The organism is Pseudomonas sp. NFX71 (assembly GCF_048079215.1).
GTDB classification, from domain to species: domain Bacteria; phylum Pseudomonadota; class Gammaproteobacteria; order Pseudomonadales; family Pseudomonadaceae; genus Aquipseudomonas; species Aquipseudomonas fluorescens_B.
On sequence record NZ_CP182230.1, the window covers coordinates 764,385 to 821,657 of the forward strand.

Consider the following 57,273-nt stretch of genomic DNA (forward strand, 5'->3'; position numbering starts at 1 on the left):
TTGTGCAGGAACTCGACGAAGGTTTTCTTCAGTTTATTGAAGTCACCGTCGTAGGTCGCCATGTGGTCGGCGTCGATGTTGGTGATCACGGCCACCAGCGGCTGCAAGTGCAGGAAACTGGCGTCGCTTTCGTCGGCTTCGGCGATCAGGTAGCGGCTGGTGCCGAGCTGGGCGTTGGTGCCCGCGGCATTCAGGCGACCACCGATGACGAAGGTCGGGTCCAGGCCACCGGCGGCGAACACCGAAGCGATCAGGCTGGTGGTGGTGGTTTTGCCGTGCGTACCGGCAACGGCGATGCCGTGGCGATAGCGCATCAACTCGGCCAGCATCTCGGCGCGTGGCACCACTGGAATGCGGCGTTCCAGCGCGGTGGCGACTTCCGGGTTGGAGGTGTTCACGGCACTCGACACCACCAGCACATCGGCGGCGGAAGCGTTTTCAGCGCGGTGGCCAATGAAAATCTGCGCGCCAAAGGATTCCAGGCGTTCGGTCACCGGCGAAGCTTTCAGGTCCGAACCGGACACGTCATAGCCCAGGTTCAGCAACACTTCGGCGATCCCGCACATGCCCACTCCGCCGATACCGACGAAGTGGATGCGACGGATGCGGCGCATTTCCGGTTGCGGCATGGCTTTCTGATTCTCAACCATGGGCCACCTCCAGGCAGGTATCGACCACGTTACGGGTCGCATCGGGTTTGGCCAGGCGGCGTGCCGCAGTGGCCATGTCGGTGAGTCGTTGTGGTTGCATCAGGACCTCTGTCAGGCGTGCGGCAAGATCCGCAGCGCCAGTCGTTCTTTGCGGCATCAGGAAGGCAGCGCCTTCACGGGCCAAATAATCGGCGTTGCGGGTCTGGTGATCGTCGATCGCGTGGGGCAAGGGCACCAGCATCGAGGGCAGACCGGCGGCGGCCAGTTCACTGATGGTCAGCGCGCCTGCTCGGCACACCACCAGGTCGGCCCAGCCATAGGCGTGGGCCATGTCTTTGATGAAAGGCTGCACTTGCGCCTCGACGCCAGCCGCGCGATAGCGCTCTGCAGTCACTTCATCGTGGTTTTTGCCGGCCTGATGGAACACTTCCGGGCGCAGGTCGGGGGCGACGAGCGACAGGGCTTCAGGCAGCAACTTGTTCAACGGTTCTGCGCCCAGGCTTCCGCCCAGGATCAGCAAACGCGCCTTGCGACCGGCCAGGCCGGGTCGCGGTGTGTCGAGGAACAGCTCGGTGCGCACCGGATTACCGGTGGTCCGTCGGCTGTCCGACAGGGTAAAGGTGTCGGGGAACGCTTCACAGACTCGGGCGGCCAACGGCACCAGCAACCGATTGGCGGTACCTGCCACCGCGTTCTGTTCGTGAACGATCACCGGCACACCAGCCAGTTTGGCTGCAACACCGCCAGGACCGGTCACATAACCACCAAAGCCGACCACGCACACCGGACGCAGCTGGCGAATGATCGCCCGCGCCTGCCAGACGGACTTGAGCAACATCAACGGTGCCTTGAGCAGGGACAATTTGCCCTTGCCGCGCAGACCGCTGGCATTGATCCGATGCAGCTCGATACCGGCCAGCGGCACCAGATCGTTCTCGATGCCACGCGGCGTCCCGAGCCAATGCACGGTGTAGCCGCGGGCCTGGAATTCGCGAGCGCAGGCCAGCGCCGGGAACACGTGGCCACCGGTGCCGCCCGCCATGATCAGAACGTTAGCGCCCATGGGTCGACTCCTCGGCGAAGTCGCTCTCATGAAACTCCATCTCTTCGCTGCCCAGATGGGTTCGACTTTCCCACTCGATGCGCAGCAACAAGCCGAGACAGGCACAGCAGATCACCAACGAACTGCCGCCATAACTGAGGAACGGCAAGGTCAGGCCCTTGGTCGGCAGCAGGCCGACGTTCACCCCGATGTTGATCAGGAACTGACCAATCCACAGGAACGACAGGCCATACGCGATGTAAGCGGCAAAGAATTGCTTGGCCTTCTCGGCCCAATACCCGATGTACATGCCGCGAATACAAACGAAGACGAATAGCGCGACCGTGCACAAGGAACCTACGGCACCCAGTTCTTCGGCCAGGACCGAAAACACGAAGTCGGTGTGGGCTTCCGGCAGGTAGAACTGTTTCTGCACGCTGTTGCCCAGGCCCACGCCCAGCCATTCGCCACGACCAAACGCGATCAATGCCTGCGATAACTGATAACCGGCACCGAACTGGTCAGCCCACGGATCGGCAAAGTTGGTCAGACGCGCCATTCGATACGGCTGTACCTGAATCAGCAGCACCACCGCCGCGACCGCCAGAACCACCATCAAGGAAAAACGGAACAGCCCGACCCCGCCGAGGAACAGCATCGCCGCCGCAGCGCCCATCATCACGACGGTGGCACCGAAGTCCGGCTCCATCAGCAACAGCCCCGCCATCGGCAGCAGCACGATGAACGGCTTGAAGAATCCCATCCAGCTTTCACGCACTTCTTTCTGGCGACGCACCAGATAACCGGCGAGGTAGATCACCACGAATACCTTGGCGATCTCGGAAGGCTGAACGTTGAAGAAACTGAAACCGATCCAGCGCATCGACCCGTTCACTTCACGGCCGATCCCCGGAATGATCACCATCACCAGCAAACCGAACGCACCAATCAGCATCAGCCAGCCCAGGCGCTGCCAGGTGGCGATCGGAATCATCATGGTGACGATGCAGGCACCCAGGCCCAGCACCACGTAGATCAGGTGGCGAATCATGTAGTACAAGGCACTGCCCGACTGCACGGCCGCCACTTCGGTCGAGGCCGATGCAATCATCACCAGACCGAGGCCGAGCAAGGCCAGGCAACCGGCGAGCATCGGGAAGTCGAGATCGATGCCGCGCCCGGTAATGAGCGGTGAAGGGTACGGCTTGATGATGTTGAGCAGGCTCATGCCAGATCCTCCACGGCGCGGACGAACTGGTGACCACGGTCTTCGTAATTCTTGAACATGTCGAAACTGGCGCAGGCCGGCGACAACAGCACCACGTCGCCCGGTTGTGCTACGGCCCGGCATTGCTCCACCGCATCGACCAGCGAACCGACGCGGATCAGCGGCACGGCGTCGCCAATGGCCTCGCCGATCTTGTCGGAGTCGCGGCCCATCAGGATCACGGCGCGGCAGTTGGCCGCCACCGGATCACGCAGATCATTGAACTCGGCGCCCTTGCCGTCGCCACCGGCGATCAGCACGACCTTGCCGTCGATGTCCGCGCCCAGGCCTTCGATGGCAGCCAGTGCGGCGCCAACGTTGGTGGCCTTGGAATCGTTGTAGTAGCCCACGCCATCGAGGTCACGAACCCACTGGCAGCGATGCTCAAGCCCGGCGAACGTGCGCAGGCTCGACAGCATGGCGTCGAACGGCAGCCCGACCGCGTGGCCAAGGGCCAAGGCCGCCAGGGCATTGGACTGGTTGTGGGCACCGCGAATTTTCAACTCGCGCACCGGCATCAGGTTCTGGAATTCGAAGGCCAGGTACTTCTCGCCGTGCTCCTCCCGGATACCAAAGGCCTTGAAATCAGGCTTGCCCAAACCGAAGGTCCAGCAAGGCTGGCCTTCGCCAATCAATGGACGGGTCAGCGCGTCCTGACGATTGACCACAAACTGTTTGGCGCCGCGGAAGATCCGGTGCTTGGCCAGGTGATAGGCCGGCAGACCGCTGTAGCGGTCCATGTGGTCTTCGCTGATGTTGAGCACAGTCGCCACTTCGGCGTTGAGTTGGTCAGTGGTTTCGAGCTGGAAGCTCGACAACTCCATCACGTACAGCTCGACGTCATCGCGAAGCAGGTCCAGCGCCGGGGTGCCAAGATTGCCGCCGACGGCGACACGCTTACCCGCCGCAGCCGCCATCTCGCCCACCAGGGTGGTGACGGTGCTTTTCGCGTTGGAACCGCTGATGGCGACAATCGGCGCCTTCGCATTACGCGCGAACAGCTCGATGTCACCGGACAGTTTCACGCCACGGGCAGCAGCGGCCTGCAGGGCCGGGGTCGCCAGCGCCAGGCCGGGGCTCACGTAGAGTTCGTCGGCACGGCACAGGAATTCGACGTCCAGCTCGCCACAACGCACTTCCACGTGCGGATAGTCACGCTTGAGCGTGGCCAGTTCCGGTGGATTTTCCCGCGTATCGGCGACAGCAAACGACGTGCCCCGGTTCGCCAGGAAGCGAACCAGGGACATGCCGCTCTTGCCGAGGCCGACAACGATGCGGAAGTGGTCAGAAGCGATCAGAGACACTCGTTCTACCTCAGCTTCAGGGTGGCAAGGCCGACCAGTACGAGAATCACGGTGATGATCCAGAAACGGACGATCACGCGTGGTTCGGGCCAGCCCTTGAGTTCAAAGTGGTGGTGAATCGGCGCCATGCGGAACACGCGGCGACCGGTCAACTTGAAGGATGCGACCTGGATGACCACCGACAGGGTTTCCATCACGAACACACCGCCCATGATGAACAGGACGATTTCCTGGCGGACGATCACCGCGATGGTGCCCAGGGCTGCGCCCAGCGCCAGTGCGCCGACGTCGCCCATGAAGACTTGTGCCGGATAGGTGTTGAACCAGAGGAAGCCAAGGCCCGCACCGATCAGCGCACCGCAGAACACGATCAACTCACCGGCGCCCGGTACGTACGGGATCAGCAGGTATTCAGCGAATTTCACGTTACCCGACAGGTAGCAGAAAATGCCCAGGCCACCGCCGACCATCACGGTCGGCATGATCGCCAGGCCATCGAGGCCGTCGGTCAGGTTGACCGCGTTGCTCGAGCCGACGATCACGAAATAGGTCAGGACGATGAAGCCGGCGCCCAGCGGAATGCTGTAGTCCTTGAGCATCGGCAGGATCAGGGTGGTTTCGACCGGCGTCGCAGCGGTCATATAAAGGAAGATCGCCGCGCCCAGGCCGAACACCGACTGCCAGAAGTATTTCCAGCGGCTTGGCAAGCCTTTGGAGTTCTTCTCGATCACCTTGCGATAGTCATCAACCCAGCCGATGGCACCGAACAGCAACGTGACCAGCAACACGGTCCACACATAGCGGTTGCTCAGGTCAGCCCAGAGCAAGGTGCTCACCCCGATCGACGACAGGATCAGTGCGCCACCCATGGTCGGCGTGCCGGATTTGGACAGGTGCGATTGTGGACCGTCGTTACGAACGGACTGACCGATCTGGCGGTTCTGCAACGTGCGGATCATCCACGGGCCGTAGCACAGCGACAGGACCAGCGCGGTCAGCACACCGAGAATCCCGCGCAGGGTCAGGTACTGGAAGACCGCGAAGCCTTTGTAGAACTGTTGCAGGTACTCCGCTAACAGCAGCAGCATCAATGTTTCTCCAGGCTGGACCCGCACAAAGCGGCGACGATGTTTTCCATCGCAGCGCTGCGCGAGCCCTTGATCAAAATGGTGGTGTTTGTGTCTTGCTCGGCGCCGAGGGCCTTGATCAGTTCAGCTTGGGCACTGAAGTGAAAAGCCTGCTCGCCGAAAGCCTTCACGGCGTGGGTCATCATGGGCCCGACCGCGTAAAGTGCGGAAACCTTGCCACGGGCGTACTCGCCCACGTCGCGGTGCCCCTGCTCCGCCCAGTCGCCCAACTCGCCGATATCCCCGAGCACCAGAACGGTGCGACCGGAAAAGCCGGCGAGTATATCAACGGCAGCGCACATGGAGGTGGGGTTCGCGTTGTAGGTGTCATCGATCACGCGCATGCCATTGGTGGCCAGTTGCGCAACGGTGCGGCCCTTGACCGGCTGCACGGCGCCAAGGCCGGTGGCGATACCGAACAGCGACACGCCCAGGGCATGCGCGGCAGCGGCGGCGGCCATGGCATTGGCAACGTTATGGGTGCCGAGCAGGTTCAGTTGAACGCGCTCCACACCGTCAGGACTGTGCAGGTTGAACGCCGGGCAACCGCGAGCGTCGCGGTCCAGGTCGCTGGCGTAGAAGTCGGCGCTGACGTTGCTCAGGGCGAAGGTCAGGACTTTGCGACCGGCGGCGCGGGTCTTCCAGATCTCGAAGGCCTTGTCGTCAAGATTGAGCACCGCGACGCCATCGGCCGCCAGTCCTTCAATAATCTCGCCCTTGGCTTCAACGATTTTTTCCGGCCCGCCGAACTCGCCGACGTGGGCGGTTCCGGCATTGTTGAGCACGGCCACATGGGGTTTGGTCATGCCGACGGTGTAGGCGATTTCGCCAAGACGCGAAGCACCCAGTTCGATCACGGCCGCAGTATGTTCCGGCGCGAGTTCGAGCAAGGTCAGCGGCACGCCGAGGTCGTTGTTCAGGTTGCCGCGGGTCGCCAGCACAGGACCGCGCGTGCGCAGGATGCTCGCGAGCATTTCCTTGACCGTGGTCTTGCCGCTGGAGCCCGTGATGGCGGCAACCGGATGGGTAAACGCCGCACGATTCATCGCGCCCAATTGACCCAGCGCCTGACGGGTGTCCTTGACCAGCAATTGCGGCAGCGCGCTGTCGGCGACTTCGCGCTCGACCAGGGCACCGACGGCGCCTTTGCTGGCAACGTCGTTCAGATAATCATGACCGTCGAAGCGCGGACCGGTCAGGGCAATGAACAGCTGACCCGGTTTGATCGCACGGCTGTCGATGCTGACACCCTCGAACGTGGCATCGGCGAGGATCAATCGGCCATTCAGTGCGCGGGTCAGTTCGCTCAGTTTCAGGGGTTTAAGCATGGGCCACCTCCCACGCGGTCAACGCGTGATCCGCTTCGACCAGATCAGAGAAGTCGTGGCGCTGACCGTTGATTTCCTGATAGTCCTCGTGACCTTTACCGGCCAGGACAATCACGTCATCCACCGAGGCGCTAGCGATCAACTGGGCAATCGCCTGACCACGACCGGCGACGAAAGTAACTTTGTCCACATCGGTGAATCCGGCGCGGATGTCATCGAAAATCACGGCCGGATCTTCGGTGCGCGGATTGTCATCGGTCACCAGCACGCCATCGGCCAGACGCTCGACCACTTCGGCCATCAGCGGACGCTTGCCGCGATCGCGATCACCGCCGCAACCGAACAGGCACAACAAGCGGCCTTTGGCGTGCGGGCGCAGGGCCATCAATACTTTTTCCAGCGCATCCGGGGTGTGGGCGTAATCGACCACCACCAACGGCTGAGTACCGCCGCCCAGACGCTGCATGCGTCCGGCAGGGCCTTCGAGTTTTGGCAGGACCTTGAGAATTTCGTCCAGCGCATAGTCCAGACCGAGCAAGGCGCCGACCGCAGCCAAGACGTTGCTCAGGTTGAAGCGACCGAGCAAGGTGCTGCGCAGATGGTGCTCGCCTTGCGGTGTAACCAAGGTCGCGCGCACGCCTTCGTCGTCGAACTGTGCTTCGCGGCAATACAGGTAAGCGCTGCTGTCGAGCAGGCTGTAGGTGATCAAGCGCGATTCGCGTTTTTCGGCAGCCAGTTGCCGACCGAAATCGTCGTCGAGGTTAACCACCCGGCATTTCAGATCGTTCCAGGCAAACAACCTGGCCTTGGCTTCGCCGTAGGCTTCCATGGTGCCGTGGTAATCCAGATGATCGCGGGACAGGTTGGTCATCACCGCCACATCAAACGCCAACGCGGTGACACGCCCCTGATCCAGACCGTGGGACGACACTTCCATGGCCACGGCTTTGGCACCGGCCTTTTTCAGGTCAGCCAGGGTTGCCTGCACCGCGATCGGATTCGGTGTGGTGTGCAGGCCGCTTTCCAGCGCGCCGTAGAAACCCGAGCCCAATGTGCCGACGATGCCGCAGTGTTGACCGAGCAAGTCCAGCGCTTGCGCCACCAACTGGGTCACACTGGTTTTGCCGTTGGTGCCGGTCACGCCGACCAGGTTCAGGTGGCGGCTCGGGTCACCGTAAAAACGCCCGGCGATGTCCGACAGCTGCGCCGCCAGGCCTTTCACCGGAATCATCGGCACATCGGTGATCGGCAATACAGTTGCGCCTTCGACTTCATAAGCCACGGCCGCCGCACCACGCTGCAAGGCGTCGGTGATGTGCGCGCGACCGTCGAACTTGCCGCCGGGGACGGCAAGAAACAGGTCGCCTGCCCGTACGTTGCGGCTGTCCAGTGCCAATTCACGGATCAACAGATCGCGGCCGGCGTGGGCGAAAATCTTGTTCAGACTCAGAGACATCAGCCGCGCCCTCCATTGGCTTTCAGCGGAACGACCGGTGTTGCGTTGGCCTGTTGAACCGGTGGCAGGTTGTCCGGCGTGATGTTCATCAGGCGCAACGTCCCGGACATCACTTTGCTGAACACCGGCGCCGATACCAGGCCCCCGAAGTAACCGGCCTTGGTCGGTTCATCGATCACCACCACGATGGCGTAACGCGGATCGCTCATCGGGCCGAAGCCGGCGAACAACGAGCGGTAGGAATTCTCGGCGTAGCCTTTGGTGCCGACCGACGTTTTACGTGCGGTACCGGACTTGCCACCCACGTGATACGCCGGCACCTGCGCACGGAATACACCGCGCGGGGCCTCGATCACTTGTTGCAGCATGGTCTGCATGGTTTTCGCGACCGCTTCCGGCAACACTTGCGTGGTTTGCGGCGCCTTGTCGGTCTTGATCAGGGTCAGTGGCGCGAGGCGACCGTTGTTGGCCAGGGCCGAGAAGGCATGGACCAACTGGATCGCAGTCACGGAAATACCGTAGCCGTAGGACAGCGTCGCGGTTTCAGCCTTGCGCCATTCGCGGTAGTTCGGCAGGTTGCCCACGCGCTCGCCCGGGAAGCCGAGGCCCGTGTCCTGGCCGAGGCCGACTTTCTGTGCCAGACGGAAAATGGTTTCGCCGCCGATATCGAATGCGACCTTACTCATGCCGACGTTACTGGAGTTGATCAGAATGCCGGTCAGGTCGAGCACCGGACCTTCACTCTTGGAGACGTCCTTGATGGTGTACTTGCCAATCTGCAAGGTGCCCGGATACACCTCGACGGTGTCGGTCGGTTTCCAGCGGCCGGTTTCGATCGCAGCGCTCATGGAAATCGCTTTCATGGTCGAACCCGGTTCGAACACGTCGATCATCGCGCGGTTACGCATCATCGCCGGCTGCAGGTTGCGACGGTTGTTCGGGTTATAGGTCGGCTGGTTGACCATGGCGAGGATCTCGCCAGTCTTCACGTCCATGATCACCAGGCTGCCGGCCTTGGCGCCGTTCTCGATGATCGCGTTGCGCAGTTCGCGGTTGGCCAGGTATTGCAGACGCAGGTCAATGGACAACGCCAAGGGCTTGCCGGCCTTGGCGTTTTTGGTCACCTGAACATCTTTGATAAGTCGCCCGCGCCGGTCCTTGATGACCTGTCGCTTGCCGGGGACCCCGGCGAGCCATTCGTCATAAGCCAGTTCGACACCTTCACGACCGTGGTCATCGATGTCGGTAAAGCCCACCATGTGCGCGGTCACTTCGCCAGCCGGGTAGAAACGGCGAAATTCTTCAATGCCGTAGACGCCCGGTACTTTCAGGTCGAGCACGGACTGGCCTTGCTCAGGCGTCAGCCCGCGCACCAGATAAATGAATTCTTTGTTGGCCTGGGCTTCGAGACGTTCGGCCAGGGCTTTCGGATCCTGACCCAACGCGGCCGCCAGTGCGGGCCACTTCTCTTTGGCCAGCTGCATTTCCTTGGCGTTGGCCCACAGAGTGGTGACCGGGGTACTGACGGCCAATGGCTCGCCGTTACGGTCGGTAATCAGACCACGGTGAGCCGGAATCGGGATGTGACGAACGCTGCGTGCGTCGCCCTGACCTTTCAGGAAGGCACGGTCGACCACTTGCAGGTCAATGATGCGCCAGCAAATCGCCGCGACCATGACGCCGAGCAAACCCACCACCAGGCGAAAACGCCATGGGAACATTGCGCCTTCGAGTTTCATCATGGCGCCACCATCTGCACGTCAGCCGCGCCGGGGATGTGCATCTTCAGTTGCTCGGTGGCCAGGACTTCGATGCGGCTGTGGGCGGTCCAGGTGCTCTGCTCGAGAATCAGCCGACCCCATTCCGCCTGCGCCTTGTCGCGCACGCTCAACTCGCTGTACAGCGAGTTCAACAGCTGACGGTTCCAGTGGGCGCTGTATGACACGCCGATGGCCGACACAAGCACGCCCACGAACAGCAGCAGCATGAAAAAGCTTCCGCCGGGCAGTGGCTTGGCGAAAAGCTTGCTCACCGCAGCTTCTCCGCGACGCGCATGACGGCGCTACGGGAACGTGGGTTGGCTTTGAGTTCGGCCTCGGAGGCGGACTGCGCTTTGCCATGGACTTTGATTTTCGGTTCGAAAGCGACGTGACGCACCGGCAGATTGCGCGGCAGGTTGTCGGCTTCGCCTTTCACCAGCTTGCGCATGAACAGTTTGACGATGCGGTCTTCCAGCGAATGGAAGCTGATGACGACCAGACGACCGCCGATTTCCAGGCATTCCAGCGCGGCTTCGAGGCCGGCTTCCAGATCGCCCAGTTCGTTGTTGACGTGGATACGCAGACCCTGGAACGCACGAGTCGCCGGGTTCTTGCCCTTTTCCCACGCCGGGTTGGCGACTTTCAGGACTTCAGCCAGGTCGCCGGTGCGCTCGAACGGCTTGATGTCGCGACGCTCGGCCACGGCACGCGCCATGCGGCCGGAGAAACGTTCTTCGCCGTATTCCTTGAATACCCGGGCGATTTCTTCCACCGGCGCGGTGTTGACGAACTCGGCGGCGCTAATCCCGCGGGACGGGTCCATACGCATGTCCAGCGGACCATCGTTGAGGAAACTGAAGCCGCGCTCAGGGTCGTCGAGCTGTGGCGAGGACACGCCCAGGTCAAGCAAAACGCCGCTGACCTTGCCGGCCAGACCGCGCTCGACCACTTCCGAACCGAGCTCGGCAAAGCTGCGCTGCACAACGACAAAGCGGCCGTCTTCGGCCGCTAGCGCTTGCCCGGTGGCAATCGCTTGAGGATCTTTATCAAATCCGAGCACTCGACCATCGGGACCCAGCTTGCTGAGGATCAACCGACTGTGTCCGCCGCGCCCGAACGTGCCGTCCAGATAGCAGCCATCAGGACGTACGGCGAGAGCCTCGACGGCTTCGTCAAGCAGTACGGTGATGTGGTTAAAGCCGCTATCAATAGTCACAGGATCAAATCACGCAGTTCATCAGGCATGGCGCCCGGTTGTTGAATAGCAGCCAGGTCAGCGGCAGAAACCGCATCCCAGGCATCCTCGTCCCACAATTGGAACTTGTTCAGTTGGCCTACCAGCATCGCGCGCTTGTCCAATCGGGCATATTCACGAAGACGCGGTGGAACCAGAAAACGACCACTGCCATCGAGCTCGAGGTCGACGGCATTACCAATCAGTAAACGTTGCAGGCGGCGGTTCTCTTCGCGAAGCGAAGGCAGTGCGCGCAGTTTGGTTTCAATAATTTCCCACTCATCGAGGGGGTAAACACACAAACACGGATCAACGGCGTCAATTGTGACGATTAGCTGTCCGGAACTACGCGAAACGAGCTCGTCACGGTACCGGCTCGGCATGGCGAGACGGCCCTTTGCGTCGAGACTGATAGCGTTAGCTCCGCGAAACACGTCAGCGTTTCTCCAAATATTAGCGTTTTGCGTTCAAAAAACCCACTTCATGCCACTTTCCGCCACTTGCGCACACTATAGGAATGCGGCCACCGCACCGTCAAGGCGCGGATTAAAGGAAAACCCTTACAGAACTGAGATTTAGGAGCGTATTAGGAGGGGTAACGAGAATCTGGCGGATGAATCTGTCCAATAACTTGAATCAGCACTGGAGGCTGCACTCAGAAGTTAAAGTAGTTTGTTAAGAGTAAGATTTTTTCGGTATTACAAAAGAGGATATGCGATGGATTATGCAAGGAGGGAAACTGCCATTACGAGCGCCCTGCTCAATGATTCAAGCAGGGAGGAAAAAAGGTGGAGAGTCGATCTGTAAGCCGGGTTCTGTCTTGAACAGTCATTCGTCTACGATGGCCATCACTGGACATCTTTAGCAACCTACCCGGTCCCAGCGCGGGCCACGCCTTGGGACCCTATTTGGTCTTGCTCCAAGTGGGGTTTACCTAGCCACGAACTGTTGCCAGACGTGCGGTGCGCTCTTACCGCACCTTTTCACCCTTACCGGCGCCGAAGCGCTTAGGCGGTTATTTTCTGTGGCACTTTCCGTAGGCTCACGCCTCCCAGGCATTACCTGGCACTTCGCCCTATGGAGCCCGGACTTTCCTCCCCCCCCTAATTTTCATAGAAGGCAGCGACTGTCCGATCGACTCTCCGCCGCGAAGGTTAACGGCAGAGCGGCCGAAGAACAAGCGTTAAACGCCTTCAGCCACGCCTGCACGTCGGGTTTTACTCGCCCTTCTGTTTATCCAGCGCCACCTGATACAGAACATTCTTGCGCTCGCCGGTAATTTGCGCCGCCAAGGCTGCGGCACGCTTGAGCGGCATCTCTTCGAGCAACAGATTGAGAATGCGCATGGCTTCGCTGCTGACGGCGTCCTCGGTTTCGGGGGCCGACCAGCCCGCGACCAGCACCACGCACTCACCGCGCTGCTGATTGCTGTCCGACTCGACGAACTCGCGCAGCTCGGCCAAGGGCAGGCCTTTGAGGGTTTCGAAGGTTTTGGTCAGCTCCCGCGCCAGCAACGCCGGACGCTCCGGGCCAAAAACCAGCTCCATGTCTTGCAGGCATTCAAGGATGCGGTGTGGGGCCTCGTAGAAAATCAGCGTACGCGGCTCTTCTTTAAGCAGTTCAAGACGGGCACGACGACCGACAGCCTTCGCCGGCAGGAAGCCTTCGAAGATAAAACGATCCGAAGGCAGACCCGCCGCCGACAGCGCCGCGATCAATGCACAGGCGCCCGGAACCGGCACCACGTTGATTCCCGCCGCGCGAGCCTGACGCACCAGGTGATAACCCGGATCGGAAATCAGCGGCGTCCCGGCATCGGAAATCAGCGCCACATCGTCGCCAGCGAGCAGGCGGGTAATAAAGCGGCTACCTTCATCCCGCTCATTGTGTTCATGGCAGGCTGCCAGCGGCGTAGGAATGCCGAAGTGCTGCATCAATCGCTGGGAGTGACGCGTGTCTTCGGCGGCGATCAAGGCCACTTCGCGCAGGATCTTCAGCGCGCGCGCACTGATGTCGTCCAGGTTGCCGATGGGCGTCGCCACCACATAAAGCGAGCCAGCAGCGGAATTCAAAGCACCTGGAGCAGTCAAAGCGCACACCTCATGATCGGTAAAAGCCGCCATTGTAGCGCGTAGCGATGCTTTCGATACGCGCAAGCAAGCCCGGTTTTTTCAGCCATTTGTGCAGTGCTGCAACATTTGTACGAGCTAAATTGATCGATTCACGCCAGCAACATCGCGCCCCGGCCAGTGCTTGGGTACAATTCCACGCTAATTTGATCGAGTATCAGGAACACTACATGATCGCTTGCCTGCGGCTGTTCACTGCCCTCTGCCTCGCTGCCTTGCTGGCGGCTTGCGCCAGCTCGCCCTCTTCCAGCCTTGGCGAACTTCCACGGACCCCGGATGCCAGCATCGAGCAACTGCTCGATCAGGCCGCCAAAAGCAAAACACCGGAGCAAGCTGCCCTGCTTCGCTTGAGTGCGGCAGACCTGGCTTATCGCCAGGGCAATGCCGGCCAGTCCGCGCAAATCCTGCAACAAGTGCCGGTCGAACAACTCAAGCCTGGCCAACAGGTATTTGCCAGCACCCTGGCGGCTGAACTGGCCATGACGCGCAATCAGCCGAAAGCTGCGCTGACGGCCTTGAGCCACCCGAGCCTGCAGCGCCTGGGCGAATTGCCTGTCGAACAACAGGTTCGCACTGGCACCGTGCATGCCCGCGCCCTTGAAGCCGATGGCCAGACCCTCGCCGCCGCACGGGAGCGTATTTTCATCGCGCCGATGCTGAGCGGTGAAGCGGCAAGCAAAAACCACGAAGCGATCTGGACCCTGATCGCCTCGCTGCCAACCGATCAACTGCAACCGACCACCAACGACGACCTCGGTGGCTGGATGGGCCTGGCGCTGGCGGTGAAAACCGCTGGCACCCTGGAGCAGCAGCAAGCCGCGATCGACACCTGGCGCGCCCAGAACCCTAAACACCCGGCCGCCGCCCAGTTGCCCCTGCCACTGACCAGGCTCAAGGAACTGGCCAGCCAGCCCCTGAGCAAGATCGCCCTGCTATTGCCGCAAGACGGCCCGCTGGCAACGGTCGGCAAAGCGCTTCGCGAAGGTTTCATGGCGGCCCATTACCAGGCTCAACAAGCCGGTCAGAAACCGCCAGCCATCGAGTTCTATGACAGCTCGCGCCTGACCTCCCTCGACGAGTTCTATCGCAAGGCTCAGGCCGATGGCGTGCAACTGGTCGTCGGGCCGCTGGAAAAGCCGCTGGTCAAACAGCTCAGCGCTCGTCCGCAGCTGCCGATCACGACCCTGGCGCTGAATTACAGCGAAGGCGAACAAGGCCCGGCGCAGCTGTTCCAGTTCGGTCTTGCCGCTGAAGACGAAGCGCGCGAAGTGTCCCGTCGCGCTCGCGCCGACGGCCTGCATCGCGCCGCCATCATGGTGCCGAAAGGCGAATGGGGCGATCGCGTACTGAGAGCGTTCAGCCAGGATTGGCAAGCCAACGGCGGCAGCATCATTGCCACCGAACGTGTAGACCAGCCAGTGCAACTGGCCCAGCAGATTGCCGACATGTTCCAGCTGCGCCAGAGCGAAGGCCGCGCCAAGAGCCTGCAAAGCACTGTTGGCTCGCAGGTAGCCGCCCAGCCGTCGCGCCGCCAGGACATCGAGTTCATCTTCCTGGCCGCCACACCTCAGCAGGCCCAGCAGATCAAGCCGACCTTGAACTTCCAGTACGCTGGCGATGTGCCGGTGTACGCCACGTCCCACGTGTTCAGCGCCAGCGGCGACGCCAACCAGTACAACGACATGAATGGCGTTCGTTTCTGCGAAACCCCATGGCTGCTGGATGCCAATGATCCACTGCGCAAACAAGTGACTGCACAATGGCCACAAGCCGGCGGCAGCCTGGGCCGCCTGTATGCGATGGGCGTCGATGCCTATCGCCTGGCTCCACGCCTGGGGCAACTCAAGGCACTGCCGGACAGCCGCATCGAAGGCCAATCGGGCAGCCTGGGCATGACTCAGAACCAACGCGTGGTGCGCCAGTTGCCATGGGCCCAGTTCGTCAACGGCCAGGTTCAACGCCTGCCGGACACCCCGCGCTGATGCCTGACAGGTCACGCCAGCAAAGCGGTAAAGATGCCGAGCGCCACGCGCTCGAGCATCTTCAACAACAGGGTCTGCGCCTGCTGGCGCAGAACTGGTTATGTAAACGCGGCGAGCTTGATCTGGTCATGCTTGATGGCGATACAGTAGTATTCGTTGAAGTTCGCTACAGAAAAAACACTCAATGGGGTGGCGCGCTCGATAGCATCGATGAGCGCAAACGGCAGAAACTGATTGTTGCCGCGCAGTATTATCTTCAGCGCGAGTCGCGTTGGGCCAATTCCCCTTGCCGTTTCGACGTGGTCGCCATCGACAGCAACCACGATCAGTTGAACTGGCTGCAGAATGCCTTCGACAGCTGATCGCGTGCGTCCCGAAACGGACACTTTCACCCAACAATTTTGCTCTTTGCTTTGCGGGCTGCACATTCATGTGCCGAGTAGCCGCGCTAATTAAGGTCACACAGATGGACATGCAATCCCGAATTCGCCAGCTTTTTCAGGCCAGTATCGACACCAAGCAAATGGCGATGGACGTACTTGCACCGCACATCGAGCAAGCCAGCCAGGTGATGGTCAACGCCCTGCTCAACGAAGGCAAAATGCTGTCCTGCGGCAACGGCGGCTCCGCCGGCGACGCCCAGCATTTCTCGTCCGAGCTGCTCAACCGCTTCGAACGCGAGCGCCCGAGCCTGCCGGCTATTGCGCTGACCACCGACAGTTCGACGATCACCTCGATCGCCAACGACTACAGCTACAACGAAATCTTCTCCAAGCAAATCCGCGCGCTCGGCCAGCCGGGCGACGTATTGCTGGCGATTTCCACCAGCGGCAACTCGGCAAACATAATTCAAGCGATCCAGGCCGCACATGATCGCGAAATGATTGTCGTAGCATTGACCGGTCGCGATGGCGGCGGCATGGCGTCGCTGCTGTTGCCCGAGGACGTCGAGATTCGCGTACCGGCCAACGTCACCGCACGTATTCAGGAAGTCCACCTGCTGGCGATCCATTGCCTTTGCGACTTGATCGACAGCCAACTGTTCGGGAGTGAAGAATGACCCCTAATCGCCTAGGCCTACTGGCCTTGACTCTGTGCCTTGGCATCAGCGGCTGCACCTCGGTGGTTAACGCCAGCCGTGAAGCACCGATCGATGATGACCGCGGCACGCGCACCTTGGGCAGCAAGATCGACGACTCTCTGATCGACACCAAGGTCGGCGTGAACATCGCCAAGGCCGATCCAGCCCTGGACAACGATTCGCACATTGTCGTCACCAGCTTCAACGGTGTCGTGCTGCTCGCCGGCCAAACCCCACGCGCAGATCTCAAGGCCAAGGCCGAACAGGCCGCCGCCGCTGTCCAGCGCGTGAAGACGGTACATAACGAACTGCAGGTGCTGCCGCCCTCTGGCTTCCTTGCCCGCCAGAACGACACCTGGCTGACCTCCAAGATCAAGACCCAGATGCTCACAGATCCGAACATTCCGGGCTCGCGCATCAAGGTTGTCACCGAGAACGGTATCGTTTACTTGCTGGGCCTGCTGACCAAACAGGAAGCGGCTCAGGCGACCAATCTGGTGCAGGGTGTTTCCGGGGTGCAGAAGATTGTGAAGTTGTTTGAGTACATCGACTGACACTGTACGAGCTATCGAGCGAAACGAGGCTGAGATCTTCTGATCGTGGTTAAAAGCAAAATCAAAAGATCGCAGCCTTCGGCAGCTCCTACGGTTTGAAAATGGTGAAGTAATAAAAAAGGCGATCCTCTCGGATCGCCTTTTTTATTACTTCACCACTTTCAAACTGGGTCGACCGCTGGGACGCGGCGGCTCACTGTCGGGTGGCGGAAGATCATCATCCGGCTCAATCTCTTCCTCGTCTTCCATAGGCGACTCCAGATCAAACACCATGCCCTGACCGTTCTCCCGGGCGTAAATGCCCAGGATCGATGCGATAGGCACGTACAGAGTGTGCGGCACGCCACCGAAGCGCCCTTCGAAGCTGACCGCTTCGTTGTCCATGTGCAAATGGCGCACGGCGGCCGGCGAAACGTTCAGGACAATCTGTCCGTCACTGGCGAAACCTTGTGGCACCTGCACCGACGGATATTCGGAGTTGACCAGCATGTGCGGGGTGCAATCGTTGTCCACAATCCACTCGTAGAGCGCGCGGACCAGATAAGGTCGACTGGAGTTCATAGCGGCTCCTTAAGCCTTAGCGCATATCGCGTTCGACACCAGACAGACTCGCCTGGAAAGCCTCACGCGCAAACGAGCGCTCCATATAATCAAGCAGCGGCTTGGCAGGCCGCGGCAGTTCAATACCTAGAATCGGCAAGCGCCAGAGTATTGGCAATAGGCAGCAATCCACCAGACTTTGTTCCTCACTGAGGAAAAACGGCTTGTCGGCGAAAAGCGGCGACACGCCAGTCAGGCTTTCGCGCAGCTCTTTACGAGCCACCACGCGAGCTGCTTCCTTGGTCCGCGAATCCAGGATCAGATCCACCAGACCACACCAGTCACGCTGAATACGATGAATCAGCAAACGGCTGTTGGCACGCGCCACTGGATAAACCGGCAGTAAAGGCGGATGCGGGTAACGCTCATCCAGATATTCCATCACCACGGTCGACTCCCACAACACTAGGTCACGATCGACCAGGGTGGGCAGGCTTCCGTAAGGGTTCACCTCAATCAGTTTAGGCGGCTGGCGGCCAGCTTCCACATAAATGATCTCGGCGCTGACACCCTTCTCTGCAAGTACGATACGCACTCGGTGGGAATAGTGGTCGGCGGGGTCGGAGTAACAGGCCAACCGATTGGTCACGCCCATGGCGGTCCTCCTCGCTTGTTGAAATTATCGGAAGCGGAAAAAACGCGCGCGCCCAGAGGGCGCCTCCCGTAACGCCTGGATGACCAGACTCGTTACATTTTCAGAGACGCCCTGGGGCGCGCGCGATTAACAGCAATTGCTTGAAACTTTATCAGTGCACATCTTTCCAGTATTCGCGCTTGAGCAAGTAGGCGAATACAAAGAAGAACGCCAGGTACAGCAACACATAGGTACCAATGCGCTGATGCTCCAGCTTAACCGGGTTAGCCGAGTAAGCGAGGAAGGTTACCAGATTCTTGACCTTCTCATCGAACTGCTCTTCGGTCAGAGCACCGCTCTTCGGCACAATGGTCAGCTGATCGCACGCTTCATGAGTCAGCGCGGTACCGGTCAGCGGATCATATTGCTTCTTGCCGTCCTCGACGATCTGGACCTGTTTGCAACCGACGACCTGACGACCTTGCAGGCCCACCAGGACGTTCGGCATGCCCACGTTCGGGAAGACCTTGTTGTTCACGCCCCAAGGACGCGTCGGGTCTTCGTAGAACGACTTCAGGTAACCGTAGAGCCAGTCTGTACCGCGAACACGAGCCACCAGGGTCAGGTCGGGCGGTGCAGCACCGAACCAGGTCTTGGCGTCAGCCGGCTGCATGCCGATGCTCATGTGGTCGCCAATCTTGGCGCCGGTGAACACCAGCTTCGACAACATCAGATCGTGAGGAATACCCAGATCGTCGGCAACACGCTCGTAGCGTTGGAACTTGGCGCTGTGGCAGCCCATGCAATAGTTGGCGAACGTACGTGCGCCGTCCTGCATGGCAGCTTTATCGGAAACGTCGATGTCGACTTTTTCCAGCGCCGGGCCCGCTTGTCCTGCTGCGAAAGCAAACACTGGCAGTGCAGTGAGCATCAATACCGCAAATAGCTTTTTCATCAGCCAGTCACCCTTTCCGGAACCGGTTTGGTCTTCTCGAGCCTGGTGTAGAACGGCATCAGAATGAAGTAGGCGAAGTACAGGAAGGTACATACCTGCGACAGCAGCGTACGACCCGGCGTCGGAGCCAGAACACCCAGAATGCCGAGGATCACGAACGAAATGCAGAACACCACCAGCCAGATTTTGCTCAGCCAGCCTTTGTAGCGCATCGACTTGACGGGGCTGCGATCCAGCCACGGCAGGACGAACAGCACAGCGATGGCTGCGCCCATGGCGATAACGCCCAGGAGCTTGTCCGGAACCGCCCGCAGAATCGCGTAGAACGGTGTGAAGTACCAGACCGGAGCGATGTGCTCAGGGGTCTTGAAGGCGTTCGCCACTTCAAAGTTCGGCTTCTCGAGGAAGTAGCCGCCCATTTCCGGGAAGAAGAACACGATCGAGCAGAAGATAAACAGGAACACCACCACGCCGACGATATCTTTCACGGTGTAGTACGGGTGGAAGGCAATGCCGTCCAGCGGTACGCCGTTTTCGTCTTTGTGTTTCTTGATGTCGACGCCGTCAGGGTTGTTCGAACCGACTTCGTGCAACGCCAGAACGTGCAGCACCACCAGACCGAGAATCACGATCGGCAGGGCAACAACGTGCAGGGCAAAGAAGCGGTTCAGGGTGATACCGGAAATCAGGTAGTCACCACGGATCCACTGGGTCAGGTCGTTACCGATGACCGGGATCGCACCGAACAGCGAGATAATCACCTGGGCGCCCCAGTAGGACATCTGGCCCCACGGCAGCAGATAACCCATGAAGGCCTCAGCCATCAGCGCCAGGTAAATCAGCATGCCGAAGACCCACACCAGCTCACGCGGCTTCTGGTACGAACCGTAGAGCAAGCCACGGAACATGTGCAGATACACCACGATAAAGAACATCGAAGCGCCGACGGCGTGCAACATACGCAGGATCGAGCCGTACTCGACGTCGCGCATGATGTATTCGACGGAGGCAAATGCTTCTTCCGCCGACGGGGTGTAGCTCATGGTCAGCCAGACACCGGTGACGATCTGGTTGACCAGAACGAGCAGTGCCAGGGAGCCAAAGAAATAGAAGAAGTTGAAGTTCTTCGGGGCGTAGTACTTGCTGAGATGGTCTTCCCACATCTTGGTCGCGGGAAAGCGCGCATCAACCCAATCCATGAACTTGCTCATCACGCTTTCTCCGTATCGACGCCAATGACAATGATGTCATCGGTCTCATAGGAATGCGGGGGAACTGGCAGGTTCAAAGGCGCAGGTTGCGACTTGTAGACGCGGCCAGCCAAATCGTAGTGGGAACCGTGGCAAGGGCAGAAATAACCACCTACCCAATCCTTGCCCAGATCCGCAGGCGCCACTTCTGGACGGAAGGTCGGCGAGCAACCCAGGTGTGTGCAAATACCGATCAGCAGCAGAACCTCTGGCTTGATCGAACGCGTTTCCGGGTCGACATAAGTCGGTTGAGTCGAGTTCTTGGAGGTAGGGTCAGACAGCTGGCCCTCGATCTTTTTCAGATTCCCCAGGATTTCCTCGGTACGGCGGACGATGAACACCGGCTGACCGCGCCACTCAGCAATCATCTGCTGGCCTGGCTCGATTTTGCTGACATTCACTTTCACCGGTGCACCTGCGGCTTTCGCCTTGGCACTGGGAAACCATGACCCCACGAACGGGACCGCAGCCCCCACCGCTCCTGCAGCACCCACCACGGATGTGGCTGCTACCAAGAAGCGACGCCGGCCTGCATTCACGCCGTCATTGCTCATTCAGTCCTCTCCCATCAGCTTTGTGGCCTGTTAAATCAGGCATCTACTAAGTAAAACTATGTACTTATAAAAATTTTGCCGAATGGTAATGAAAAGCCCCAATTCTGACAAGGTAATTACCGAAGGGCTCCACTGCCAAGCCTTGCAGTATAGGGGCTCTACGGCTGTGGCAAGTTGTCACAGAGCAATTCTTTGATAAATCGCGCCCATAAAAAAACGCCCAGCTTCGCGAGGAAACTGGGCGTTCTTTTTGAACGCGAAAGCGAATTAACGCTTCGAGTACTGCGGACGCTTACGCGCTTTACGCAGACCGACTTTCTTACGTTCAACTTCACGTGCGTCACGGGTTACGAAGCCGGCTTTGCGCAGAGCACCGCGCAGAGTTTCGTCGTAGTCCATCAGAGCGCGAGTGATACCGTGGCGGATTGCGCCAGCTTGACCACTTACACCACCGCCGATCACGGTGACGTAGATGTCGAACTTCTCGACAGTCTCAGTCAATTCCAGCGGCTGACGAACTACCATGCGGGCAGTTTCGCGGCCGAAGAAATTATCCAGCGAACGGTTGTTGATGGAGATGTTACCAGTGCCCGGACGCAGGAAAACGCGTGCGGTTGCGGTCTTGCGACGGCCAGTGCCGTAATTTTGAGTCGCCGACATAATGAACTATTCCGTTAAAACTTCAGTTCTTGGGGCTGCTGAGCAGTATGAGGGTGTACAGCGCCCGCATAGACTTTCAGCTTACGATACATGTCGCGACCCAGCGGGTTCTTAGGCAGCATGCCTTTGACCGCGGTCTCGATCACGCGCTCAGGGGCTTTAGCGATCAGCTTTTCGAAGTTGATCGACTTGATGCCGCCCGGGAAACCGGAGTGGGAGTAGTAGATTTTGTCGGTGGTTTTAGCACCGGTTACACGAATCTGCTCGGCATTGATAACGACGATGTAATCGCCGGTGTCAACGTGAGGAGTGTACTCAGCTTTATGCTTGCCACGCAGACGGCTCGCGATTTCGGTGGCCAGACGACCCAGGGTCTGACCTGCAGCGTCGACGACAAACCAGTCGCGCTGTACTGTTTCCGGTTTAGCAGTAAAAGTTTTCATTCTTTATAGCCTCAGGGGCCGCCCTGTAAATTAGACGGCGGATCTTACTGAATAGTGCGTACTTTGACAAGTCAAAGGCAGCCGGATACAGACGCTTTCGGGGGCTCGGGTCGGCGCGTCCGTTCAACGGCAAGATTCTTCGGCGGCGGCGCATCACTTCCACTGCAGAAAGAGGTGCGCAATTATGCAGATTGCGAAAAATATTTCAACCTGCTTTTATGATTGTTTTGCCCAAGGAGCACCCGATGGACTATCGACAGCTAGGCCGAACCAATCTGAACGTGAGCGCCATCTGCCTCGGGACCATGACCTGGGGCGAGCAAAACAGCGAGGCTGAAGCCTTCGCACAGATTGAACGGGCCAAGAGTGCCGGGATCAATTTCATCGACACTGCCGAGATGTACCCGGTGCCGCCGAAGGCCGATACCTATGCCACCACCGAGCGCTACATCGGCAATTACTTCAAAAGCCGCGGCGATCGTGCCGACTGGATCCTGGCCAGCAAGATCGCCGGCCCCGGCAACACCATCGACTACATCCGCGACAAAAACCTGCGCCACAACCGCCAGCACATCACCGAAGCGGTGGATGCCAGCCTCAAGCGCCTGCAAACCGATTACATCGACCTCTATCAGTTGCACTGGCCGGAGCGCAGCACCAATTTCTTCGGTCAACTGGGCTACAAACACAAAATCGAAGCCAACCTGACGCCGCTGGAGGACACCCTCGAAGCGCTGGACGAACAGGTCAAGGCCGGCAAGATCCGCCACATCGGCCTGTCCAATGAAACGCCGTGGGGCACCATGCGTTTCCTGGCGCTGGCCGAAGCCCGTGGCTGGCCACGTGCGGTGTCGATCCAGAACCCGTACAACCTGCTCAACCGCAGTTTCGAAGTCGGCCTGGCGGAAATCGCCATCCGCGAACAGTGCGGCCTGCTCGCCTATTCGCCACTGGCGTTCGGCTTTCTGTCGGGCAAGTACGAAGGTGGCGCGCGTCCGCCGAAGGGCCGCCTGAGCCTCTACAGTCGCTTCAGCCGCTATTTCAATCCACAGTCGGAAGCAGCGTGCAGCCGTTATGTCGCACTGGCCCGTAAGCACGGCCTGGACCCGGCGCAAATGGCGCTGGCGTTCGTGACGCAGCAACCGTTCGTGACCAGCAACATCATCGGCGCGACGACGCTGGAACAGCTGGACAGCAATATCGCCAGTTTCGAGCTGAAACTATCCGACGAAGTGCTTGCGGGGATTGAGGCAATTCACAAGGATCACCCGAATCCCGCGCCGTAAATTGTAGCGCCAAAGAAAAGATCGCAGCCTTCGGCAGCTCCTGCATGGGATTGACGTACACCCTGTAGGAGCTGCCGCAGGTTGCGATCTTTTCACCCATTACAGAGATTCAAAGCGACCGCGCAATAATCTCCTTCATTATCTCGTTGGTGCCGGCATAAATCCGCTGCACCCGCGCATCCGCCCACGCACGCGCAATCGGGTATTCCCACATGAATCCGTAGCCGCCATGCAACTGCACGCACTCGTCGAGCACCTTGCACTGCAGGTCCGTGCCCCAATACTTGGCCATCGCCGCCGTCGGCACATCGAGTTTGCCTTGCAGGTGCAACTCCAGGCAGCGATCGACGAAGACCCGGCCAATCTGAATTTCGGTCGCCATTTCCGCCAGCTTGAATCGGGTGTTCTGGAAGTCGGCAATCGCCTTGCCGAACGCCTTGCGCTCGCGGGTGTACTCCAGCGTCCATTGCAGCGCAGCCTCAGCCGACGCCAATCCGCCCACAGCGACCGTCAGACGCTCCTGCGGCAATTCCTGCATCAGATACGCGAAGCCCATCCCGGCCTGCCCCAGCAGGTTTTCCTTGGGCACCCGAACGTCCTGGAAAAACAGCTCCGACGTGTCCTGCGCCTTCATGCCGACTTTCTCCAGGCGCTTGCCCTTGGCAAAGCCGGGCGTGTCGGCCTCGACCAGAAACAGACTGGTGCCCTTCGCGCCCGCCTTCGGATCGGTCTTGGCCACGACAATCACCAGGTCCGCGAGATAGCCGTTGGTGATAAAGGTCTTCGAACCGTTGATCACGTATTCGTCGCCATCAAGCACCGCGGTGGTTTTCACCCCTTGCAAGTCGGAACCCGCGCCCGGCTCGGTCATGGCAATCGCCGTAACCATCTCGCCAGACACCAGTTTCGGCAGGTATTTGTGTTTCAGCGCTTCGCTGCCGTAATGCAGGATGTACGGCGCGACGATGTCCGAATGCAGGGAAAAACCGATGCCGGTCAGGCCCAGACGGCCCACTTCTTCGATCACCACCGCACTGTAGAGAAAATCAGCTCCCAGCCCGCCGTACTCTTCCGGCAAATGAGAACACAACATCCCCGCCTCCCCCGCCTTGTTCCAGAGTTGGCGATCGATATAGCCCTGTTTCTCCCACTGCCCATGAAACGGCACGGCCTCTTTTTCGAGGAAGGTTCGCACGCTGTCGCGAAAAAGTTCGTGCTCGGGACTGAACAAGGTTCTGGGGATCATGCGACACCTGTCGTTATTGTTAGAAGGAATTGACCTTCAGAGACTAAGCCCCGCATCCGATACAGGACACTGGACACATCCGACAAAAAATAAGACGATCCAGCCGTCTGGTGACCACTTTCCCCTATAAGAATAAAGTTGAATTATGTCTAACCAAGTCTCCACGCCCTTGCGGCGCGTCAGCATCCTGGCTATCGACCGGGTTTTCGCTTCCACCCTCATGCAAGCCAAGGATTTCTTCCACCTGGCCAGCCTGCGCTACGGCAAACAACTGGGCCAGGGCCTGACACCGGCGTTCGAAACGCGGCTGGTCAGCCCCGATGGCAAACCGGTGAACAGCTTCAGCGATGTGATCATGCCGGTGGACGGCGGCCTGGAAAACGCCGACGTCATCATCCTCCCGGCGTTCTGGGACGATTTCGAAACCCTTTGCCAACGTTACCCACAGGTCCTGCCGTGGCTGCGCCAGCAACATGCTCGCGGCGCGGTACTTTGTGGCGAGGCCACGGGGGTGTTCTGGCTCGCCGAAGCCGGGCTGCTCAATGGCAAGGAAGCGACCACCTACTGGCGCTTCTTCAATGCGTTTGCCGAGCGTTTCCCGAAGGTTCACCTCAAGCAGGACAAGCACCTGACCGACGCCGACAACCTGTATTGCGCTGGCGGTACGACCTCGGCGTGCGATCTCTATATCTACCTGATCGAGCGCTTCTGCGGCGCCAACGTGGCCCAGGCCGTGGCTCGCGACATTCTTTATGAAGTGCAGCGCAGCTATTCGCCGGGACGCATCGGTTTCGGCGGGCAGAAGCTGCACCAGGACGTGATCATCCTGCAGATCCAGCACTGGCTCGAAGAACATTTCGCCGACAAGTTCCGCTTCGAAGACGTCGCGCGCGAGCACGGCATGAGCATCCGCAACTTCATGCGCCGCTTCCAGACCGCCACCGGCGACAAGCCGCTGCATTACCTGCAACGCCTGCGCATTGAAACGGCAAAGGGCTTGCTGTCCGGCAGCCGCAAAAGCATCAAGACCATCAGTTATGAAGTCGGATATGACGACGCGAGTTTCTTCGCACGACTGTTCCGCCAGCACACGGAATTGTCTCCGAACCAGTATCGGCAGCAGTTTCAGCAGGCGGCTTAAACGCTCGACATTAAACACACGTGGGAGCTTGCTCCCACTGTGGACCTTGCATGTGCAGGGAGTTGGCCATGCATTTTCCTACGCAAATTGCTGAATAAAGAACGACAAAGCCACCGATCAGGCTCACAGACACAACCCCTGAAAAGTCCCAGCATCCTTCCCTGCTTTCAACATCAGGGAGGATCAACAGTGACCATCGGATCAAGCTACGACTACCCGGCACACGCGACCAAGACTGCCGCTCGAACAAAGCGCTCGACTGACGCCAAATGGACGGCACGTTTTCCAAATCCCCCAGACCTCTGCTTCGACTATCGAGCATTGGTCGAACAGGAAAACGGCATCGCCAAAGCCACCACCCCGCACCATAAGATCTGCATCATCGGCGCAGGTGTCACCGGGCTTACTGCCGCCAGAGAACTCTATCGTTGCGGCTTTACCGATATCACCCTCATTGAACAATCCAGGAGAATTGGCGGCCGGCACCTGACCGTTGCTGGAAGCCAGCGCTCCTCGATGAGCCACACCCCCTTTGAAATGGGCGCAATGCGCATGCCTTTCTTCAACAGGGCAGACGAACCGCCGACAGACGGCCGCTCGCTGATGGCCTACTACGCGAAGACGTTTGATTTGGCATTTTCGGATTTCGCCAATCCCGGAAGCCAATGGGTGACCTCGACCGGAATTTATCTGCGAGAGGGCAGCATGGGCGACGGTCAAACTCCACAAATGCTTATCTGGAAGAATGAAGATGGCCAGACACCACCTCCCGGCGATGAGCTGCAAAAGGTTTATGCCAAGTGGAAAACCTTTGCCGATCGCATGACTCGGCACGTCGCAGAGGTCTACGCCAGCCAGGAATGGGAAGGCATGTGGGACGCGATCGTCGAAAAGTACCAAAACATTTCATTTCGCGACCTCGTGAGCATGGCGCCCCTTGAAGATTGGGATGAACGATCGCCGGGAGACTTCGGAGGAATGGGCATGTCCGCGCAAGAGTCGGCCATTTTCTATGCCATCGGCATCGGCGATGGCAGTTGGGGAGCGTTTTATGATGTCTGCTCCCTTTATCCCCTGCGTACTGCGATTTTCGGGTTCAGCAGCCAGTTGCAACTGATCCATGGCCGGGTGGATGCTCAGGGCGATCCGTTGGCGTCACCCTATCTGCAGAGCAAAGCCGTATTTGATTCAAAAGGGCTGACTTTCGACGGCCCCCGTTACATCGGACTCGCTGCTCTGGACGAATGTCTGCTGTTCATGAAAACCGCGGAAACCGGAAAATCTTTCTACGATCATTGCAGTGAACGGGGCAGCGGTTTGCTGACGGATTCGTCCGTCACAAAACTCAAAAAACTGCCCGATCAAAAAATACGCGTCTGCTACGACTGGAAACACAGCCAAGACGAGCACTCCCAGGAACAGTTCGAGGACTTTGATTCGGTCATCATGACCCTTCCTTCCTGGTTGATCGAAACCCGGATCAAGCTTGAAAACTTCACGCCACACATGCTGCCTTTCGAAACGATCAATGCCTATAAAACGGCGCATTGGGAAACCAGCTGCAAAGTCTTCGCACCGCTGAAGAAATCTTTTCTTTCGAAAAACGGAAAAATCCCGCAAGCCATCGTTACCGACAGTTTTATCCACGACGTCTACACCTATCGCTACAACGATACCTACAGCTATGACTGCATCCTGTTGAGTTACACATGGGAGGACGACGCCACCAAGCTGGCCTCATTTACGGACAAGGAACTGGTAAGCAAATGCGCCAAAGAGCTGGACCGAATCCTTATGAACGCCGCCAACATCCAGGAAAAGATCTCTCCCTACATCGGGCTTGATCAAGCAGTGGTCCAACGCTGGATGACCGACAAAAATGCCCTGGGCTGTGCAAAGTTGTACCGGCCCGGCACCTACTACGACGCCGTAGGCCTGATGAAATACAACAGAGACTTCGCGCATGTTTCAGGCCTGTATTTGTCCGGAGAGTCATTTTCAGTCGATGCCGGCTGGACGGAGCCTTGTTTCCGAGGCGCCGTTGATGCGGTCATTCACATCTGCAACAAAACGTCTGCGACCTTCAATGGCGGGTTTTCCTTGAGCGACTATCCACACTACAACGTCAGGGCCTGATCACTTGCAGAAGCCACGAACGGGTCTGATTAGGATCCGGACTACAACCTAAACGGAAGTGCCTGACTTACGCCGATCTGCTGATTCACCTCTTATGAACACGCAATTAAACAGCGTGAATAACTATAAAAAGAGGTCATCAACAATGAGTGAGCCAATAAGCCCTGTTCGTGTAGCAGTCGTGCAATTCGACCCTCAGGTCGGCGTGAAGAATCGTGAAGGAAATCTGCATCGCAGCCTGCAACTGGCGCTGGAAGCTGTAAACGGCGGAGCGAATCTCATCGTCCTGCCTGAACTCTCAAGCACCGGGTATTACTTCAGCAGTAGACAGGATGCGTTCGATCACTCGGAGGCGATTCCCGGAGGTGCAAGCCTGCAAGCCTGGATGGAATTCGCCCGCCAGCACAGTGTTTACCTCGTAGCCGGTCTCGCCGAGCGCGACGGCATGCAGCTGTTCAACACCGGCGTCCTGGTAGGGCCGGAAGGACTCATCGGCAAATACCGAAAGGCTCATTTGTGGAACCTGGAAAAACTGTGGTTCACGCCGGGCGATCTGGGTTTTCCGGTTTTCGATACACCGATCGGCCGTATCGGGTTGTTGATCTGTTGGGATATCTGGTTTCCGGAGGTGCCGCGAATTCTGAGTCAGCAAGGGGCGGATATCATTTGCAGCCTGAACAACTGGGTCTGGACGCCACCACCTCTGTTCGATGACGCCGGCAAGTGCATGGCTTCGTATCTGACAATGACCGCTGCGCATGTAAACAACGTGTTTATCGCCGCGGCCAGCCGAATCGGCGAAGAACGAGGGGCTCGTTATCTGGGTTGCTCGCTGATTGCCGGAACCAATGGCTGGCCGATCGGCACTGTCGCCTCGGCGGACCAACAAGAAATCCTGTTTGCCGATATCGACCTGACCAGCGCCCGCAGCGCACCCATCTGGAACAACCTGAACGATCTGCATCGCGATCGCCGAGCCGATCTCTACGATCAGATGCTCGGTTACCGCCAGCATTCGTGCCTCCCGCGCTGACAGGGGGGGGTGACTCATGCAAACCACAACCCAGAAAAAACGACTTGCCCACCGATCGCCATTCGACACGGCGATCATCCTGCTGATTATCGGCACCCTACTGCTGGCGACCTGGCTTTCATTCACCCACCGTACTGCCTGGTCCGCTCATTGGCCCGGTTATGGCGATTTGCTTTCAGGTCTTCCCGAACCAAGTGCCTGGTTACGCTGGGTGCTCGGAGACATCAGCGAAGTGGCGTTCTACAAGCACGAGTTCGCCTCTATCGGGCTGTTGGCTGGCGCCTATCTGGCCTATTGGGCGAATCGGACCGGAAGATCCTGGCAAGGTTTTGCCATCTCGTACGGCAGCGGATTATGGCCGTGGCTGGTCACCAGTTCATTGCTTGGGCTACTGCTGAGCAACCTGCTTTGGGGCTGGACGGTAACCGCCACTAGCTGGCAACCCACCTTCGCCGCCTTCGTTTCACTGCCGGCAGCAATGGTGCTGATGTTTGGCGGTGGCTGGAAGGTCACGGTCAACGGCGCGATCATGGGGGCCATGCTCGTCACTCCGATGTGTCTGCTGATGGTCAATTACCTGTGCAACCCGCTGGGACTGCCCGTGGTGATTGGTAATGTCTCGGGCATGGCGGTCGCCAGCGTGCTGGCCTTTCTGCTCTGCCGTTATCTGCCAAGCCTGGTGAAGTCAGAGCCATCTACAAATCCATGCGACCCAGCGCCCGAACCCACCGCCACCAAAACGCCTGACTACGGAGTGATCTGGAGTATGCGCCGAGTCTTGGCGGACTTTTCGGAAGCGCCATTCTTTGGCAACGAATGGGCGAGCCTCGGCCTGATTCTGGGCGCCTTGCTGGCGTTCACGCTTAACCCGTTGAGTCCGGTCTACGGTTCGCAGCTGCTGCCCCAGTTGATTGGTGCACAAGCACTGACCTCAGCGCTGGGTGTACTGATCTGGCGTCGGCACTGGATATCGTATGGCTGGTATCCCACCTACGTTCCGCTGGTGTCGGTGGTGCCGGCGGCGCTGCTGACGTACGGCGGCAGCTGGCAGGTCATCGTCATGAGCGCACTGCTGGGGGCCTTGATTGCGCCGCCTCTGGCGTGGGCGATTGCCAGGCGGTTGCCGGCGGACATGCATGGTTTCATCGGCAACGTTCTATCCATGGCCATCAGTACGCTGCTGATCATTCCATTCATCGGTTTCCTGATGACCCACTAACCCCAAGCCACTCGGCTGTAGCGCGGACGCGGTACAGCCAACCTCTTCACGCTCAAGCGAGGTAGCACATGGACTTACCCGAACTGGCCATCGCGGCGCTCGGCGGCACCGTAAGCATGCAAGCCAGGAACGCCGGCGAAGGTGTTATTCCCACACTCACCGGCGAAACGCTGCTGAATTCGGTACCGGAACTGACGACACTGGCACGGGTCAACGTTGAAACACTCGGGCTTATGCCCAGCGCATCACTGGATTTCGAATTCTTGCTGAGCGTCCTGTCCTGGGCAAAATTCCAGATCAAGCAAGGTGCCGTCGGAGTTGTCATTACCCAAGGCTCGGATACCCTCGAAGAAACGGCCACCTTTTTCGACTATTTGTGGGACTGCGATGAACCGTTGGTCCTGACCGGCGCCATGCGTTCAGCGGCCCAGGCGGGGGCTGATGGTCCAGCGAATCTGTTGGATGCGTGCCGGGTAGCACTGGCTGCAGACAGCCGTCGGCGAGGCGTTCAAGTGGTCATGAACGGGCAGATTCACGCCGCGAGCGCCGTCCGAAAAACCGACTCATTGGCGTTGCAGGCGTTTTCCTCGCCCATCGTCGGTCCTGCCGGCATGCTCATTGAGACCAGCGTCCGATATATGCGCCCGCCAACCCAGCGGAACATCTTGCCGCTGCCGCAGCAAACAACGCAGAAAATCGCCCTGCTGGAAGTCTCGCTTTCTGCGGACACCCTTTTCCTGAACAACATCCTCGACCTCGGATACGACGGGCTTGTAATCGCAGGATTTGGTGCAGGGCATGTTCCCGGAAACTGGTCTGATGTGATCGAAACTATCGCCCAAAAAATTCCTGTCATCATTGCAACCCGGACAGGGTCCGGTTCTACCGCGCGATCCACCTACGGTTTTATTGGCGGCGAGATGGACTTGATCCGTAAAGGCGCGTTGATGGCTGGATTGCTTTGCCCTCGCAAAGCCCGAATTTTGTTGTGGTTGCTCGTTGGTTGCCAGCGGCAGCATCAACTGACGAGTTATCTCTGGGAAATCTGATACTCCCACCTGTGGGAAATTCTATGGCGCAGGCTCGTTCCCAGAAATTGTGGTGAGCAGACAGCGCACAAAAAAAGGGCCTGCATCAGCAGGCCTTTTTTTATTTTCCGAAACGCCCTACGGCTTATGCGCCCGGGACAGGAATTCGTGGGACTGCATTTCCAGCAGTCGGCTGAGGGTACGCTGGAACTCGAAGTTCAGGCGACCGCCGGTGTAGAGGTCTTTGAGCTCGACCTCCGCGGAAATGATCAACTTCACGTTACGGTCGTAGAACTCATCGACCATGTTGATGAAGCGTCGGGCGATGTCGTCGGTGGTGACGCTCATCTGCTCGACACCGCTGAGCAACACGGCGTGGAAGATCTTGCCCAGTTCGATGTAATCGTTCTGGCTGCGCGGACCGTCACACAGTTCGCGGAAGTCGAACCAGGCCACGTCATCGCAGGTGCGCAAGGCACGTATCTCGCGGTTCTCGATCATCAGCACATCGTTCTCGATGGCTGCCGTGCATTCCGGCGTCAGGGCGCGGAAGCTCTTGCGCAGGCTTTCGTGGGACGCTTCGTCGAGCGGGAAGTGGAACAGCTCCGCTTGCTCGAGGTGACGCAGGCGGTAATCGACGCCGCTGTCGACGTTGACGATTTCGGTGTTCTGCTTGATCAGCGCGATGGCCGGCAGGAAGCGTGCGCGTTGCAGGCCGTCCTTGTACAGGCCGTCCGGCACGATGTTGGACGTCGCGACCAGGGTCACGCCGTTCTTGAACAGCTCTTCCATCAACGTACCGAGGATCATCGCGTCGGTAATGTCGGAGACGAAGAACTCATCGAAACAGATCACTCGCGACTCGTCGGAGAAGCGCTTGGCGATGATGGTCAGCGGGTTTTTCTCGCCGCCGAGGGTCTTCATCTCTTCGTGCACGCGCTTCATGAAGCGGTGGAAGTGAGTGCGGGTCTTTTCCTTGAACGGCAACGCTTCGAAGAAGGTGTCGACCAGGTAGGTCTTGCCGCGGCCTACGCCCCCCCAGAAATACAGGCCCTTGACCGGCGCCTGCTCTTTCTTGCCGAACAGCTTGCCGAGCAGGCCCGGTTTGCTCTGCGAGGCGGCGACCAGATCGTCGTACAGGCGCTGCAAATGGCGCACGGCAGTTTCCTGCGCGGCGTCATGGAAGAATTCCGGGCGTTTCAGATCAGCTTGATATCGTTCTAGGGGCGTCATAATTCGTTAGCAAGGCAACAAAAACGGGCCGTCACTGTAGCGACGGCCCGCAGGAATGGCAATCAGCCCTTGGTCGGGCCGAGCCCTCGATTATTCCTGAACCGGTGTCAGCGCAATCCGCAGGGCGTCGATGGCGACGTCGCGAGCGGCACTGTCGGCGAAGGCCGGACTATCGGCAACGCACTCGCCTTCCAGCCAGACACTGAAGCTCAAGTCTTCGCTGCGCACGTCCAATGGCTGGCCCGCTTGCAGTTGCTTGGTCACCTGACCGGCGGTTTTACCATCGGCGAAGTTGCGCGACAGCAGCAATTGCTCTCCATCGGCCGCCAGCAGACGGAAGCGGAAGCTGCCGTCGTCTTCACGGAAGCTGACAAAACGCGCGGCTTTTGCGGCTTTCTTCTTGGTGGTCGCCGCGACCTGAGTCTGAGCAACGAAAGAACGCAGGCCCACCGCTTCACGCAGTTCGTGGAGGAACGGTGTCGCCACCGAGCGAGCCTTTTTGGCACCGACTTGCAGGATGTCTTCCAGATCCGCCGGGCGCTCGATCAGCTGGTGATAACGCTCACGGGACTCGCCCAATTCGCTGTCGAGCAGCTGGAACAGGCGATTCTTCGCCTCGCCCCAACCCAGCCCCTGCAACAGTTCGCTGCGGAATTCGTCGGACTGCGCCGGGGTGGCGAAGGCCTGGAACAGCGTGAACAGGTGCGAATTGTCCGGATCTTTGGCTTCGCCCGGCGCGCGGGAGTCGGTGACGATCCGCGAGATGGCGTCCTTCATTTCCTTGGCGCTGCTGAACAACGGGATGGTGTTGTCGTAGCTCTTCGACATCTTGCGACCGTCGAGGCCTGGCAGCGTGGCGACGCTTTCTTCGATCAGCGCCTCGGGCATGGTGAAGAATTCTTTGCCCTGGCCGAACAGGTGGTTGAAGCGCTGGCCGATGTCCCGGGCCATTTCCACGTGCTGGATCTGGTCACGACCGACCGGCACCTTGTGGGCGTTGAACATCAGAATGTCTGCGGCCATCAGCACCGGATAGCTGTACAGGCCCATGGTGATGCCGGCATCCGGGTCTTCGCCGGTTTCGACGTTCTTGTCCACCGAGGCCTTGTAGGCGTGTGCGCGGTTGAGCAGCCCCTTGGCGGCGACGCAGGTCAGCAGCCAGGTCAGCTCGGGAATTTCCGGGATGTCGGACTGGCGATAGAACGTCACGCGGTCCACATCCAGGCCACCGGCCAGCCAGGTCGCGGCGATTTCCAGACGCGAGCGCTGGATGCGCAGCGGGTCATCGCATTTGATCAGGGCGTGGTAGTCGGCCAGGAAGTAGAACGAATCGGCATTGCTGTCGCGGCTGGCAAGGATCGCCGGGCGGATGGCGCCGGCGTAGTTGCCCAGGTGCGGCGTGCCGGTGGTGGTGATGCCGGTGAGAATACGGGTACGAGTCGTCATGGGTAATCGCTTGTCAGACTGCAATCAATTCGAAAGACGCGGCAGGATCAGATCCTTGAGATCAGTCAGCTTGCCATGAAAAAAGTGTCCGCATTCTGCCACTTTCAGCAGCTCATGGGGGCGCTCGAGTTTCGAGGACCAGTCGTAGACAAGTTGCGGATCGATGACTTCGTCGGTTTCCGGCTGGATCAGGGTCAGTTCGCCATGCTGCGGCAGTTGATCCTGATCTCCCAGACGCATGACCGCAGGCGCGATCATGAACACATGCTTGAGCTGCTCGCCCTTCGCTTCCAGGCGTCCGCCGAGACTGGCTGCAACAAATCCGCCGAAGGAGAAACCGAACAGCGTCAGCGGCAAATCAGGATGCTCGGCCCGCAGCCATTCGGCCGCCGCCTGAGCATCGTCGACTTCGCCGGTGCCCATGTCGTGCAAGCCTTCGCTGGCACCGACGCCTCGGTAATTGAAACGCAAGGTAACCAGACCGGCATCGCGCGCGGTGCGCTGCAGGGTCGAGACCACTTTGTTGAGCATCGTGCCGCCCTGCACCGGGTTCGGGTGGCAGATCAGCGCAATGCCGCGAGGCGCTTCATTGTTCAGGTAAAGCGCTTCCAGTTGGCCGACCGGGCCATCAATCACTACAGGGGTTTCGCGCATAAGCAAGGAAGGAACTCCGTGACCTCGAATCGGGTCGACTCGTCTAGCAAATTGTCTGTGCCGATGTATTGCGAGTGAATCGCGGTATACAGCGCAGGTTCGAGCCGTTAACGTAAAGCAAAGCCGTTTATAGAGGAAGGACTCGTGGAACACTCGCTCTTAGTTTGGTTGTTGCCGACTCTTGCCCTGGTTGTGGGTGTCGCCATTGGTTTCCTGATCGCTCGCCTGGTGCCGAACGCCGCGCCGAGCAGCACACAACGTCAGCTGGAAGACATTCAGGAACGTTTCGACAGTTATCAGAACGAAGTGGTCACCCACTTCAACAGCACTGCAACCCTGGTCAAGAAACTGACTCAGAGCTATCAGGAAGTGCAGGATCATCTCGCCGAGGGTGCCAATCGCCTGGCCCTGGACGAGCAGACCCGCCAACGCCTGCTGGCCTCGCTGCACGCCGACGCGGCAGCCGCCCCACGGGAGCGCCTGACGCCGCCGCGCAATCAGGAGCCGCCTCGCGATTACGCCCCCAAAGCCCCGAACGCGCCGGGCATGCTCGATGAGCATTACGGCCTGAAGAAGTAATCAGGTTTCACGCGACATGAAAAAGCCCCCGGATGAGTGATTGTCCAGGGGCTTTTATTTCCAATGAGCTCTTCGCTGAAACGGGCGGCCTCCGGTAGGAGCTGTCGAGTGCAACGAGGGCTTTTGATTTTTTTAGAAGCAAGATCAAAAGATCGCAGCCTGCGGCAGCTCCCACACAAAAAAACCGCCCGATCTGTTGAGAATCGGGCGGTTTTTTTACGCCTGGGGTTCAGTCAGACGATTATGGATACTGTTGAACAGTACCTTGCTGCTGACCACCATACTGCTGACCCGGAATGGCCTTCAGGTTGACCTCGACCCGACGGTTTTGCGCCCGGCCATTGACGTCAGCGTTGCTGGCAACCGGATTGTCCGGACCGGCACCCCGTGCCGACAGGTTCGCACCGCTCACGCCTTGCGACGTCAGGTAGGTTGCCACGCTCTGGGCGCGACGCTGGGACAGGTCCATGTTGTGCTGACGGCTGCCGGTGCTGTCGGTGTAGCCGACGATCTCGATCTGGTTCTGGTTGAACTCCTTGAGCGAGCCTGCCAGGTTGTTCAGCGGCTGATAGAAGCTTGAGGCGATGTTCGCCGAATCGGTAGCGAACGTGATATTGCCAGGCATGATCAGCTTGATCTGATCGCCCTGGCGCTGCACTTCGACGCCGGTATTGGCCATGCTCGCGCGCAGCTTTTTCTCTTGCTGGTCGGCGTAGTAACCGTAGCCGGCAGCGGAAGCCCCCACCACGGCGGCACCAATCAGCGCCCCCTTGCCTCGGTTGTTGTGGTCAATGGCGGCACCGGCCAATGCGCCGGCCAGAGCACCGAGGCCACCGTACTTCGCGGTTTTGCTCATGCCCGTGGAACCACCGTCGGCCTGGCCCTGATTGTCGTAAGGATTAGGCGAGGCACAGCCCGACAGCAAAGCCACAGCCGTAGCGACAATAATCAAACGCTGCTTGGTGAACATGAAGAGCTCCTACTTTCTGCATTCTAGGGTGCAACGGAACAAGGCATCGGCCTTAGCGGGCTTTGGATCATTTCGGGCGGCGAAAATTCCATCGGCTACCGTCAGGCCCGCACAAAGGGGTTGTCACGCATTTCATCGCCCAGGCGCGTGTCCGGCCCGTGCCCCGTCACCACTGTCGCGTCCTCATCAAGGGTATACAGCCGTTGCTTGATCGAACGCACGATGGTCGCCTGATCGCCACCCCACAAATCCGTGCGCCCTACCCCGCGACGAAACAGCGTGTCACCGGCAATCAGCAGCTTGGCCTCTGAAAACCAGAAGCTCATGGACCCCGGCGTGTGACCGGGCGTGTGCAATGCCACGCCGCAGCCGCAGGCCAGTTCTTCATCATCAGACAACCAGCGATCGGGGGATGGAACCGGGGTATAAGGCACACCGAACATCTGGCACTGCATCTCCAGATTGTCCCAGAGGAACTGATCTTCCTTGTGCAAGTGCAAGGTCGCGCCGGTTTTTTCCTTCAACTGACCGGAAGCCAGGAAATGATCCAGGTGCGCGTGGGTGTGAATGATGCTGACTACCTTCAGGCCCAAGGCGTCGAGCCGAGCCAGGATCAGCTCGTGATTACCACCCGGATCGACCACGATGGCCTTTTTCGTGACCGGATCGCCGATGATCGTGCAATTGCACTGCAACGGGCCGACTGGGAAGGTTTCTCGTATTAGCGCGGGGCTTGGGAGATTCATGGAAAGTCCTGATGATTCGATTTTTAACAGAATATCAGCCTGCGTTTCCTCAGGCTTCATCATGACCTGCCGATACAACGATACTCGCCATTTATTTGACGCCAGTTATACAAAAACAATGGCTATGTGATATCAATTGGCGTTGTTTTTGGTACAAAATTGCTTTCTTGTAGCGGCCACATTGTAGGAGGGTCGCAGCCCACTAAGGATTTTCAGATGTCGACACCTCTTGGTTACGTTTTTACATTCCCCACTTTTTTGACTGGTAACCAACAGATCGATAGCCTTATCTACGGCTCCCAATGGCTGAGTCCCACATGGAAGGGCAATGTCTCCACGACTAATCTGACCTACAGCTTCATCACGCCTGGCAGGTCATTCTTCGCCACCAACTACAGCGCCGAACAAGAGTACCGGAACAGTTTCGCTCTGACATTTGCCCAGCAAGACGCTGTAAAAACCGCACTGGGCGCGTGGAGCGCCGTAGCCAATCTCAAGTTCACTCAGGTCACTGACAATGCCGTCAGCGCTGGAGACTTGCGGTTCGGTGGCTACGCCGGGATGGATGACAAAACCGCTGCCTGGGGCTACTACCCCGACAGATCACCTGTGGGCGGGGATGTCTGGATCGGACCGACGACGAACAACCCGGAGCCCGTCAACGGCACCTATGATTTCATGACATTTGTGCATGAGATCGGTCACGCCCTGGGCTTGAAGCATCCCTTCGAGGCGAGCCAATCCAACAGTACGGTGCTCAATCCCGTGCTCGACGATTCACATTTCACGATCATGAGTTACAACAACGCGTATTCCTATCAGCCGACTACGCCGATGCTGCTCGATATTCTTGTCATCCAGAAAATGTATGGCGCCAACATGCTTTGGCAAACAGGTGACAACGTCTATCGCTGGGCACCGGACCAATCGGTGTTTCAGACTATCTGGGATGCAGGCGGCAACGACACGATCGACGCCAGTAACCAACTGGCAGCCGTTAATCTGGACCTCAATGAGGGCGCATTCAGCCAGATCGGCAAGGCATTCATCGATGGGGTGAATCAGACTCTCGTAAATGACGGCTTGGCAATTGCCTATGGCGCGAAAATCGAAAACGCAACAGGCTCGGCCTTTGATGATGTACTGACCGGCAATGCGCTGAACAACGTGCTCAACGGCATGGGCGGTGCGGACACCCTGATCGGCGGCGCCGGCAACGACACCTATGTGGTGGATAACATCGGCGATACCGTGATCGAAACCGGCACCTCGCTGACCGAAATCGACACCGTCCTGGCCTCGAGCAACTACACCCTCGGTGCCAACGTTGAAAACCTCACCCTGACCGGCAGCGATCACCTCAACGGCACCGGTAACGCCCTGAACAACATCCTGCTCGGCAACAGTGGCAACAACGTGCTCGACGGCGGCCTCGGCGCCGACAGGATGGTCGGCGGCACCGGCAACGACACGTATGTCGTCGACAACCTCAAGGACGTCGTCAGCGAAACCGGCACCCTGGCGGGCGAAATCGACACCGTGGTGGCTTCGATCAGCTACACCCTCGGTGCCAACCTGGAAAACCTGACCCTCACCGGCAGCGATAACCTCAACGGCACCGGCAACGCCCTGAACAACGTGCTGATCGGCAATGACGGCAACAACCGCCTCAATGGTGGGCTGGGCATCGACACACTGATCGGCGGCGGTGGCAACGACACCTATTACCTCGATCAGGCCGCCGAACTGGCGCTGGTACAGGAAGACGTCGATAACGGCACCGACCAACTCTATGTCGCCTACGCCGCCAAGGCGTCGACCAGCGTGATCGACCTGAGCCAGAACAACCTGCTCAACGTCGAGAACGTGACCGTCACCGGCATCGGGGCCTTCAGCGTGATCGGCAACGACCGGAACAACACCCTGGTCGGCAACGCGTCGATCAATGTCCTGCAAGGCGGCGCCGGCGATGACTGGCTGGACGGCGGTCTCGGGGCGGACAGCCTCAGCGGTGGCATGGACGACGATGTCTACATCGTCGACAACGTCGGTGACAAGGTCATCGAACTGGCCAACGAAGGCCACGATCTGGTCAAGGCGTCGGTCAGCTACAGCCTGTCGGCCAATGTCGAAGACGCCCTGTTACTCGGTGCGGCCGCCGTGAACCTCACCGGCAACGAACTGGCCAACACCCTGACCGGCAATGCCGCCGCCAACATCCTCAATGGCGGTGCGGGTGCGGACATCCTGATCGGCGGCGCCGGCAACGACACCTATGTGGTGGATAACATCGGCGATACCGTGATCGAAACCGGCACCTCGCTGACCGAAATCGACACCGTCCGGGCCTCGATCAACTACACCCTCGATGCCAACGTTGAAAACCTCACCCTGACCGGCAGCGATCACCTCAACGGCACCGGTAACGCCCTGAACAACATCCTGCTCGGCAACAGTGGCAACAACGTGCTCGACGGCGGCCTCGGCGCCGACAGGATGGTCGGCGGCACCGGCAACGACACGTATGTCGTCGACAACCTCAAGGACGTCGTCAGCGAAACCGGCACCCTGGCGGGCGAAATCGACACCGTGGTGGCTTCGATCAGCTACACCCTCGGTGCCAACCTGGAAAACCTGACCCTCACCGGCAGCGATAACCTCAACGGCACCGGCAACGCCCTGAACAACGTGCTGATCGGCAATGACGGCAACAACCGCCTCAATGGTGGGCTGGGCATCGACACACTGATCGGCGGCGGTGGCAACGACACCTATTACCTCGATCAGGCCGCCGAACTGGCGCTGGTACAGGAAGACGTCGATAACGGCACCGACCAACTCTATGTCGCCTACGCCGCCAAGGCGTCGACCAGCGTGATCGACCTGAGCCAGAACAACCTGCTCAACGTCGAGAACGTGACCGTCACCGGCATCGGGGCCTTCAGCGTGATCGGCAACGACCGGAACAACACCCTGGTCGGCAACGCGTCGATCAATGTCCTGCAAGGCGGCGCCGGCGATGACTGGCTGGACGGCGGTCTCGGGGCGGACAGCCTCAGCGGTGGCATGGACGACGATGTCTACATCGTCGACAACGTCGGTGACAAGGTCATCGAACTGGCCAACGAAGGCCACGATCTGGTCAAGGCGTCGGTCAGCTACAGCCTGTCGGCCAATGTCGAAGACGCCCTGTTACTCGGTGCGGCCGCCGTGAACCTCACCGGCAACGAACTGGCCAACACCCTGACCGGCAATGCCGCCGCCAACATCCTCAATGGCGGTGCGGGTGCGGACATCCTGATCGGCGGCGCCGGCAACGACACCTATGTGGTGGATAACATCGGCGATACCGTGATCGAAACCGGCACCTCGCTGACCGAAATCGACACCGTCCGGGCCTCGATCAACTACACCCTCGATGCCAACGTTGAAAACCTCACCCTGACCGGCAGCGATCACCTCAACGGCACCGGTAACGCCCTGAACAACATCCTGCTCGGCAACAGTGGCAACAACGTGCTCGACGGCGGCCTCGGCGCCGACAGGATGGTCGGCGGCACCGGCAACGACACGTATGTCGTCGACAACCTCAAGGACGTCGTCAGCGAAACCGGCACCCTGGCGGGCGAAATCGACACCGTGGTGGCTTCGATCAGCTACACCCTCGGTGCCAACCTGGAAAACCTGACCCTCACCGGCAGCGATAACCTCAACGGCACCGGCAACGCCCTGAACAACGTGCTGATCGGCAATGACGGCAACAACCTCCTCAATGGCGGGCTCGGGAACGATGTGTTGGACGGCGGTGTTGGCAATGACACACTGATCGGCGGACTGGGTATCGACGCGTTGACTGGTGGTGCGGGCGCCGATCGGTTTGTATTTAACGCACTGAACGAAATGGGCAAAGGCAGCTTGTCTGACGTCATCACAGACTTCAGCAGCCTGGACGGCGATAAACTCGATTTTTCGAAATTCGATGCCAACCTCTTGAGTGCCGGGGTCAACAAGTTCACGTTCATCAACTCGAACGACTTCACGGGGGCCGGCCAATTACGTTTTGTCGACCATGTGCTCTATGGCAACGTCAATGGTGATTTGGCTGCGGACTTCAAAATCCAGTTGGTTGGCCTCAACAGCTTCAGCACCCATGATTTGGTAGCGTGACCATAGCGATCGAGTAAGAGGCGGGGTTGAACCACAGCCAAACAGGTTGCACTTACGCGTAACTCGCCATGCCTGGCGCACTCAGCCAATGAAAAACGCCCCGACTGGTTCGGGGCGTTTTTCATTGGCTGAGTGCGCGCGAAACTCGACTACCCCAACACACCCAAGGCTTTCGCCCGTGCCACAGCCTGCGTGCGGCGCTCAACTCCAAGCTTGCTGTTGATGTGGCTGGCATGGGTTTTAACCGTGTGCAGGGAAATAAACAGCTGGTCGCTGATTTCCTGGTTCGAGCAGCCTTGGGCAATGAGTTTCAGAACTGACAGTTCGCGGGAGCTGAGCTGTTCGCAGGATTGTGAGGGTTCCGGGGCAATGCGTGCAGCGACAAGGGGGAGCCGTTCTGAAAGGCTCTGCGAAACCGCCGCTTTTGCGCAGTTCTGCAGCTGCTCGCGAACCCAGTCAGGGTATCTGTTCAACAAACCGTCAAAAGGCTGCAACGCGCCGCCGCTAGCCGCTTCCAGGGACTGAGCGAAGGCTTGACGGGCTTCAGGCTCACGGTTGTGCGCAAGGAGCAGTTCGGTTTTCTGTGTCAGGGCCATCACACTGAGCAACTGCCGACCGGATTGCTGACCATGCTCGAGCAACGCGTTCAATCGCCCCTCGGCCAGCATCGGTTGCGCCTGAATGACCTCCAGCAAGGCCTGTTGCAACTCGATATGCAGCGGCAGTTGCGGATGGAACTCCGGAGGCGCCGCCGGCTTTTCGCCGTTGTAGGTCTGGCCCAGTCGCGCCAGCCAGGCCTCCGCCAGATCGGTACGGCCCTGAGCCAGCCAGAGTTCGCATTTGACCAGGGTGATCATCGCCAGGTAGTAGATCGGCGGTACGTCCCAGATGTGCATCAGCCGTTCGGCTTCGGCGAGTTCGGCAAACGCCTTGGCGAATTCACCGCTGCTGCCTTCGAGCCTGGCGATCACGCAGTGGCCGATCAGTACGCTGATGTCCCGGCAGGCACGAGCTTCAGTCAACCCCGCCTGCAAGCGCACCTGCGCCGCCTGCGGTTGCAGGCGCAGGGCCAGCAGAAACCCCTCGTACAATGTCAGCCGGGCGCGTACGGCATAGAGTCGTTGCGGCGACAGACCTTGCAGTCGTTGCAGCCCTTGGCGCACCTCATCCAGCGAACGCAGGATTTCCCCTCGCGCCTGCAGCACCCGGGCGCGATCGTAATGGGCCAACGCTTCGAACAATGGATTGCCCACCCGTTGCGCCAGCTCCAGGGAATCACGGTTCAGGCCGCGCGCCCGCCATAAGTCGCCGTCGGCAATGGCCAGGTTGGACAGGGTTGAAAGGCACATCAGGCGCTGGCCGTAACGCTTGGACGGCAGACTCTCCAGCGCTTCGGTGCAATACAGCAGCGTCAATTCGCGATTGCCGCGACCGCGCGCAATGATCCCGCTCAAGGCCAGCCATTGCGCCAGCATGGACTTCTGCGCAGTGGCCGACGGCGCCGGCAGGAAGCGGCTCAGGTGACTGGCCAGCTCCTCGGCGGCATCCAGCTGACAGGCCAGCCCCAGCGCCCAGCTGTAGAGCACGATCAAGCGTGGCGTGCTGATCAGCAGGCTGTCGGGCAAGTCCATTTTCCAGCGCAGCAACATGCCGACGTTCTGTTCGGCCAGCAGCTGTTCTTCGGAAAGGTTCTGTACCAGGTTGGCCGCCACGTCCAGGTGCCCGGCGCGCAACGCCTGTTCCACCGCTTCATCGAGCAGGCCCTGGGCATTGAACCAGCGACAGGCGCGCAGGTGCAGGCTGGCCGCCGGCACCATTGCCTGACGGGTAGGCCGGGTGCGCAGCAGGTCGGAAAACAGGTGGTGATAACGATACCAGTGACCGTGTTCGTCCAGCGGTACCAGGAATACCTGATGCGCGAGCAGAAAACCCAGGATCTCGGCACTGTCATGCGCCTCGCGAACGGCGTCGCACAGTTCGCTGCAAAAACGCTCCTGAGGCGCTGTGTCATACAGAAATGCCTGCACCTCGGCGGGCAGGCAATCGATGACTTCTTCGAGCAGGTAATCGCGAATCAGCCCTTCCCCACCGTGCAGGGACTGGGGCAACGCGCCTTCGGAGCCGGCTTCGGAAGCCGCCAGCAACCAGAAACGCAAGCCAGCGACCCAGCCCTCGCTGCGCTGGATCAGGCTCTCCAGCGCTTCGCCGCGCAGGGAGGTGCTGTGTCGATCGAGCAGGGTCAAGGCTTCGTCGTGGGTCAGGCGCAGATCCTGTTCATGCAACTCGAGCAATTGCCGCGACAGGCGCAGGCGTGCCAGATGCCAGTCCGGACGCTGGCGACTGGTGACCATCACCAGCAAGCCGTCGGGAAGATGATTGAGGAAAAATTGCAGGCAACGATCGAGCACCGGCCCCTGGGCCAGATGGTAATCATCGAGTACCAGCAGCAGTGGCGCCGTCGGCAACAAATGCACGGCCAACTCGTCGAGCAAACCGTCCAGCCATTCTTCGAAGGCAAACGGCTGATGCCGCTGACGCATTTTCAACAGGCCCAGGGACTGCCTGCCCAATTGCGGGAAAAAATCCTGAAGGCCTTCGAGCAATCGCTCGAGAAATCGGCCGGGGTCGTTGTCTCGCGGACTCAACCCCAGCCACAGACTTTGCCAGTGAGCTGGCAGCCCTTGGCAGAACTCTACCGCCAGCGAACTCTTGCCAAACCCCGCCGGTGCGCTGACCAGCAACAGCCTGCCACCAAGGCCGGCACTCAGACGCTCGCATAAACGAGGCCGCAGCACGTGCCCGTCAGGCAGCGGTGGCCGAAAGAAACGGCCGTCCAGTGTCGCGACGGCAACGCTTGCGGGGCCCGGGAGTGGGGACAGATCAGTCATGGCCGGCTCTTGTTTGAAATGCTGTTGGCGGCGTTGCAGATGTCCGCAGACTAGCGGTAAACGAAGAGGTATTGAAGGTTATTGCTACAAATGGCTACAAAAAGTCTACACGCAAAAAAAAGCCCCGAACCAGTCGGGGCTTTTTTTCGAGGATGCGGCCTCAGTTCAGTTCAGCTTATCGAACCCCGGACTGACGCAATGCCGCCGGTGTGAAGTCGCTGGTCGTGGCGGTGAAGCCGAAGTTATACGCCGACTTCTCTTCGTTCTTCATACCGAGTGCCAGGTAACGACCGGACTGCAGGTCGTACAGGGTTTCCAGGGTGTACCACGGCACTTGAACGTTGAAGTAGTTCTGGGAGTGAGCTTCCGCCACTCGCCACAGTTGGTTACGACCGTCGTAGTGATCGATGACCGCTGCTTGCCAGGTGTCTTCGTCGATGTAGAAGTCACGCTTGGCGTAGATGTGACGCTGACCTTCCTTCAAGGTTGCCACGACATGCCAGACCCGACGCAGCTCGTAACGAGCCAGGTCCTGGTTGATGTGACCGGCCTTGATGATGTCGCTGTACTTCAGCTTCGGATCGTCGAGTTTGTAGCTGTCGGAGGCGATGTACATCTCCTTCTTGCCTTCGAGTTTCCAGTCGTAACGATCCGGTGCACCGTTGTACATGTCCAGGTTGTCAGAGGTACGCAAGCCGTCTGCCGCAGTACCCGGCCCGTCATAGGACACTTGTGGCGCACGACGCACGCGACGTTGACCGGCGTTGTAGACCCACGCCGAACGCGGTTCCGCCACCTGGTCGAGAGTTTCGTGCACCAGCAGCACACCACCGGCCAGACGCGCCGGCGCGGTCACTTCCTGCTTGAAGTAGAACAGGATGTTGCCCGGGTTCGCCGGATCGTAATCCTTCATCTTGTCGCGGAACACGAACTGGTCCTGGAAGTACACCAGGCTGTACGAACCGTTCGGCTGCGGCGTGGCCTGAGTCACCAGACGGGTCACGCTGCCACCGCGGTAGCGGGTGATGTGGTTCCAGATAACCTCGATGCCGGTCTTTGGAATCGGGAACGGTACGGCTGTCTCGAAGTTTTTCAGCCCGTTGCCGCCGGACACCAGTTCCGTGGCAGTGGCGTTTTTCTTGATGGCCGCGAACACGTCATCCGGCACGGTCGCGCCGCGATGGGACGGGTAGACCGGCATCTTGAAGGTTTCCGGGTAGCGCTTGAACATCGCGTACTGGCCCGGAGCAAGCTTGTCCTTGTACTGGTCGACGTTTTGCGCCGTGATGGTGAACAGCGGTTTTTCACTGGCGTACGGGTCGGACAGGAAACCCTTGCTGTCGACAGCGCCAGCGTTTTTCGGCAACGGCTTCCAGGCCGGAATCGAACCGTCGGCATTGCCGGCCATCTCGGCGCCCATCGGCGTCAGACTCTTGCCCAGCTTGTCCGCTTCGGCCGCAGGGACCGCTGCCATGACGCTGGTCGCCAGCAGCGTTAGCCCCAGAAATCCAGCGTGGAACAGACTCTTTGTTGTTTTCATAGGTGTGTTCGTCCTGAAAATGCAGTGCTTAGAAGTTCACGCCGAAGCTGAGCGCAACGAAGTCGCGGTCATCCACAGTGGTGTACTTGCCGTCAAAGAAGTTGGTGTACGCCAGGGACGCGGTGTAGGTGTTCTGGTACTCGGCGTCGAGACCCAGGCTGACCGCTTTGCGACCTTCCTCGAAGTTGCCACCAGGGCCAGGCGAGTAGCCGTCCACGTCATGGGACCAGGCAATGTTTGGCTTGAGGTTTACACCGGCGAACACGCTGTTGTAGTCCCAAATGGCACGAGCACGATAACCCCAGGAATCTGTGGTGGTGAAACCATCGTTTTCGCAGTAGCGATTGACGTTGTTTTGTGGTCCGCCCGCCAGGGTGCCGGTATTCAATGTCTGGCACTGACCACCTGGCAATGGACCAGGGCCGTAGCTCGGGTCACGACCGTAACGCGCTTTCGACGTGCTTTCCAGGCCGCCGACGTGGGTCCAGCCAACCTCGCCAACCAGGGTCAGGCGCTCGGCACCCATCACCTGATCAAAGAAGTGCGTGAAGGTAGTCTGGAGCTGAGTGACTTCCTTGCGGCGATAGCCATGTTGATCCTCTCCCGGACGTCCTTGCAGCACGGAAACGTTAGGGTTCAATGGCGTCAGGCCGGAATACAGAATGTCGGTGGTGTTGAGTTGCACCGGCGCGTTCGGACGGTAGCTGACTTCACCACTCCACGCCGTACCGGTAGGCAACGTGGTGGAGAAGCTCAAGCCATACAGGCGAATGTCTTCAGGGTACTCGACGAAATAGCTGGAGTTCCCCACCACTTGGAACGGCAGTAATTGTGCAGCCAGACCCGTCTGCCCCCCCACAATGGCGCCCGGAATACCCGCGCCAACCAGTGCGCCACCCAGAGCTTGCGCGCTGTAAGCACTGGCCGGAGCGCCTTTGCCGCTGAAGATCGGCGCACGGCTGTGGTAGTTCATGAAATAGCCACCGAACTCGGTGTCCAGCGGTTCGAACATGTATTTGAAGGACACGCCGAACTGACCGCTGTCGCGTGCATCGCGATCCGGACCGCGACGGACGACGGCACCTTCATCCGGGTTGCCCCAGGTCACGCCCCGGGCAGACAGGGTGTTGATCGCAGCATTACGAAACCCCGCCGGCAGCCCCGCGGCCGCCAATGAGCTATTGAGCCCGTTACGGGTCCGCAGCACGGCCAGGTTTTGGTCGCAGCCATCCGAAATCACGTCCGGTTGCGAGAAGAACGTGCCGCAGTTGTCGGTAACGGTCTGGTCCCATTCCAGTTGATAGAACGCTTCGGTCGACAGGTTCTCGGTCAGGCTCTGGGACACGTAGAACATGTTGACCGGGATCAGGCCTTCCTTGATCTCGGCACCTGGACGGCGGAACGCGGAAACGTCGATCGGGTTGATCGAGTTGATGCCGCCGCCGATGAACGTACTCTCACCCCAGCTCACGACCTGCTTGCCCAGACGCACGGAACCCGGCTCATCGGCAATCGAGTAGTTGTGGTAGATGAAGGCGTCGAGAATTTGCCCGCCGGAGGACTTGGCGCCTTCCTTGCGGTTGCTGTCGCTGATGTCCTTGAACGGACGGTCTTCGTCCTTGAGTTCGAAGTCATACCAGTATTTGCCCCGGACGAAAATGCCGGTGTCGCCATATTTCAATTCAAGATCATGGATGCCTTTGAAGATCTTCGAGAAGGTTTCCCCGCTCTTGAAGTTCAAGTGACCGTCATCGGAGGTCTGGGACAGGCCGCGACCGCCGTTGTTGACGCCGATGAGGTTCTTGTTGGCGTTCTCGGTAGACCAACTGGCACCAATCGACAGGGATGAGTCGAACTGACCTTCGATTTCACCAACGTTGAAACTGACGCCGAATGCGGGCCCGGCGAGCGAAGAGGCAAGACTGACAGCCAGGGGCAGTTTAGCCCGGCGCCAGAACTGGTTTACTGATGTCATCGACGCTACTCCATGTGCATTATTGTTATGGCAGTGAGTACTTTTAAAAACGCTGTGGTTGACCGGGGGCCAAGGCCTCCCGAAATCATTCCAAAGTTGCATCGCCCCGTTTTGTGCGTGTGCCCCGTTCTTAAAAATCCTTGAGCGGACTATAGCCAGCAGGTAGTACTGCTTGATCCCTCTAAAGTGTGATTTGCAGCTGCCAGCCACTCTGGAACAGTCCTTTCGCCAGACCGACACCTGTCGGCACGGGAAGGATGGCTGAAAATTCGGATTTCACAAGCCAAGCGCTTGCTTGGTGGGGCTGGCGTGCCCTTTTGGGGCACGCCGGAAGACGCTAAAGCGTCGAGAGGAAGGTGCTGTTGTTGGCTTGCCATTCGGTGATGTCGACGCGGATGCGTTTCTTGTCGAGCTTGCCGACGCTGGTCTTGGGAATTTCAGTAACAAGGGCGATCTGACTAGGGATAGCCCACTTGCTCAGGTGCCCCAGCTCCACAAACGGCTTGAGGTGTTCCTTGAGTTCTTTGGCCCCGATTGCATGGCCCTCGCGGATCACCAGCAGGGCAAACGGGCGCTCGCCCCACTGCGGATCGGCAATGCCCACCACTGCTACTTCGCGTACCGCTGCGTGGCGACTGATCAGGTCTTCGAGGTCCAGGGAGGAAATCCATTCGCCACCGGTCTTGATCACGTCCTTGATCCGGTCGCGAATATCGATCACGCCCATGCTGTCCAGCGTCGCCACGTCTCCGGTGTGCAGCCAGCCGCCAGCCCAGAGCTCGGCGCCCTTTTGCGGCTCATTGAAATAACCTTCGGTGAGCCACGGCGCGCGCAGCACCAGTTCGCCCTGAGTCTCGCCATCGGCAGGCAGGAAGTTGCCATCGGTGTCGACGATCGCCGCCTCCACCAAAGGCCCCGGCACGCCGGCCTTGATTCGATACGTGGTGCGCTCGTCTTCGGTGCCGGCCATCAACTCGTCATTGAGGTGCGCGCACGAAACCAGTGGCCCGGTTTCCGACATGCCATAAGCGGCGGTCAGCTGAATGCCCTTGGCCTTGGCCGCTTCGTACAACGCACGATTCAACGCGCTGCCGCCGATGACGATTTTCCAGCCAGCGAAATCCGTGCCTTGCGCAGCCTTGGCATTCAGGACCATTTGCAGGATGGTCGGGACGCAGTGCGAAAAGGTGACCTTTTCCTTGCGCCACAGCTCCACCAGGTATTCCGGATCGTAGCGCCCCGGATAAACCTGCTTGAGCCCGAGCATCGTCGCCACATATGGCAAACCCCAGGCGTGGACATGGAACATCGGAGTGATCGGCATGTACACGTCGTTAGTGCCCAACAGCCGCACGCTGTCGATGGCGCCCATGATGGTCGACACACCCATGGTGTGCAGCACCAGTTGCCGATGGGTGAAATACACGCCCTTGGGATTGCCGGTGGTACCGGTGGTGTAGAACGTGGTCGCAACCGAGTTCTCGTCGAAATCCTGGAAGTCGTAGTGCGTGCTCGCGTCCGCCAGCAATTGCTCGTATTCGCCGACGAGGTTCGGCAAGTCGGCGGTTTTTTCCGGCAGATCGGTCAGCAGCAGGGTTTTTTCCACCGTGGTCAGGTGACCGGCAATCGCGTTGTACAGCCCGACGAACTCGCTGTTGACCAGCACGAAGCGGTCTTCGGCGTGGTTCATGGTGTAGAGAATCTGTTCCGGCGACAGGCGCACATTGATGGTGTGGATCACCGCGCCGATCATCGGGATGGCAAACATGCATTCCAGGTAGCGATGGCTGTCCCAGTCCATCACCGCCACGGTATCGCCGGCCTTGACGCCGGCCGCCGTCAGTACGTTGGCCAGGCGTGCGACCCGTTCGATCAGGGTCGGATAGCTGTAGCGCAACTGATCGCGGTAGATGATCTCGCGGGTTTTCTCATAGCGCGCGCCAGACATCAGCAGCCGTTTGATCAGCAACGGGTACTGGTAAGCGCCTTCGGCTGGGGGGATAACGCGAGTCTGCAACATAAGAATCCCTTTTCTGACTGCACGGTCGTGACTGAAAGTAAGCACTCTAGTGCCCTTCCATGACAACCAAATCAGCCGAAGGAATGATTTGCAACATCCAGCAAATGCTAGCGTTGCGCCAGCACTCAACTGCAATCCGGTCCTGTAGGAGCTGCCGAAGACTGCGCCTACAGGGGTTATCGTGCGATCAATGCATCTCGGTAAAGGCCAGTTTCACGCCAATGGCGATCAGCACCGCGCCCATGGTCCGGTCGAACCAGTGACCCATGCGGGCGAAACCGGCGCGCACGCGTTGCTGACTGAACAGCATCGCCACCAGGCAGAACCACAGAGCCGTCGCCGCCGCGAGGTAAATCCCGTAGCCCGCCTGCACCGACAGCGGTGTATGCGGATTGATCACCACGGTGAACAACGACAGAAAGAACAACGTGGCCTTGGGGTTCAGACCATTGGTCACGAAACCCGAGGTGAAGGCGCCGCGAGCGGTGCGCTCACCCGCTTCCTGGTGCAGGTCGTCGGCCACCGGTCTGGCCGGTTGCGCACGCAAGGCCTTGAAGCCGATGTACAGCAGGTAAGCGGCGGCGGCCCATTTCAAGGCGTTGAACAGCACAATCGACTGGGACACGATCAGGCCGATGCCGAGCAACGAATAGCCGACGTGCAGGAAAATCGCCGTACCGACGCCCAGCGCGGTCCAGGTGCCGGCGCGACGACCGTGGGTCACGCTCTCACGCACCACCACGGCAAAGTCCGGGCCGGGGCTGGCTACGGCCAGCAAGTGAATGAGGGCAACGGTCAAGAACTCGGTCCAGTACATGGGGGCTCCTATAGGGCAGGCCGATCAATAAAAATTTTCAAGGTGAACTCACCTTTTTGCCATCTTCAATTTTGTGGCGAGGGAGCTTGCTCCCGCTGGGCTGTGTAGCTGCCTCAACTCAGGCGACCGCGTTTTGTCAGGCGCATTGCGTCATCCGGCTTACGGCTGCTTCGCTGCCGAGCGGGAGCAAACTCCCTCGCCACAGGCTTTGTGCCAGACCAGCCAGCGAAGTAACCATTTGTTTCTATCTGGTAGGCTCGGCAGATTACGCCTTCAATTCCATGCACAAAAGGTACAGTTGATGACGAACCCTCGCCGCGCCGTTTTCCTCGACCATCCCTCGCTGGACCTCGGCGACCTCGACCTCAGCCCATTGCGTGCTTGCTTCGACGATTTGCAGCTGTTCGCGCAGACCGCGCCGGATCAGGTGATCGAACGTCTCAAGGGCGCGACGGTTGCCATCAGCAACAAAATCCTGATCGACGCCGCAGCCATTGCCGCCAGCCCCGAGCTGAAGCTGATCCTGATCACCGCCACTGGCACCAACAACGTCGATCTCGCCGCCGCCCGCGCCCACGGCGTTACCGTCTGCAACTGTCAGGGTTACGGCACGCCGTCGGTGGCGCAGCACACGATCATGTTGCTGCTCAACCTGGCGACGCGCCTCACCGATTATCAGAAAGCGGTCGGCGAAGGTCGCTGGCAACAAGCGAAACAGTTCTGCCTGCTGGATTACCCGATCGTTGAACTGGAAGGCAAAACCCTGGGCTTGCTCGGTCATGGCGAGCTGGGTGGCGCGGTCGCACGGCTGGCCGAAGCCTTCGGCATGCGCGTGCTGCTCGGGCAGATTCCGGGGCGTCCTGCCCGGCCGGACCGCTTGCCGCTGGATGAGCTGTTGCCGCAGATCGATGCGCTGACCCTGCATTGCCCACTCAACGAACACACTCGTCATTTCATCGGTGCTCGCGAACTGGCGTCGATGAAACCGGGCGCCTTCGTGATCAACACCGCCCGTGGCGGCTTGATCGACGAACAGGCGCTGGCCGATGCCTTGCGCAACGGCCACCTGGGCGGCGCCGCCACCGACGTGCTGAGCGTCGAGCCGCCGACCGCCGGCAACCCGTTACTCGCTGCCGACATCCCACGCTTGATCGTCACACCGCACAACGCCTGGGGCAGTCGCGAGGCGCGGCAGCGGATCGTTGGCCAATTGACCGAAAACGCTCAGGGATACTTCAGCGGTAAGGCGCTGCGGGTCGTCAGTTGATAAACTGCGGCACTTTTTTTCACAGGAGCAGAGTATGGATCCGCGCAGTGAAGTACTGCTTCGTCAGGCCGAGTTATTCCAGGGCCCGGTGTTGCTGGCCGGTTTGCCCGCCGATGATTTGCTCGGTCGCCTGCCCGACGCCCATGGCTGGTGCTGGCACGCCGGCGACCAGGCAGCGCTGGACGCTCGCTTCGCCGAGCGCAGCCATTTCGGCGTGACCGCGCCCGAGCGCGAGTTCGATACCGCGGTGGTGTTTCTGCCCAAGTCCAAGGACCTTACCGATTACATCCTCAACGCCCTGGCCTCGCGGCTGGCCGGTCGCGAGCTGTATCTGGTGGGTGAAAAACGCAGCGGCATCGAAGGCGCGGCCAAACAACTGAACCCGTTCGGCAAACCGCGCAAGCTCGACAGCGCGCGTCACTGCCAGCTCTGGCAGGTCACTGTGGCCAACGCGCCAGCGGCCAAGTCGCTGGAAAGCCTGGCTCAGACCTATGAATTGCCGCTGGCCGAAGGCCCGTTGAAAGTCATCAGCCTGCCGGGCGTGTTCAGCCACGGTCGCCTGGATCGCGGCAGCGCATTGTTGCTGGAGCATCTGGACAAATTGCCGAGCGGTCATTTGCTGGATTTCGGCTGCGGCGCGGGCGTGTTGGGGGCAGCGGTCAAACGTCGTTATCCGCACAATCAGGTCACGTTGCTCGACGTGGACGCTTTTGCGGCCGCCAGCAGTCGCCTGACGCTGGCTGCCAACGGTCTTGAAGCAGACGTCATTACCGGTGATGGCATTGATGCGGCGCCGATGGGTTTGAGTGCGATTCTGAGCAACCCGCCGTTCCATGTCGGCGTGCACACCGACTATTTCGCTACCGAGAACTTGCTGCGAAAAGCGGCCAAACATCTGAAAAACGGTGGCGAACTGCGCCTCGTCGCGAATAGCTTCCTGAAGTATCAGCCGCTGATCGAAGAGCACCTGGGCGTGTGTGCGATCAAGGCTGAGGGACAGGGTTTCAGAATCTACCGGGCCAAACGCGGCTGAAAAATAAGTGCTTGCCTAACGGGTTTCGCCTAGGCAGAATCCGCTCCGTCCTAGGGGAGTAGTCTCCCACGAGCGCCATGCTCGTCCGGCATACGTCAACATACTTGGTCCTCAGACCATGGCGTATGCGACCCAAGCGTCCGCATCAGACGGCTCGCCAGGGTTTGACAAGACCTATGACACGAACACCTTACCCGGGGCGGGAAGGCTGTACGTGTCATAGCCGTGTCGACCCGCCCCTTAGGAAAACCCTGATGCTGGATTCACTTCTCGTTCCCACCGCAATCGTTGCCTTGGCCGAAATCGGCGACAAGACGCAACTGCTCGCACTCATTCTCGCTGCCCGCTTTCGCAAACCGTGGCCGATCATTGCCGGCATCGTCGCCGCCACCCTGGCCAACCACGCGGCAGCCGGTGCGGTAGGCGCCTGGGTCGGAGGTTTCTTCTCGGATGCGATGTTGCACTGGATTCTCGCCGCAAGCTTCACCGCGACGGCGTTGTGGACCCTGGTGCCGGACAAGATGGATGACGACGAAGCCAGCACCGCCCGCAAGTTCGGGCCGTTCCTGACGACACTGATTGCGTTCTTTCTGGCCGAAATGGGCGACAAGACTCAAGTCGCTACCGTGATGCTCGCCGCGCAATACCCTGAGCTATGGCTGGTGATCATCGGCACCACCGCCGGGATGTTGATTGCCAACGTGCCAGTGGTACTGGCGGGTAACTTTGCGGCGGACAAACTGCCCTTGACGTTGATCCGTCGACTGGCGGCGTCGGCGTTTTTCGTCCTGGCGATTGTCGCGGTGTACAAGGCGATGCAGAGCAGTGGGTGGGTATGACGGGCGAGGGAGCTTGCTCCCGCTCGCTGCGTAGAAGCCGTAAATTCGGATGAGCGACAAAAACGCGCTCATCTGAAATGGGGCTGCCTTGCAGCCCCAGCGGGAGCAAGCTGCCTCGCCACAAAAGCCTTATCTACATCAGGATTTAGGCGCTTTCTCGTACAACGGCATCACCTTCGGAATCGCTGCCTGCAACGAAGCAATCCGACTGGACGACGCTGGGTGAGTGCTCATGAACTCCGGTGGCGAACCTTCCGAGGCCTTGCTCATCTTGTTCCACAGGGTGATCGCGGCATTCGGGTTGTAGCCGGCGCGAGCCGCCAATTCCAGGCCGATCAGATCAGCTTCGTTTTCATTTGAGCGGCTGTTGGGCAACGTCATGCCGTAGTTGGCCACGGTGTCGGCCAGCGCCAGGCTGTCCTGACCCAGACCGAACAAGGCACCGGCGCCCTGCTTGGCCATTTCGATGCCGTAGGCCTTGGACATCGCTTCACGACCGTGCTCGCGCAGGGCGTGGGCGATTTCATGGCCCATGATCGCGGCGATTTCATCGTCGGTCAGTTTCAGGCTGTCAATCAGCCCGGTGTAGAAAATGATCTTGCCGCCAGGCCCGCAGTTGGCGTTGAGTTCGTCGCTCTTGATCAGGTTGACTTCCCATTTCCACTGGGCCGAATCCGGACGGAAAACCGGCGCCTGGGCAATCAGCCGATTGGCGATCGCCTGGATGCGCTTGGCATCGTTGCTGGTCTTGTCCAGCACACCTTTGCTGGTCGCTTCGCCGACCGTCTTCTGGTACGACTGGGCGTACATCTGGTTGACTTCGTCCGTGGACAACATACTGAACATGTACTGTTTGCGCTCCACACCCACGGCGCCGCCGCTGGTGGTGTTGACCGACTGACAACCGGCGAGCAACAGACCCGCACTCAGAGCACACAAAACCAATCGCTTGTTCATCAAAAAACTCCCTGAAAACATGCCGGGTATCCTAGGCGGGGAAATGTATCGACGCCAGATACAACAGACATTCAGACGCATATTTCGGATAAAGCTCTCATCGCCGTAGGAAAAAATTCACATAACCTCCCCCGCCGCGGCGTGTAACGGCCCGCAATGATTCATTTGCGACATCTACCACTCCAAAACAGCCATTTCACCCTGCCTCGCTCATGGCCCTCGAACCGCGTGCCGATACAGCACCGCAGATGTCCTCTTGCGTGCGGAGCACCCATGAAATTCAAGTCGATCCAGTTTTCCGTGGCGGCCCTGGCCGGCGCCATCGTTTTAAGCGTCGTGGCGGCACTGGTGCTTTACGCCCTGTTTTCCGGTGCCCGGACCCAAGACATGGTCCAGGAGCGGACCCAGGCGCAATTCGAGCAAGTCATCGAACAGCGCCTGACGTCCCTGGCGCAAACCCAGGTCAGCCAGATCCAGCGCGAACTCGAGGCTCCCCTGCTGATTGCCGGCGGGTTGGTGCGGGTCAACGCCCTGATCGGCACGCCAGGCGCCGACGGCCAGCCGCAACTGAGCCTGAGCCGCGAGCAATTGATCAGCCTGATCAAGGAAAACGTCGCCAAAAACCCGAAAATCCTCGGGACTTACATTGGCTGGGAAAAAGACGCACTCGATCACAACGATGCGGCTTACGTCGGCACCAAGGTGGTAGGGATCGACCCCAGCAACGGCCGCTTCCTGCCATGGTGGTTCCGCAACGAAGACGGCACTCTGGGCCTGGACAAACTGGTGGACGTCGACGACCAGAAAACCCTGTCCACCGGGGTGCGCGCCAGCGAGTACTACCTGTGCTCGAAAGAAACCAAAAAATCCTGCGTGATCGATCCGGCGCCCTACAAGGTCGGCGACAAGATCGTCATGCTCGCCTCCTTTATTGAACCGATCATGCTCAACGGTGCGTTCCAGGGCATCGTCGGCGCCGACCTGTCGGTGAATTTCATCCAGGAAATGCTGCTGGGCGCGAACCAGAAGCTGTACAACGGCTCGGGCGTCATGGCCCTGATCGGCAGCAACGGCCGGATCGTGGCCTACACCAAGGACCCGAGCAAATTCGGCGAGAAGGTCAGCGACATCCTCGATAGCCAACAGATCGCCAACATGGCCAATCTCAAGCGAGGCGAAGTGACCTACACCGTCGACAAAGCTCAGGGCCGGATCGAGTTGTACCTGCCATTCGGCATCGGCCAGACCGACGCCCGCTGGACCCTGATGCTGCAACTGCCGCTGAACGCGGTGATGGCCGACCTGCAAAAACTCCAGGCCGACCTCGACACACAGCGCAAATCCGACACCTTCGGCATGGCCATGGTTGGCCTGCTGATTGCCGGCATCGGTCTGCTGGTGATCTGGCTGGTGGGCCACGGCATTGCCCGGCCACTTAAACAGATGGTCGCCATGCTCGACGACATTGCCAAAGGCGAAGGTGACCTCACCCGTCGCCTGACCAGTGATCGTGCCGACGAACTGGGCTCGATCGCCAAAGGCTTCAATACCTTCCTCGCCAAGTTGCAGGCGATGATCACTCAGGTCGTGACGTCGGTGCAGAGCGTCAGCGATTCGTCGGAGCACACCGCCGACATCGCCATTCGCACCAACATCGGCGTGCAGAAACAAATGGTCGAGATCGATCAGGTCGCCACGGCGGTACATGAAATGACCGCCACCGCCCAGGACGTGGCGCGCAACGCGACCCAGGCGGCGCAAGCGGCCAGTCATGCGGATCAGGCGGCGGCGCAGGGCAAACAGATCGTGCGGGACACATCGAATTCGATCGGTGTGCTGGCAGTGGAAATCGGCAAGGCTGTCAGCGTGGTGCAAACCCTGGCCAAGGACAGCGAGAACATCAACGCGATCCTCACGGCCATTCGCGGGATCGCCGAGCAGACCAACCTGCTGGCCTTGAACGCGGCCATCGAAGCGGCACGCGCCGGTGAACAGGGCCGCGGTTTTGCAGTGGTGGCCGATGAAGTGCGCAACCTGGCGCAGAAAACCCAGAAGGCCACCGAAGAAATCCAGACCATGATCCAGCAACTGCAACAAGGCACGCGCGATGTGGTGCGGGTCATGGAGGACAGCCAGAACCGTACCGATGAAAGTGTTCAGCACGCCGCGAAAGCCGCCGAAGCGCTGGATGCGATCACTCAGGCGGTGTCGGTGATCAACGACATGAACACGCAGATTGCCAGTGCGGCCGAAGAACAGAGCGCGGTGGCGGATGACATCAACCGTAACGTGATCAACATTGGGCAAGTGGCCAATGAAGTGGCCGGTGGGGCGGATGAATCGAGCGCGGCGAGTGCGGACCTGACCAAGCTGGCGGAACAGCAGCGGCGGTTGATCAACCAGTTCAAGGTTTGAGGTTTAAGAGCAAGATCAAAAGATCGCGGCCTGCGGCAGCTCCTACAGGGTAAGGGTATACGCCTACCTAATGTAGGAGCTGCCGCAGGCTGCGATCTTTTTGATGAGACCACTTAACCTGGGGTCAAACACTCCGGCCCGTTCAACTTCGGATCATTCACCAGATTCGCCAACACCCGCTCGCGCAACGCAGCGGGTTCACTGGCCAACAACCCCTGCAACACATGCAAAGGCGTCTCGGGATCAAGCCACGCCTCCTGCCCCGCTGCATCCAGAATCAACGGCCGACGCTGACTCGCCGCCGGTTGCGTGATCACTGCCGTGCTCAACCACACTTGCTCCTGCACCGGATACGCTTCCCAGATCGCCGCAAAAAACAGCGTCGAGCCCTCCCCCGGAGTCAACCAGTACGGCCGCTTGCGCGTCGTGCCGCGCCATTCGTAAAAACCGTTGGCCGGCAGCAGGCACCGGCGCTCGCGCAGGGCCTGACGGAACATCGGTTGCTCGGCCACGGTTTCGGCCCGGGCATGGGCCGGCGTGCGGGACAGATCGGTCAGCCACGGCGGCGTCAAACCCCAGCGCGCACGGGCCAACTCGCGTTGGCCGTCGGCGCCGGCACGCAGCATCAACACCGAATCGTTTGGGGAAATATTCCACTGGGCCTGCTGATCGGCAGGGAAGCCAGGCA

At 59.5% G+C, this 57,273-nt stretch carries 48 protein-coding genes, 1 other RNA gene, 1 pseudogene and 1 riboswitch (2 of these 51 running past the window's edge); of the genes and pseudogenes, 17 read left to right on the forward strand and 33 right to left on the reverse strand.

Features of this window, described 5'->3' with window-relative positions; all coding sequences use genetic code 11:
• The 13 genes from murC to rsmI all read right to left on the reverse strand — a co-directional run.
• Positions 1-650, reverse strand: the beginning of a protein-coding gene (gene murC, locus ACM1ZW_RS03470; RefSeq protein ID WP_416740165.1) for a UDP-N-acetylmuramate--L-alanine ligase. 811 nt of this gene lie to the left of the window's left edge; the window shows 650 of its 1,461 coding nt (coding positions 1-650); its start codon is at positions 648-650; its stop codon lies off the left edge, out of view.
• Complete coding sequence (murG, locus tag ACM1ZW_RS03475; RefSeq protein WP_416740166.1) at positions 643-1,713, reverse strand: undecaprenyldiphospho-muramoylpentapeptide beta-N-acetylglucosaminyltransferase; 1,071 nt, start codon at positions 1,711-1,713, stop codon at positions 643-645. Before murG ends, murC begins: the two co-directional genes overlap by 8 nt.
• Complete coding sequence (ftsW, locus tag ACM1ZW_RS03480) at positions 1,703-2,920, reverse strand: putative lipid II flippase FtsW (RefSeq protein WP_017340686.1); 1,218 nt, start codon at positions 2,918-2,920, stop codon at positions 1,703-1,705. Before ftsW ends, murG begins: the two co-directional genes overlap by 11 nt.
• Positions 2,917-4,263, reverse strand: coding sequence for a UDP-N-acetylmuramoyl-L-alanine--D-glutamate ligase (gene murD, locus ACM1ZW_RS03485; RefSeq protein WP_017340687.1), 1,347 nt, complete (start codon positions 4,261-4,263; stop codon positions 2,917-2,919). Before murD ends, ftsW begins: the two co-directional genes overlap by 4 nt.
• Before the next feature lie 5 nt (positions 4,264-4,268).
• The gene (gene mraY / locus ACM1ZW_RS03490) at positions 4,269-5,351 is read right to left on the reverse strand and encodes a phospho-N-acetylmuramoyl-pentapeptide-transferase (protein ID WP_008037292.1); all 1,083 of its coding nucleotides are present in this window, start codon (positions 5,349-5,351) and stop codon (positions 4,269-4,271) included.
• The gene (locus ACM1ZW_RS03495) at positions 5,351-6,718 is read right to left on the reverse strand and encodes a UDP-N-acetylmuramoyl-tripeptide--D-alanyl-D-alanine ligase (protein WP_416740167.1); all 1,368 of its coding nucleotides are present in this window, start codon (positions 6,716-6,718) and stop codon (positions 5,351-5,353) included. The genes mraY and ACM1ZW_RS03495 overlap by 1 nt, the downstream gene beginning before the upstream one ends.
• On the reverse strand, positions 6,711-8,174 hold the full coding sequence (locus ACM1ZW_RS03500) for a UDP-N-acetylmuramoyl-L-alanyl-D-glutamate--2,6-diaminopimelate ligase (protein WP_017340689.1): 1,464 nt from the start codon (positions 8,172-8,174) through the stop codon (positions 6,711-6,713). Before ACM1ZW_RS03500 ends, ACM1ZW_RS03495 begins: the two co-directional genes overlap by 8 nt.
• Positions 8,174-9,913, reverse strand: coding sequence for a peptidoglycan D,D-transpeptidase FtsI family protein (locus tag ACM1ZW_RS03505; protein WP_193393040.1), 1,740 nt, complete (start codon positions 9,911-9,913; stop codon positions 8,174-8,176). Before ACM1ZW_RS03505 ends, ACM1ZW_RS03500 begins: the two co-directional genes overlap by 1 nt.
• Positions 9,913-10,206, reverse strand: a complete 294-nt coding sequence (gene ftsL / locus ACM1ZW_RS03510) for a cell division protein FtsL (RefSeq protein WP_017340691.1) — start codon at positions 10,204-10,206, stop codon at positions 9,913-9,915. The genes ACM1ZW_RS03505 and ftsL overlap by 1 nt, the downstream gene beginning before the upstream one ends.
• A complete protein-coding gene (gene rsmH / locus ACM1ZW_RS03515) occupies positions 10,203-11,150 on the reverse strand; it encodes a 16S rRNA (cytosine(1402)-N(4))-methyltransferase RsmH (RefSeq protein WP_017340692.1) in 948 nt (315 codons plus the stop codon). The genes ftsL and rsmH overlap by 4 nt, the downstream gene beginning before the upstream one ends.
• Positions 11,147-11,602, reverse strand: a complete 456-nt coding sequence (mraZ, locus tag ACM1ZW_RS03520) for a division/cell wall cluster transcriptional repressor MraZ (protein WP_008025967.1) — start codon at positions 11,600-11,602, stop codon at positions 11,147-11,149. The genes rsmH and mraZ overlap by 4 nt, the downstream gene beginning before the upstream one ends.
• 354 nt (positions 11,603-11,956) lie before the next feature.
• Positions 11,957-12,310, reverse strand: an RNA gene (gene rnpB, locus ACM1ZW_RS03525) — RNase P RNA component class A.
• Positions 12,311-12,385: 75 nt separating this feature from the next.
• Positions 12,386-13,291, reverse strand: coding sequence for a 16S rRNA (cytidine(1402)-2'-O)-methyltransferase (gene rsmI, locus ACM1ZW_RS03530; RefSeq protein WP_017340693.1), 906 nt, complete (start codon positions 13,289-13,291; stop codon positions 12,386-12,388).
• Positions 13,292-13,467: 176 nt separating this feature from the next.
• On the opposite strand from rsmI, the gene ACM1ZW_RS03535 reads away from it, so the two are divergent.
• The 4 genes from ACM1ZW_RS03535 to ACM1ZW_RS03550 all read left to right on the forward strand — a co-directional run bounded on the left by ACM1ZW_RS03535 (position 13,468) and on the right by ACM1ZW_RS03550 (position 16,914).
• On the forward strand, positions 13,468-15,279 hold the full coding sequence (locus ACM1ZW_RS03535) for a penicillin-binding protein activator (RefSeq protein ID WP_414884185.1): 1,812 nt from the start codon (positions 13,468-13,470) through the stop codon (positions 15,277-15,279).
• The gene (locus ACM1ZW_RS03540; RefSeq protein ID WP_416740795.1) at positions 15,279-15,641 is read left to right on the forward strand and encodes a YraN family protein; all 363 of its coding nucleotides are present in this window, start codon (positions 15,279-15,281) and stop codon (positions 15,639-15,641) included. Before ACM1ZW_RS03535 ends, ACM1ZW_RS03540 begins: the two co-directional genes overlap by 1 nt.
• Positions 15,642-15,745: 104 nt before the next feature.
• A complete protein-coding gene (locus tag ACM1ZW_RS03545) occupies positions 15,746-16,339 on the forward strand; it encodes a phosphoheptose isomerase (RefSeq protein ID WP_008025961.1) in 594 nt (197 codons plus the stop codon).
• Positions 16,336-16,914 carry a BON domain-containing protein gene (locus ACM1ZW_RS03550; RefSeq protein WP_008025960.1) on the forward strand — a complete coding sequence of 193 codons (579 nt, stop codon included), beginning with the start codon at positions 16,336-16,338 and terminating at the stop codon, positions 16,912-16,914. Before ACM1ZW_RS03545 ends, ACM1ZW_RS03550 begins: the two co-directional genes overlap by 4 nt.
• A gap of 147 nt (positions 16,915-17,061) precedes the next feature.
• Here the strand turns inward: ACM1ZW_RS03550 and ACM1ZW_RS03555 are convergent, their stop codons facing one another.
• From ACM1ZW_RS03555 to rplM, 7 genes are all read right to left on the reverse strand, one after another.
• Positions 17,062-17,475 (reverse strand): ClpXP protease specificity-enhancing factor, encoded by a 414-nt coding sequence (locus ACM1ZW_RS03555; protein WP_008037283.1) that lies wholly within the window; start codon positions 17,473-17,475, stop codon positions 17,062-17,064.
• A gap of 16 nt (positions 17,476-17,491) precedes the next feature.
• On the reverse strand, positions 17,492-18,109 hold the full coding sequence (locus ACM1ZW_RS03560; protein WP_416740168.1) for a glutathione S-transferase N-terminal domain-containing protein: 618 nt from the start codon (positions 18,107-18,109) through the stop codon (positions 17,492-17,494).
• A gap of 151 nt (positions 18,110-18,260) precedes the next feature.
• Entirely contained in the window at positions 18,261-19,043 is a 783-nt protein-coding gene (locus ACM1ZW_RS03565) for a cytochrome c1 (RefSeq protein WP_017340696.1), read from the reverse strand.
• Positions 19,043-20,254: a cytochrome b gene (locus ACM1ZW_RS03570; RefSeq protein ID WP_017340697.1), complete on the reverse strand. Its 1,212-nt coding sequence runs from the start codon at positions 20,252-20,254 to the stop codon at positions 19,043-19,045. The genes ACM1ZW_RS03565 and ACM1ZW_RS03570 overlap by 1 nt, the downstream gene beginning before the upstream one ends.
• Positions 20,254-20,847 carry a ubiquinol-cytochrome c reductase iron-sulfur subunit gene (gene petA, locus ACM1ZW_RS03575; RefSeq protein ID WP_007905300.1) on the reverse strand — a complete coding sequence of 198 codons (594 nt, stop codon included), beginning with the start codon at positions 20,845-20,847 and terminating at the stop codon, positions 20,254-20,256. Before petA ends, ACM1ZW_RS03570 begins: the two co-directional genes overlap by 1 nt.
• Before the next feature lie 267 nt (positions 20,848-21,114).
• Positions 21,115-21,507, reverse strand: a complete 393-nt coding sequence (gene rpsI, locus ACM1ZW_RS03580; RefSeq protein WP_003205364.1) for a 30S ribosomal protein S9 — start codon at positions 21,505-21,507, stop codon at positions 21,115-21,117.
• Positions 21,508-21,521: 14 nt separating this feature from the next.
• Complete coding sequence (gene rplM / locus ACM1ZW_RS03585) at positions 21,522-21,950, reverse strand: 50S ribosomal protein L13 (RefSeq protein WP_007905295.1); 429 nt, start codon at positions 21,948-21,950, stop codon at positions 21,522-21,524.
• A 245-nt stretch (positions 21,951-22,195) separates the two neighbouring features.
• Between rplM and ACM1ZW_RS03590 the strand changes: the two genes are divergently transcribed.
• Positions 22,196-23,236, forward strand: a complete 1,041-nt coding sequence (locus ACM1ZW_RS03590; protein WP_416740169.1) for an NADP(H)-dependent aldo-keto reductase — start codon at positions 22,196-22,198, stop codon at positions 23,234-23,236.
• 109 nt (positions 23,237-23,345) lie between these two features.
• Here ACM1ZW_RS03590 and ACM1ZW_RS03595 read toward each other — a convergent pair whose 3' ends face one another.
• Positions 23,346-24,482, reverse strand: coding sequence for an acyl-CoA dehydrogenase family protein (locus ACM1ZW_RS03595; RefSeq protein ID WP_017340699.1), 1,137 nt, complete (start codon positions 24,480-24,482; stop codon positions 23,346-23,348).
• A 244-nt stretch (positions 24,483-24,726) separates the two neighbouring features.
• On the opposite strand from ACM1ZW_RS03595, the gene ACM1ZW_RS03600 reads away from it, so the two are divergent.
• From ACM1ZW_RS03600 to ACM1ZW_RS03620, 5 genes are all read left to right on the forward strand, one after another.
• On the forward strand, positions 24,727-25,623 hold the full coding sequence (locus ACM1ZW_RS03600; protein ID WP_193393041.1) for a GlxA family transcriptional regulator: 897 nt from the start codon (positions 24,727-24,729) through the stop codon (positions 25,621-25,623).
• Positions 25,624-25,812: 189 nt separating this feature from the next.
• On the forward strand, positions 25,813-27,759 hold the full coding sequence (locus tag ACM1ZW_RS03605) for an FAD-dependent oxidoreductase (RefSeq protein ID WP_416740170.1): 1,947 nt from the start codon (positions 25,813-25,815) through the stop codon (positions 27,757-27,759).
• Between the two features lie 145 nt (positions 27,760-27,904).
• Positions 27,905-28,792 carry a nitrilase family protein gene (locus ACM1ZW_RS03610; RefSeq protein WP_031319114.1) on the forward strand — a complete coding sequence of 296 codons (888 nt, stop codon included), beginning with the start codon at positions 27,905-27,907 and terminating at the stop codon, positions 28,790-28,792.
• Positions 28,793-28,808: 16 nt separating this feature from the next.
• Positions 28,809-30,011, forward strand: a complete 1,203-nt coding sequence (locus ACM1ZW_RS03615; RefSeq protein WP_414884183.1) for a hypothetical protein — start codon at positions 28,809-28,811, stop codon at positions 30,009-30,011.
• A gap of 68 nt (positions 30,012-30,079) precedes the next feature.
• The gene (locus tag ACM1ZW_RS03620; protein WP_416740171.1) at positions 30,080-31,060 is read left to right on the forward strand and encodes an asparaginase; all 981 of its coding nucleotides are present in this window, start codon (positions 30,080-30,082) and stop codon (positions 31,058-31,060) included.
• A gap of 117 nt (positions 31,061-31,177) precedes the next feature.
• Here the strand turns inward: ACM1ZW_RS03620 and zapE are convergent, their stop codons facing one another.
• The 3 genes from zapE to ACM1ZW_RS03635 form a co-directional block, all read right to left on the reverse strand.
• Positions 31,178-32,272: a cell division protein ZapE gene (zapE, locus tag ACM1ZW_RS03625; protein WP_017340705.1), complete on the reverse strand. Its 1,095-nt coding sequence runs from the start codon at positions 32,270-32,272 to the stop codon at positions 31,178-31,180.
• A gap of 90 nt (positions 32,273-32,362) precedes the next feature.
• Entirely contained in the window at positions 32,363-33,718 is a 1,356-nt protein-coding gene (locus ACM1ZW_RS03630) for a tryptophan--tRNA ligase (protein ID WP_150654043.1), read from the reverse strand.
• 24 nt (positions 33,719-33,742) lie between these two features.
• Positions 33,743-34,372, reverse strand: coding sequence for an alpha/beta hydrolase (locus ACM1ZW_RS03635; RefSeq protein WP_416740172.1), 630 nt, complete (start codon positions 34,370-34,372; stop codon positions 33,743-33,745).
• 144 nt (positions 34,373-34,516) lie between these two features.
• On the opposite strand from ACM1ZW_RS03635, the gene ACM1ZW_RS03640 reads away from it, so the two are divergent.
• On the forward strand, positions 34,517-34,951 hold the full coding sequence (locus tag ACM1ZW_RS03640) for a YhcB family protein (protein WP_017340708.1): 435 nt from the start codon (positions 34,517-34,519) through the stop codon (positions 34,949-34,951).
• Between the two features lie 241 nt (positions 34,952-35,192).
• On the opposite strand, the gene ACM1ZW_RS03645 is transcribed toward ACM1ZW_RS03640, so the two are convergent.
• Together ACM1ZW_RS03645 and ACM1ZW_RS03650 are read right to left on the reverse strand one after the other, a co-directional pair.
• Positions 35,193-35,921: an OmpA family protein gene (locus ACM1ZW_RS03645; RefSeq protein WP_017340709.1), complete on the reverse strand. Its 729-nt coding sequence runs from the start codon at positions 35,919-35,921 to the stop codon at positions 35,193-35,195.
• Between the two features lie 101 nt (positions 35,922-36,022).
• On the reverse strand, positions 36,023-36,667 hold the full coding sequence (locus ACM1ZW_RS03650; RefSeq protein WP_416740173.1) for an MBL fold metallo-hydrolase: 645 nt from the start codon (positions 36,665-36,667) through the stop codon (positions 36,023-36,025).
• Positions 36,668-36,883: 216 nt separating this feature from the next.
• On the opposite strand from ACM1ZW_RS03650, the gene ACM1ZW_RS03655 reads away from it, so the two are divergent.
• Positions 36,884-40,834, forward strand: a complete 3,951-nt coding sequence (locus ACM1ZW_RS03655; protein ID WP_416740174.1) for a matrixin family metalloprotease — start codon at positions 36,884-36,886, stop codon at positions 40,832-40,834.
• 149 nt (positions 40,835-40,983) lie between these two features.
• Here ACM1ZW_RS03655 and ACM1ZW_RS03660 read toward each other — a convergent pair whose 3' ends face one another.
• From ACM1ZW_RS03660 to ACM1ZW_RS03680, 5 genes are all read right to left on the reverse strand, one after another.
• Positions 40,984-43,722, reverse strand: coding sequence for a LuxR C-terminal-related transcriptional regulator (locus ACM1ZW_RS03660; RefSeq protein ID WP_414884180.1), 2,739 nt, complete (start codon positions 43,720-43,722; stop codon positions 40,984-40,986).
• Positions 43,723-43,897: 175 nt separating this feature from the next.
• A complete protein-coding gene (locus ACM1ZW_RS03665; protein ID WP_416740175.1) occupies positions 43,898-45,262 on the reverse strand; it encodes a DUF1329 domain-containing protein in 1,365 nt (454 codons plus the stop codon).
• A gap of 28 nt (positions 45,263-45,290) precedes the next feature.
• Entirely contained in the window at positions 45,291-47,237 is a 1,947-nt protein-coding gene (locus ACM1ZW_RS03670) for a DUF1302 domain-containing protein (protein WP_416740176.1), read from the reverse strand.
• A 337-nt stretch (positions 47,238-47,574) separates the two neighbouring features.
• Positions 47,575-49,257, reverse strand: a complete 1,683-nt coding sequence (locus ACM1ZW_RS03675) for a fatty acid--CoA ligase (RefSeq protein WP_017340714.1) — start codon at positions 49,255-49,257, stop codon at positions 47,575-47,577.
• Between the two features lie 187 nt (positions 49,258-49,444).
• Positions 49,445-50,074, reverse strand: a complete 630-nt coding sequence (locus ACM1ZW_RS03680; RefSeq protein ID WP_017340715.1) for a LysE family translocator — start codon at positions 50,072-50,074, stop codon at positions 49,445-49,447.
• A gap of 301 nt (positions 50,075-50,375) precedes the next feature.
• Between ACM1ZW_RS03680 and ACM1ZW_RS03685 the strand changes: the two genes are divergently transcribed.
• The 3 genes from ACM1ZW_RS03685 to ACM1ZW_RS03695 all read left to right on the forward strand — a co-directional run bounded on the left by ACM1ZW_RS03685 (position 50,376) and on the right by ACM1ZW_RS03695 (position 53,213).
• Positions 50,376-51,341 carry a 2-hydroxyacid dehydrogenase gene (locus ACM1ZW_RS03685; protein WP_416740177.1) on the forward strand — a complete coding sequence of 322 codons (966 nt, stop codon included), beginning with the start codon at positions 50,376-50,378 and terminating at the stop codon, positions 51,339-51,341.
• A gap of 34 nt (positions 51,342-51,375) precedes the next feature.
• Complete coding sequence (locus ACM1ZW_RS03690; RefSeq protein WP_017340717.1) at positions 51,376-52,374, forward strand: class I SAM-dependent methyltransferase; 999 nt, start codon at positions 51,376-51,378, stop codon at positions 52,372-52,374.
• Between the two features lie 41 nt (positions 52,375-52,415).
• A riboswitch (yybP-ykoY riboswitch) is annotated at positions 52,416-52,539 on the forward strand.
• Between the two features lie 89 nt (positions 52,540-52,628).
• Positions 52,629-53,213, forward strand: coding sequence for a TMEM165/GDT1 family protein (locus tag ACM1ZW_RS03695; RefSeq protein ID WP_017340718.1), 585 nt, complete (start codon positions 52,629-52,631; stop codon positions 53,211-53,213).
• 138 nt (positions 53,214-53,351) lie between these two features.
• On the opposite strand, the gene ACM1ZW_RS03700 is transcribed toward ACM1ZW_RS03695, so the two are convergent.
• Positions 53,352-54,170: a M48 family metallopeptidase gene (locus ACM1ZW_RS03700; RefSeq protein WP_017340719.1), complete on the reverse strand. Its 819-nt coding sequence runs from the start codon at positions 54,168-54,170 to the stop codon at positions 53,352-53,354.
• A 1,452-nt stretch (positions 54,171-55,622) separates the two neighbouring features.
• Between ACM1ZW_RS03700 and ACM1ZW_RS03705 the strand changes: the two are divergent.
• Positions 55,623-55,682, forward strand: a pseudogene (locus ACM1ZW_RS03705) (hypothetical protein); the annotation flags it as partial.
• Between the two features lie 198 nt (positions 55,683-55,880).
• Positions 55,881-56,585 (forward strand): methyl-accepting chemotaxis protein, encoded by a 705-nt coding sequence (locus tag ACM1ZW_RS03710; RefSeq protein ID WP_416740796.1) that lies wholly within the window; start codon positions 55,881-55,883, stop codon positions 56,583-56,585.
• Positions 56,586-56,698: 113 nt separating this feature from the next.
• Here the strand turns inward: ACM1ZW_RS03710 and ACM1ZW_RS03715 are convergent, their stop codons facing one another.
• Positions 56,699-57,273, reverse strand: partial view of an SOS response-associated peptidase gene (locus ACM1ZW_RS03715; RefSeq protein WP_414884177.1) — the 3' portion only. Its footprint extends 49 nt past the window's final position; only the last 575 of its 624 coding nucleotides appear in the window; the start codon falls outside the window, past its right edge; it ends in the stop codon at positions 56,699-56,701.

Bases quoted from the DNA above. Each gene is read 5' to 3' on its own strand.
- murG (WP_416740166.1), bottom strand. From the start codon at position 1,713: ATGGGCGCTAACGTTCTGATCATGGCGGGCGGCACCGGTGGCCACGTG.
- ftsW (WP_017340686.1), bottom strand. From the start codon at position 2,920: ATGAGCCTGCTCAACATCATCAAGCCGTACCCTTCACCGCTCATTACC.
- mraY (WP_008037292.1), bottom strand. From the start codon at position 5,351: ATGCTGCTGCTGTTAGCGGAGTACCTGCAACAGTTCTACAAAGGCTTC.
- ACM1ZW_RS03495 (WP_416740167.1), bottom strand. From the start codon at position 6,718: ATGCTTAAACCCCTGAAACTGAGCGAACTGACCCGCGCACTGAATGGC.
- ACM1ZW_RS03500 (WP_017340689.1), bottom strand. From the start codon at position 8,174: ATGTCTCTGAGTCTGAACAAGATTTTCGCCCACGCCGGCCGCGATCTG.
- ACM1ZW_RS03505 (WP_193393040.1), bottom strand. From the start codon at position 9,913: ATGAAACTCGAAGGCGCAATGTTCCCATGGCGTTTTCGCCTGGTGGTG.
- rsmI (WP_017340693.1), bottom strand. From the start codon at position 13,291: ATGGCGGCTTTTACCGATCATGAGGTGTGCGCTTTGACTGCTCCAGGT.
- ACM1ZW_RS03535 (WP_414884185.1), top strand. From the start codon at position 13,468: ATGATCGCTTGCCTGCGGCTGTTCACTGCCCTCTGCCTCGCTGCCTTG.
- ACM1ZW_RS03540 (WP_416740795.1), top strand. From the start codon at position 15,279: ATGCCTGACAGGTCACGCCAGCAAAGCGGTAAAGATGCCGAGCGCCAC.
- ACM1ZW_RS03545 (WP_008025961.1), top strand. From the start codon at position 15,746: ATGGACATGCAATCCCGAATTCGCCAGCTTTTTCAGGCCAGTATCGAC.
- ACM1ZW_RS03550 (WP_008025960.1), top strand. From the start codon at position 16,336: ATGACCCCTAATCGCCTAGGCCTACTGGCCTTGACTCTGTGCCTTGGC.
- ACM1ZW_RS03555 (WP_008037283.1), bottom strand. From the start codon at position 17,475: ATGAACTCCAGTCGACCTTATCTGGTCCGCGCGCTCTACGAGTGGATT.
- ACM1ZW_RS03560 (WP_416740168.1), bottom strand. From the start codon at position 18,109: ATGGGCGTGACCAATCGGTTGGCCTGTTACTCCGACCCCGCCGACCAC.
- ACM1ZW_RS03565 (WP_017340696.1), bottom strand. From the start codon at position 19,043: ATGAAAAAGCTATTTGCGGTATTGATGCTCACTGCACTGCCAGTGTTT.
- ACM1ZW_RS03570 (WP_017340697.1), bottom strand. From the start codon at position 20,254: ATGAGCAAGTTCATGGATTGGGTTGATGCGCGCTTTCCCGCGACCAAG.
- petA (WP_007905300.1), bottom strand. From the start codon at position 20,847: ATGAGCAATGACGGCGTGAATGCAGGCCGGCGTCGCTTCTTGGTAGCA.
- rpsI (WP_003205364.1), bottom strand. From the start codon at position 21,507: ATGTCGGCGACTCAAAATTACGGCACTGGCCGTCGCAAGACCGCAACC.
- rplM (WP_007905295.1), bottom strand. From the start codon at position 21,950: ATGAAAACTTTTACTGCTAAACCGGAAACAGTACAGCGCGACTGGTTT.
- ACM1ZW_RS03590 (WP_416740169.1), top strand. From the start codon at position 22,196: ATGGACTATCGACAGCTAGGCCGAACCAATCTGAACGTGAGCGCCATC.
- ACM1ZW_RS03595 (WP_017340699.1), bottom strand. From the start codon at position 24,482: ATGATCCCCAGAACCTTGTTCAGTCCCGAGCACGAACTTTTTCGCGAC.
- ACM1ZW_RS03610 (WP_031319114.1), top strand. From the start codon at position 27,905: ATGAGTGAGCCAATAAGCCCTGTTCGTGTAGCAGTCGTGCAATTCGAC.
- ACM1ZW_RS03615 (WP_414884183.1), top strand. From the start codon at position 28,809: ATGCAAACCACAACCCAGAAAAAACGACTTGCCCACCGATCGCCATTC.
- ACM1ZW_RS03620 (WP_416740171.1), top strand. From the start codon at position 30,080: ATGGACTTACCCGAACTGGCCATCGCGGCGCTCGGCGGCACCGTAAGC.
- zapE (WP_017340705.1), bottom strand. From the start codon at position 32,272: ATGACGCCCCTAGAACGATATCAAGCTGATCTGAAACGCCCGGAATTC.
- ACM1ZW_RS03630 (WP_150654043.1), bottom strand. From the start codon at position 33,718: ATGACGACTCGTACCCGTATTCTCACCGGCATCACCACCACCGGCACG.
- ACM1ZW_RS03635 (WP_416740172.1), bottom strand. From the start codon at position 34,372: ATGCGCGAAACCCCTGTAGTGATTGATGGCCCGGTCGGCCAACTGGAA.
- ACM1ZW_RS03645 (WP_017340709.1), bottom strand. From the start codon at position 35,921: ATGTTCACCAAGCAGCGTTTGATTATTGTCGCTACGGCTGTGGCTTTG.
- ACM1ZW_RS03650 (WP_416740173.1), bottom strand. From the start codon at position 36,667: ATGAATCTCCCAAGCCCCGCGCTAATACGAGAAACCTTCCCAGTCGGC.
- ACM1ZW_RS03655 (WP_416740174.1), top strand. From the start codon at position 36,884: ATGTCGACACCTCTTGGTTACGTTTTTACATTCCCCACTTTTTTGACT.
- ACM1ZW_RS03660 (WP_414884180.1), bottom strand. From the start codon at position 43,722: ATGACTGATCTGTCCCCACTCCCGGGCCCCGCAAGCGTTGCCGTCGCG.
- ACM1ZW_RS03665 (WP_416740175.1), bottom strand. From the start codon at position 45,262: ATGAAAACAACAAAGAGTCTGTTCCACGCTGGATTTCTGGGGCTAACG.
- ACM1ZW_RS03670 (WP_416740176.1), bottom strand. From the start codon at position 47,237: ATGACATCAGTAAACCAGTTCTGGCGCCGGGCTAAACTGCCCCTGGCT.
- ACM1ZW_RS03675 (WP_017340714.1), bottom strand. From the start codon at position 49,257: ATGTTGCAGACTCGCGTTATCCCCCCAGCCGAAGGCGCTTACCAGTAC.
- ACM1ZW_RS03680 (WP_017340715.1), bottom strand. From the start codon at position 50,074: ATGTACTGGACCGAGTTCTTGACCGTTGCCCTCATTCACTTGCTGGCC.
- ACM1ZW_RS03685 (WP_416740177.1), top strand. From the start codon at position 50,376: ATGACGAACCCTCGCCGCGCCGTTTTCCTCGACCATCCCTCGCTGGAC.
- ACM1ZW_RS03690 (WP_017340717.1), top strand. From the start codon at position 51,376: ATGGATCCGCGCAGTGAAGTACTGCTTCGTCAGGCCGAGTTATTCCAG.
- ACM1ZW_RS03695 (WP_017340718.1), top strand. From the start codon at position 52,629: ATGCTGGATTCACTTCTCGTTCCCACCGCAATCGTTGCCTTGGCCGAA.
- ACM1ZW_RS03700 (WP_017340719.1), bottom strand. From the start codon at position 54,170: ATGAACAAGCGATTGGTTTTGTGTGCTCTGAGTGCGGGTCTGTTGCTC.
- ACM1ZW_RS03710 (WP_416740796.1), top strand. From the start codon at position 55,881: ATGACCGCCACCGCCCAGGACGTGGCGCGCAACGCGACCCAGGCGGCG.